Source organism: Bacteroides sp. 41_26, from assembly GCF_949740115.1.
Lineage (GTDB): Bacteria > Bacteroidota > Bacteroidia > Bacteroidales > Bacteroidaceae > Bacteroides > Bacteroides nordii.
On the sequence record NZ_CATJGZ010000082.1, the window covers coordinates 1 to 50,266 of the forward strand.

Annotated in this window: 46 protein-coding genes; 1 reads left to right on the top strand and 45 read right to left on the bottom strand. The window is 39.1% G+C overall.

Features of this window, described 5'->3' with window-relative positions; translation table 11 throughout:
• Window positions 1–250 precede the first annotated feature (250 nt).
• The 23 genes from QX565_RS11600 to QX565_RS11710 form a co-directional block, all read right to left on the bottom strand.
• The gene (locus QX565_RS11600; RefSeq protein ID WP_289292818.1) at window positions 251–1,675 is read right to left on the bottom strand and encodes an exonuclease domain-containing protein; all 1,425 of its coding nucleotides are present in this window, start codon (window positions 1,673–1,675) and stop codon (window positions 251–253) included.
• 269 nt (window positions 1,676–1,944) lie between these two features.
• On the bottom strand, window positions 1,945–3,198 hold the full coding sequence (locus tag QX565_RS11605; RefSeq protein WP_289292819.1) for a DUF2971 domain-containing protein: 1,254 nt from the start codon (window positions 3,196–3,198) through the stop codon (window positions 1,945–1,947).
• A gap of 161 nt (window positions 3,199–3,359) precedes the next feature.
• Entirely contained in the window at window positions 3,360–3,929 is a 570-nt protein-coding gene (locus QX565_RS11610; RefSeq protein WP_289292820.1) for a JAB domain-containing protein, read from the bottom strand.
• 11 nt (window positions 3,930–3,940) lie between these two features.
• On the bottom strand, window positions 3,941–4,486 hold the full coding sequence (locus QX565_RS11615) for a phosphoribosyltransferase (RefSeq protein WP_289292821.1): 546 nt from the start codon (window positions 4,484–4,486) through the stop codon (window positions 3,941–3,943).
• Window positions 4,487–5,193: 707 nt separating this feature from the next.
• Complete coding sequence (locus tag QX565_RS11620) at window positions 5,194–6,921, bottom strand: hypothetical protein (RefSeq protein WP_289292822.1); 1,728 nt, start codon at window positions 6,919–6,921, stop codon at window positions 5,194–5,196.
• A complete protein-coding gene (locus QX565_RS11625; protein ID WP_289292823.1) occupies window positions 6,921–7,136 on the bottom strand; it encodes a hypothetical protein in 216 nt (71 codons plus the stop codon). The genes QX565_RS11620 and QX565_RS11625 overlap by 1 nt, the downstream gene beginning before the upstream one ends.
• An 11-nt stretch (window positions 7,137–7,147) precedes the next feature.
• Window positions 7,148–7,735: a hypothetical protein gene (locus tag QX565_RS11630; RefSeq protein ID WP_289292824.1), complete on the bottom strand. Its 588-nt coding sequence runs from the start codon at window positions 7,733–7,735 to the stop codon at window positions 7,148–7,150.
• A complete protein-coding gene (locus QX565_RS11635) occupies window positions 7,728–8,012 on the bottom strand; it encodes a hypothetical protein (RefSeq protein ID WP_289292825.1) in 285 nt (94 codons plus the stop codon). The genes QX565_RS11630 and QX565_RS11635 overlap by 8 nt, the downstream gene beginning before the upstream one ends.
• Window positions 7,987–8,574 carry a hypothetical protein gene (locus QX565_RS11640; protein WP_289292826.1) on the bottom strand — a complete coding sequence of 196 codons (588 nt, stop codon included), beginning with the start codon at window positions 8,572–8,574 and terminating at the stop codon, window positions 7,987–7,989. Before QX565_RS11640 ends, QX565_RS11635 begins: the two co-directional genes overlap by 26 nt.
• On the bottom strand, window positions 8,574–9,425 hold the full coding sequence (locus QX565_RS11645; protein WP_289292827.1) for a hypothetical protein: 852 nt from the start codon (window positions 9,423–9,425) through the stop codon (window positions 8,574–8,576). The genes QX565_RS11640 and QX565_RS11645 overlap by 1 nt, the downstream gene beginning before the upstream one ends.
• A gap of 125 nt (window positions 9,426–9,550) precedes the next feature.
• The gene (locus tag QX565_RS11650) at window positions 9,551–10,132 is read right to left on the bottom strand and encodes a hypothetical protein (RefSeq protein ID WP_289292851.1); all 582 of its coding nucleotides are present in this window, start codon (window positions 10,130–10,132) and stop codon (window positions 9,551–9,553) included.
• A gap of 29 nt (window positions 10,133–10,161) precedes the next feature.
• Window positions 10,162–11,178 carry a hypothetical protein gene (locus tag QX565_RS11655; protein WP_289292828.1) on the bottom strand — a complete coding sequence of 339 codons (1,017 nt, stop codon included), beginning with the start codon at window positions 11,176–11,178 and terminating at the stop codon, window positions 10,162–10,164.
• A gap of 21 nt (window positions 11,179–11,199) precedes the next feature.
• Entirely contained in the window at window positions 11,200–12,312 is a 1,113-nt protein-coding gene (locus QX565_RS11660; protein ID WP_289292829.1) for an ATP-dependent Clp protease proteolytic subunit, read from the bottom strand.
• Window positions 12,313–12,405: 93 nt separating this feature from the next.
• Window positions 12,406–12,891, bottom strand: a complete 486-nt coding sequence (locus tag QX565_RS11665; protein ID WP_289292830.1) for a hypothetical protein — start codon at window positions 12,889–12,891, stop codon at window positions 12,406–12,408.
• Window positions 12,872–13,471: a hypothetical protein gene (locus QX565_RS11670; protein WP_289292831.1), complete on the bottom strand. Its 600-nt coding sequence runs from the start codon at window positions 13,469–13,471 to the stop codon at window positions 12,872–12,874. Before QX565_RS11670 ends, QX565_RS11665 begins: the two co-directional genes overlap by 20 nt.
• Window positions 13,472–13,955: 484 nt before the next feature.
• Window positions 13,956–14,276 (bottom strand): hypothetical protein, encoded by a 321-nt coding sequence (locus QX565_RS11675; protein WP_289292832.1) that lies wholly within the window; start codon window positions 14,274–14,276, stop codon window positions 13,956–13,958.
• A 22-nt stretch (window positions 14,277–14,298) separates the two neighbouring features.
• Entirely contained in the window at window positions 14,299–14,577 is a 279-nt protein-coding gene (locus tag QX565_RS11680) for a hypothetical protein (RefSeq protein ID WP_289292833.1), read from the bottom strand.
• 211 nt (window positions 14,578–14,788) lie between these two features.
• A complete protein-coding gene (locus tag QX565_RS11685) occupies window positions 14,789–15,040 on the bottom strand; it encodes a hypothetical protein (protein ID WP_289292834.1) in 252 nt (83 codons plus the stop codon).
• A 70-nt stretch (window positions 15,041–15,110) separates the two neighbouring features.
• Window positions 15,111–15,344, bottom strand: a complete 234-nt coding sequence (locus QX565_RS11690; RefSeq protein ID WP_289292835.1) for a hypothetical protein — start codon at window positions 15,342–15,344, stop codon at window positions 15,111–15,113.
• 188 nt (window positions 15,345–15,532) lie between these two features.
• Window positions 15,533–19,444 (bottom strand): DNA primase, encoded by a 3,912-nt coding sequence (gene dnaG, locus QX565_RS11695; protein WP_289292836.1) that lies wholly within the window; start codon window positions 19,442–19,444, stop codon window positions 15,533–15,535.
• The gene (locus QX565_RS11700) at window positions 19,441–19,845 is read right to left on the bottom strand and encodes an XRE family transcriptional regulator (RefSeq protein WP_289292837.1); all 405 of its coding nucleotides are present in this window, start codon (window positions 19,843–19,845) and stop codon (window positions 19,441–19,443) included. The genes dnaG and QX565_RS11700 overlap by 4 nt, the downstream gene beginning before the upstream one ends.
• 1 nt (window position 19,846) lies before the next feature.
• Window positions 19,847–20,203 carry a helix-turn-helix transcriptional regulator gene (locus QX565_RS11705; protein WP_289292838.1) on the bottom strand — a complete coding sequence of 119 codons (357 nt, stop codon included), beginning with the start codon at window positions 20,201–20,203 and terminating at the stop codon, window positions 19,847–19,849.
• Between the two features lie 2 nt (window positions 20,204–20,205).
• A complete protein-coding gene (locus QX565_RS11710) occupies window positions 20,206–20,448 on the bottom strand; it encodes a hypothetical protein (protein WP_289292839.1) in 243 nt (80 codons plus the stop codon).
• Window positions 20,449–20,608: 160 nt separating this feature from the next.
• On the opposite strand from QX565_RS11710, the gene QX565_RS11715 reads away from it, so the two are divergent.
• Entirely contained in the window at window positions 20,609–20,971 is a 363-nt protein-coding gene (locus tag QX565_RS11715; protein WP_289292840.1) for a hypothetical protein, read from the top strand.
• A 323-nt stretch (window positions 20,972–21,294) separates the two neighbouring features.
• Here QX565_RS11715 and QX565_RS11720 read toward each other — a convergent pair whose 3' ends face one another.
• From QX565_RS11720 to QX565_RS11825, 22 genes are all read right to left on the bottom strand, one after another.
• The gene (locus QX565_RS11720) at window positions 21,295–22,083 is read right to left on the bottom strand and encodes a hypothetical protein (RefSeq protein WP_289292841.1); all 789 of its coding nucleotides are present in this window, start codon (window positions 22,081–22,083) and stop codon (window positions 21,295–21,297) included.
• A 16-nt stretch (window positions 22,084–22,099) separates the two neighbouring features.
• Complete coding sequence (locus tag QX565_RS11725; protein WP_221650929.1) at window positions 22,100–22,468, bottom strand: GntR family transcriptional regulator; 369 nt, start codon at window positions 22,466–22,468, stop codon at window positions 22,100–22,102.
• A gap of 14 nt (window positions 22,469–22,482) precedes the next feature.
• Window positions 22,483–23,304, bottom strand: a complete 822-nt coding sequence (locus QX565_RS11730; protein WP_221650928.1) for a hypothetical protein — start codon at window positions 23,302–23,304, stop codon at window positions 22,483–22,485.
• Window positions 23,301–24,155: an ABC transporter ATP-binding protein gene (locus QX565_RS11735; RefSeq protein WP_221650927.1), complete on the bottom strand. Its 855-nt coding sequence runs from the start codon at window positions 24,153–24,155 to the stop codon at window positions 23,301–23,303. The genes QX565_RS11730 and QX565_RS11735 overlap by 4 nt, the downstream gene beginning before the upstream one ends.
• A gap of 679 nt (window positions 24,156–24,834) precedes the next feature.
• Entirely contained in the window at window positions 24,835–25,242 is a 408-nt protein-coding gene (locus QX565_RS11740; RefSeq protein WP_289292842.1) for a DoxX family protein, read from the bottom strand.
• Window positions 25,243–25,355: 113 nt separating this feature from the next.
• Window positions 25,356–27,332: a glycoside hydrolase family 88 protein gene (locus QX565_RS11745; protein WP_289292843.1), complete on the bottom strand. Its 1,977-nt coding sequence runs from the start codon at window positions 27,330–27,332 to the stop codon at window positions 25,356–25,358.
• Between the two features lie 89 nt (window positions 27,333–27,421).
• Complete coding sequence (locus QX565_RS11750) at window positions 27,422–29,476, bottom strand: DUF2264 domain-containing protein (RefSeq protein WP_289292844.1); 2,055 nt, start codon at window positions 29,474–29,476, stop codon at window positions 27,422–27,424.
• 52 nt (window positions 29,477–29,528) lie between these two features.
• Window positions 29,529–31,334: a T9SS type A sorting domain-containing protein gene (locus QX565_RS11755; protein WP_289292845.1), complete on the bottom strand. Its 1,806-nt coding sequence runs from the start codon at window positions 31,332–31,334 to the stop codon at window positions 29,529–29,531.
• A 90-nt stretch (window positions 31,335–31,424) separates the two neighbouring features.
• Window positions 31,425–32,456, bottom strand: coding sequence for a T9SS type A sorting domain-containing protein (locus QX565_RS11760; RefSeq protein ID WP_289292846.1), 1,032 nt, complete (start codon window positions 32,454–32,456; stop codon window positions 31,425–31,427).
• A 43-nt stretch (window positions 32,457–32,499) separates the two neighbouring features.
• Entirely contained in the window at window positions 32,500–34,116 is a 1,617-nt protein-coding gene (locus QX565_RS11765) for a glycoside hydrolase family 76 protein (protein WP_289292847.1), read from the bottom strand.
• Window positions 34,117–34,471: 355 nt separating this feature from the next.
• Window positions 34,472–35,590, bottom strand: coding sequence for a glycoside hydrolase family 88/105 protein (locus QX565_RS11770; protein ID WP_289292848.1), 1,119 nt, complete (start codon window positions 35,588–35,590; stop codon window positions 34,472–34,474).
• A gap of 16 nt (window positions 35,591–35,606) precedes the next feature.
• Window positions 35,607–37,592 carry a RagB/SusD family nutrient uptake outer membrane protein gene (locus QX565_RS11775; protein WP_221650919.1) on the bottom strand — a complete coding sequence of 662 codons (1,986 nt, stop codon included), beginning with the start codon at window positions 37,590–37,592 and terminating at the stop codon, window positions 35,607–35,609.
• Window positions 37,593–37,604: 12 nt separating this feature from the next.
• Window positions 37,605–41,069 carry a TonB-dependent receptor gene (locus QX565_RS11780; RefSeq protein WP_221650918.1) on the bottom strand — a complete coding sequence of 1,155 codons (3,465 nt, stop codon included), beginning with the start codon at window positions 41,067–41,069 and terminating at the stop codon, window positions 37,605–37,607.
• Between the two features lie 141 nt (window positions 41,070–41,210).
• Complete coding sequence (locus QX565_RS11785; RefSeq protein WP_221650917.1) at window positions 41,211–42,401, bottom strand: FecR family protein; 1,191 nt, start codon at window positions 42,399–42,401, stop codon at window positions 41,211–41,213.
• Between the two features lie 387 nt (window positions 42,402–42,788).
• A complete protein-coding gene (locus tag QX565_RS11790) occupies window positions 42,789–43,385 on the bottom strand; it encodes an RNA polymerase sigma factor (protein WP_289292849.1) in 597 nt (198 codons plus the stop codon).
• A gap of 343 nt (window positions 43,386–43,728) precedes the next feature.
• Window positions 43,729–45,162 carry a tetratricopeptide repeat protein gene (locus tag QX565_RS11795; RefSeq protein ID WP_221650915.1) on the bottom strand — a complete coding sequence of 478 codons (1,434 nt, stop codon included), beginning with the start codon at window positions 45,160–45,162 and terminating at the stop codon, window positions 43,729–43,731.
• A gap of 18 nt (window positions 45,163–45,180) precedes the next feature.
• Window positions 45,181–46,128: a PstS family phosphate ABC transporter substrate-binding protein gene (locus QX565_RS11800; RefSeq protein WP_289292850.1), complete on the bottom strand. Its 948-nt coding sequence runs from the start codon at window positions 46,126–46,128 to the stop codon at window positions 45,181–45,183.
• A 4-nt stretch (window positions 46,129–46,132) separates the two neighbouring features.
• On the bottom strand, window positions 46,133–46,948 hold the full coding sequence (locus tag QX565_RS11805; protein ID WP_221650913.1) for an energy transducer TonB: 816 nt from the start codon (window positions 46,946–46,948) through the stop codon (window positions 46,133–46,135).
• A 29-nt stretch (window positions 46,949–46,977) separates the two neighbouring features.
• Window positions 46,978–47,628, bottom strand: coding sequence for an ExbD/TolR family protein (locus tag QX565_RS11810; protein ID WP_221650912.1), 651 nt, complete (start codon window positions 47,626–47,628; stop codon window positions 46,978–46,980).
• A gap of 14 nt (window positions 47,629–47,642) precedes the next feature.
• Window positions 47,643–48,248, bottom strand: a complete 606-nt coding sequence (locus QX565_RS11815; RefSeq protein WP_007487701.1) for an ExbD/TolR family protein — start codon at window positions 48,246–48,248, stop codon at window positions 47,643–47,645.
• A gap of 29 nt (window positions 48,249–48,277) precedes the next feature.
• The gene (locus QX565_RS11820; protein WP_002562772.1) at window positions 48,278–49,087 is read right to left on the bottom strand and encodes a MotA/TolQ/ExbB proton channel family protein; all 810 of its coding nucleotides are present in this window, start codon (window positions 49,085–49,087) and stop codon (window positions 48,278–48,280) included.
• A 143-nt stretch (window positions 49,088–49,230) separates the two neighbouring features.
• Complete coding sequence (locus tag QX565_RS11825; RefSeq protein WP_221650911.1) at window positions 49,231–49,659, bottom strand: DUF8440 family protein; 429 nt, start codon at window positions 49,657–49,659, stop codon at window positions 49,231–49,233.
• Between the last annotated feature and the right edge of the window lie 607 nt (window positions 49,660–50,266).

The following is a 50,266-nucleotide window of genomic DNA, read 5'->3' on the forward strand; positions in this document are numbered from 1 at the left end:
CATTTTCCGTTCGCTAAAACATGATTCGTAATCCCGAAGGCTTAAGAATTGGAAAAGAGGGCAACCGCCATTTCATTATATATGTAACATTTCACTCATAAAAAGAGGAAACCACAGGACATAAAAAAAGCCCGCAGAATATCTTTGAGCAATTAACCGAAGCTCACCGGGATTTATACAATCATGTTTTAGCACTGCAAATATGAGAATAATATTTGAAAGTGCCAAAAAAGTGTTTTTATTTTATTTATCAATCCTCTTTTATCGTATAAGTATCTCCCCTGAATTGCCTACTCGGACACCATGTCCGCCCATCATCCAATTTAAGAACGATCTTTCCGTTGACTTTACAGTAATTCTTTCCTCCCTTAAATTTGTACTTACTTTCAACCTCTGTAGCACGAATAGCCGACTCCATATATTTCTCATAAAGTTCCATCGTTACCTCATCACCACACTGCTCACATCTACCCTTACAAAAATCTAAGATATCACTCTCTGATATAAATTCAAAGTCAAAAACAATGGCTTTATTATTATTATAATAATTCTCTATGTAAAGTATAGTATCATCTTTTTCACCCTCTTCCAACGTCTCTAACGTTGAATCACTTAATACACAGATATTTGTCTCTGGATAAATTTCTACATCTCCCGCAGCTCCTAAATTACCGGTTATTTGCTTAAACAAATCTAAGTTTCCCTTAAATCCCGTACCATAATACAGTTCTTTAGATGCTATAATATTACGATCAGATTCAAAAGTAACATGATGTTTTAGATAATGATCATAAGTAAAAGACAAATCTTTTTTTACTTCCTTTTCAGCATGATACCCTTCCCAATTTCCCGATAAAATAGCATCTATATCCTGTTGAAACAACTTGCGGATATTAAATCCGTCATGTATCAACTTTTCTAATTTCTCCATTTTTGCAGGACCGGGATCTGTACCAATAAGTACATAATTCGTTCTCTTTGTTATCGACGTATCTATGTCAGCTCCCATTTTTTTTAATTGGTTTGCTAACTCTTTCCTATCTAAAAGGAATTCGCCCGTTATAACCACTTTACGGTCATAGAAAGGGTTATTAGGGTCTCCCTGAGACAAATCTTTCCTTAAAATATCCCCCTTCAATGTCTTTGAAGTTAACTTATCAAATTTCGGTTTGCGGTTCGTTATCTGTGAAAAATCTGGTTCTACACTATTTAAATAATTTAGATAAAACTTTGCACAACATTCAGCATCAAACAAAGCATCATGATGCCCATCTGGCGACATGCCAAATGCCTTACATAAATCATGTAACCCAACTCTATTATATAAATTACATGTACATCTAAATGGAAGAATACCCATAGATGAAATACCGTAATAGAATAAATTACGGTTTAATACATCTTCATCAAATTGCGCATTATGAGCCACAATTGTGGTATTTATAAAATAATCTTTTACTTCCTCCCAAATCTTATCAAAAGTAGGACTATGTTTTGTCTGTTCCGGTGTGATATGATGTACTACTATTGTATTGGCATCATACCTATTATGTGGAGGTTGAATCAACTTAACTATTCTCTTCACAATTACCCCATTCTCAACAATAACTATTCCTACTTGACAGGCCATCCTATCATTGGTTGCTGTTTCAAAGTCAACAGCTATAAAATTCATAGCATCCATGATTAACAAAATCAATTAAACCATTTAACAATATTGCGCAAAAATACAAAAAAAACATACATCGCTGTACTAAAAAATAGCCTAAACTATACAAGTCCAGAAAATAAATCGCATTTTTACTGAAAAGAAAACCATCAAAATCATGGAAAAGAAAAACTACAAAATAAGAACAGTTAATTTTATATCCTACATTGTAGCATGAATCAACGTAATAATAACTCCTATTTTATCTGTGTAAATACATTATTCTCGTAGTTACATTACCTATAAGTGCTTTCTTCACTAATGCTTACACTAAAACTTAAACCTTTTAAGCTTCTACGCAGTTCGTATAACTGGTAAATATTCTCTTCTTTACCCCGCATCTTAGAACCTAAAATAACCTCCGACAAATGCAAAGGAAAATCTTGTTTATGATCAATATATCTACAACTACTTTTCAAATTTTTCTCTATATAAGGCGTTAATATCCCATTATCCGCCCCCACAAACCAATTAGTCGGAGTATCCTCCATCGCTAACAGCCTATACTCCTGTTCATAAGAATAACTCTTTGATTTAAAGAAATTACCCCATTTATCTAAAGAGTTAAAAGTAAAATTGATATTCTTTTCTTTTAGTTTATTGATAAACAATTTAATTTTTGTAATTGGAGATTCTTTGTCATCATCAACATAACATACCGGATATAAAAATGGCACAGGTTGAGAATCTAAAGTTTTAAATACCAAACATACCCCTGCCGAATCATCACCATATAACCGCCACATATTTAAATCATCAATTAAAGTCGTAAAACTGGTTATATAGCGCCTATTAGCTTCATATAACGGTTCAACAGTATCAGCGTCATAAATAGAAATTGGCTTTTTACCATATAAATATTGATTAATAAAATTGAGTTCACTTCTATCATTCATTCCTATAATAGAATTCATTCTCATTTTTCCTGATAGAACAGTCTTAATAAAGGTATCAAAAGTCATATATTTAGCCAAAATCAATTCTTCATTCTTTTCCGTTTTGAAAAGTTCTCTCCAATAGTAATTCTCAACCCCTTCTTCATTCTCCCAATCAACTAAGAAGTAACTTTTAGTTCGCAAATCATATTCTATAATTGATACTGGAACCTTGATACCTAAAATAGAATAAGCAAGTTCACTAATACATTTTTTATCTTCATCAATTGTCTCAGGAAAAGTAAAACAATGCTTTATAATCTGAGATACTTCACTCAATTCTAACTTATTATGTTTATAAAATAAATGAATATAATTGAAGTTTTGAATATTCATACTATAAGGAGGATATTCACGAGGTTTAGCAATATATCGAAGTCTTATAGGCCCTTTAGATACATCTTCCATATGAAAATATGCATGCCCATTAATTATTACATCAAAATCCTTAATTTTATCATCATTTAGGACTTCTTTTATCTTATAAGCACCAGACATCCCCTGTAATGCACTTCTTATGCCAACAGTCAATTCTTCATATAAATTCAACGCCATCTTCACTACATTTTATTAACTATAATTATAACAACAAAAATAGAAAAAATCTGCGTGAAAACGCTCCAACAATCGCATATATTGCGCCCCCCTCCGCGTTAGCGGAAAAATTTTGCCGCTCCAAGTGGAAAAATTTTTCCCTATCTCAAAGAAAGCATGCCCTAAAGCATGCCTTCGTCCGAATAACTATAATACCCGTTATCAGTAAAAACAACATGATCCAATAACCTTATATTCATCACATTTGCCGCTTTTTTCATTTTTTCGGTCAATGTATTATCTTGCGTACTCGGTCTCGTATTCCCACTGGGATGATTATGAACCAATACAAGAGAAACAGCATTGCAAAGCAAAGCTTCTTTTAAGATCAACCGTATATCGACTGCCGTCATATCAATCCCACCAAACGAAACCCGTACTTTCTTTATAATGGTATTCGATTGATTCAACATGATCACCCAAAATTCCTCATTCTTTAAATCCTGCAAATACGGTTTCATCACCATATAAATATCATTGCTATTAAGAATTTTATCTTTTCTCTCCCGATAAGCAAATAATCTGTAAACTTCTATTGCCGCCATTACCAACTGTTTTTTTGCTGGTGTCAAATTCCTATATAATTCATGAAAGTCATTTGCTTCCGATACATCGTTATGGGTTAACCCCAATATGTCAAGAGCTTCAAAAGATTTCGTTCTATAATCGTTGTGTAATTCAAAATTTGTCATATTCGTATGATTTAAAGATTTATTGTTTTCGCTAAAAAAATACCTCCTAAAACACACGCTCCAAACGATTCGATCATACTTGCGAAACGTGCATAACTAAAGCCTTTTGTGATAATGTCATCAAACACAAAAACTTTTTTCCCTGCAAAAAATTCCTGATCAAAAGAGAGTATAGAATCCCTCTGTACCTGTTCTCCTTTTTCAATCTCATGTATTGCAATTCGATCGGTTTCAACAGTAATATGCCAAAAAGCATTTTGCATCCCTGTCGCCCTGCAAACAAGCTCCGAGAAATGGTTATACCGAATACGGTTCTTTTGTTCACTGGATGCAGGTACACAGGCAAATACCATCTCCTTAGCCGCGTTTCCGTACCTCTTTAAAATCTGAGTGGCAACAATATTTGCCGCACCGTTACAAGCCCATTCCTGCCCGTCTTTGAATGCCCAAATAAAATTTCTTACTTTCCATTGTTCCGCATTAGCCTTGTATCGTGTCGGCAGATAGTTAAAAGCGGTGAACATGAATTTTCTAAACTGTCGGTTAATTGCTTCCATTATTATTCTTGAGTTTTGAAGCTTTCGGATGTGAGCCTTTTTTTATAATTTGTTCCGGTTCTCTCCTTTGAGCTTTTTTTTTCCGTCGCTCATCGCTACGGTATGTTTCGCCTTTTTATGCAGCATCAGAAGGTTGTTTAGAATGGCAGAAGCAAGTTTTTCAGACGAAATACTACCCGTAGGTGTGGAGATTTTAAAGGGAACCGGAACGGCTTGAACTTGATACAGGCAAGCAAACAATTTACCTTCGCTGCCTAAAAAGACGAAACATACCGTAGTGATAAGTGAAATTTATTTTTTGGCGAAAAGGAGAGAACCGGAAGCAAAGCGCATACGCTTTACCTCTCTCCTATTTCTGACTGCATTCAGAAATAGGGTTGACCTGCGTGAACGCAACAAAAGAAAAGACTCTGTTCTCTTTTCGTTTTCCAGCCGATTTTAAATTCGCTTCAGAGAACCGAAGAAGCAGCAAAATCGGGCGGAAAACGAAAAGGTAAACGATTGTTAATAAAAAAGCAACGTTCCGAATATCAAAAAATTAAGTCCGTCAATTTCTTGATATTGACGGACTGTCACGAAGTGAACCCTAACGCGCCCTATCCCGTGCCGCACCCCGTTCCGCACCAAAAAAGGAAATATGAAACAGCGCCATCCCCGCCCGCCCACAGCAACGCGGTCCAACAGTGCGAAAAACAGTGCGAAACTCTTTAAAGTCTCGCATCAACAAAAGAATATGTATGCATCAGGATATCACCGTACTTCGTCCACACACGTTTGTCTACACAGTCACCGAAATGTGTGGCTTCTTCGGGAAGTACAGAATCATTACGCTCGCTGCGCTTGTCCTTCTCAAACCTGCCCTGTGTATTCGTACGTACACGAGTATTGTTCATTGAAATAAGTATGTATTTACATCTGGAAGCATTGAACCGCTTTAAGGGATAGCGTTCATCAGTCTCAGCACATATATACGACCATAGCAGGTATTTATCATGTTGCGGCGGCTCGATACCTCTATGTGTATGCTGGTTGACCTTCCAACCGTTCTTCTCCAACCGGGCAATGGCAATCTCATTGTACGTCTTTTTGCTGTTTGCCCGATGTGCGTCACCATACCGGTCACGATAGAACTCTACAACCTTGTAAGAATGGAAACGGTAATAATAGCAGAATTTATCAATCAATGCATTTATCTCCGTGTCATCTTCTTCGGCACGCTTGACGAAGAACTCATTGATCGTATTATCTACCATACGATCCGGATGCAGCATCTTTGTACTCCAGTCAAAGTGAGACGGTTGCGCCACCTCCATAAAAGAAGCGGAAGAACCCCAGTCACAGACAATCTCAAGCGATCGGTTCGGGTTACAGTCCGCATCCATGCGGCTGTCGGTAGCCGCCAACCGTTTCCAGTCAAATTCGGTGTTCTCGGCAAAATCACGGATAAACGAATCATTGGTTGCATTGTAATACCGGTGACGATCATCGAGGTTGTAATAACAGTGATCGATCTTATCAACCATGTAGTTCAGGATCTCGATCATGAATGTAAGCTTATCCATGATGTTGTACTGGTTGATAATATAGCTCATACCGACATTTGCGATATTATCGAAGATCGAAGCAAGAATAAACAAAGTACCGTCTTTGCTGACAAACGGGGTAATCGTGCGGCGTAGGCGAACTGTTTCATTCCAGATCTCTTTAAACAGTCCGACATCATTCGCGATCTTGGCATCGATAAGTTGCATTTGCAGTTTGACTATCTTATTCCAGACGTCAAACAGGTGTATGCCCCGTTCTTCTTCATAATACAGTGCCGGTTCAAGTAGCCATTTCTGTTCCGGAGTATAAGGCATTGAGGATAAGAACGTATTACCATGATGTTTAAGTAAAGGATTAAGTGATTTACGCCCGAACACATGTTCATTACCCCGATTGGTCGGAGCAACTTCTTGATCAAACTGCTCTTTGTCAAGCGTCAACGCTTCATCGGTAATATTGTAATCGGCGTTCGGTCCTCGCGAATTGCCGTCTTGTGTCAAAATATAGAGACAATGACCATTGCTGAACGTAATGCAATGTTCGAAACTCATGATATGTTCATGAGGGCGATACCACCCCTCAGGCGGTTGCCGGCAGACGATATAATCGCCTGTTTTGGTTTTGGTATCATAACGCTTGTACCCAAGCATCTCAAGCATTTTAAACGTAGACGGAAGAGTCTTGGTTAACGCCTGCCCGTATGTAGCCTGGGCCAACGTAGTCACCCCACGCGGCATGAGACGTACATTCTCATCCACCTCGGCACCGCAAATAAATGATTTACCTGTACCACGACTGTAAATCGCATATTTGTTTTTAGCCGGTTGTAACCAAAAGGCGAGCTGTGCCGGATTAACGCTAATCTCTTCTTCCCATACGTTTGATTCCATCAGAAGCGGGGAAGGATGATATAATTATTACCTGCACCCGTAGCAGCCTTGAAATCATTGGTGTGGCCAACTTGCCGGCAAAGCTCTTCCGCCTGTGAGGGAGTGAACTTTTTCGACACTTGTACAACGACATTTTTGGCGGTAACACTTATCATGTCGATACCGCGATAATCCATCAAAAATTTGACTAAACGTTTATTAGTGAGTCTGTTCATTTGCAATAAATTTATGAGTTCATTATTTCTTCTACCTGTGTATCATTGACCGGCTGATAAAACGTATCAATCACTGCCTGCCGGTCCTGCTGTGACAATCCGCGCAATGAATCAAGGCTGATATTCACCCTCTCACCGGTACCGTTATTGACCTGAATATAGAATACATTCTTCTCCATGCGCTTCGGATCATCCAAAGCAACCGGCTTCTCTCCGATCAAGATAGCCAATGTTTTTTTGGCATTATTCCAATTCTTCAGGTCACCCTTAAGCTTACATTCGCGTATCAACTCAAGCTGATCCTTAATCTGCCATGCGTGCCAGAAATCCCAGTCGAAAGTATGATTGGTTTTAAATAGTTCTCGCGCCAAACGCAAGTCTTTGCGCACCTGTGTAGTGCTGATCCGATATTTAGCCAACATGATATTGATTATATGACTGTCATTCGGATAATCATCCAACAGGCGTGCGACCTGAAGTACCCGGTTGAACTGTTCGCGAAGCTCATCCGGAAGAGGTGAGTTCTCCGGATCAATAATATGTGCCTGAATTAATTCATAGCGCTGCTCGGCCAATGATGGAACACCCTTTTTATTCATACTTCAAATGGTTTTGTACATCATTCAGGAATTTAAGAAGCTCGGACTGAGCCGGATTGCTACCATTTTGAGCCGTCTTTATTATCGCTTCTCTGGTCTCAACCGTTTGTCTCAGATAACCTTTGTAATACGCATTTCTCGCATCGGTACCCGAAGTACGTATCTCATGTAAGAAATCGATCTCATCCACACCGATATTGATAGCGACAAGTTCCGGAACAATCAGCCGGTATGCCAAATCTTCAATGCTTTTAAGTTGTTCCGTTGTCAAATTCATCAGTCAAAATTTTATGATCAAATTGAAAAACCGTCTCCTCAGTATGTATAATACCGCGCTCCAATTTAGGGTTGTGCGTGGCGTTCTGGCTACCCACAACAGACAACCGGTATTCTTGATTCCAGATCAAAGCAACTTTGGCATGCAGCGCACAACACCGATAGCAGTCAGAGAATGCGGTTACCAGATAATCGAACGGTTTAGGCGATATCGTTCTCACACGATTATCAATCAAAAACTTTATCGAAAGAATATCGTCACGCTCTTTATACCGCAAAAGAGTCGCAAGACTCTCTTCGGAAATAGAATAACTTGAGATAAAGACATGTGCCGGCCCGGTCTGTCTGAGCAGATAAAGTACTAACTGAATAAGGTTAAAAGCACCTTTTGAATAAAAGTGCTTGTTTTTACCGACCTCAATCGGTCCTAACCCGACCGGCTTCAGCAACACATTCGTCAGAATATCCGCCGCATAATGTTGATCGACCTCCAAGCGGCTGACCCCTCTAACCGATTCAGCCGCTTTCTCATCTTTTTTTATCTCACTACATTCTACAAGCATCAGCCTAAAGCAGCAATAGCATATTCAATCTTCTCCAATTCTTTGGCAAGATTGGCTATCTTGGTTTCGTATTTGACCCTTTTGGGGCATTCCGGCATCGGATTCGGTTGATCTGCCTTTTTCTCCTGTTGAAAATCCAGCATATTCCTTGCCCGTCCGATTTTCGTTGCAACCGATTTCCGTATCTTTTGCAACTCTTCTTTTGACTGTGAAGAATAATCAACCCCGCTCTCTTCTTTGCCGGTGTCCGCATCTTCACCGGCAGATTGCTGCAAATCCTCTGCCGCAGGTATCTCCCCCTTTTCGGTATATGCTTCATATTTAGGATACAGAAACTCCATTTCATCGGAAAGGGCAGCAATCTGATCAGAAAGTTCCTTGCGTGCCGCAACTGTCTCCGCATCATTATCCTCCGGCATTTCAGCCATCTTTTTATGCAGGATATCCCTTTGCTTATACGCATCCGCATAACGGCGGATCAGTTGTTCAACCGTCTCTGGATACTGCCGTTCATTTTTATCGAGCGCTTTGCACACATCGACTAAAGACAAAGCATCCATATCCGAATGCCCCTCCTGCCGTTCTAAATCCAAACCGGAAGATACACCCAACTCCGGAGCATCATCGGTAAACTCCTGCTCCGACATCGCCCAAGCATTGATCAACTCATTAATAAGGAACTTCAAGCGTTTCTTCGCTTCAGGACCATTCACACCGTGCCGCTTCAGCTTAGTAACAACACCCGGTTTAAAGCGCGATTCCTCAAGCAAAAGGATACCTGCACTGAAATCACGGTCTGAATTAAGCCAGTCAATTGCACGCTGGCGAAATTGAATAAATCTATTAGACATAACTTTAAAATTTAAACTACACAAAAATAGTGCGGTAAAAGGTGCGGAAATCGGACACAACAAAAGGAGCCCGTTACATCACGCAACAGACTCCTGAAAACAAACAGAATAAAAACAACAGAAAATCACTCAGCCACCTGCAATATCTTCTCCACATCGCCCGTATACATCAATTTACGAGGACAGGAGTAATCAAATTTGAGAGGGGTTTTATTCAAATCAGTACCGACTTTTCCGGTCGTGCTGGCATCTGCCGCAACTTTTCTCGCAGCGTTCAGCTTGTCACCCATCAGATAGCGGTTACCGTTTTTATCGGTAACAATCAGGAACAGGCGACGGCCGCGCGTTGCGTTCTCAAAACCAAAGATCACCTGTGACATCTTTGCACGTGTGATCGCAAGTTCATACTTGCAAGACTCTCCGCCAGTCTCGCCCTGATCCGAAATCGTCAGTTCTCCGGAGTCATCGGTAAATACCAACTGGTACGCCCGACACCCCGCTTTCATCACAAGGTCACCATCCCAAGCACCGGCATCAGCAAACGACATCGTAGCAGCTTCACCGGAAGGTGCCGGTAAATCCGGCCATGAAGCGACATCCTCCCAATACCCATATACCAAGCTCTGAACAACACCGGCTAAATTATCAAGGTCGGCACATGATACGGCTTCATCGATATCAGCTAATTCAATACATTTTTTTGCCATAGCAGTCAATTATTTAATTAATACTACTGTTACTCAGAATCATCCGACTCGGATTCAACAGGTGTAACAGGTTGATCATTAATGCATAGTTCAGATTTGTCAAGAGTGACAAACTGAAATCCAAGAACATATTTACCGGCAGCATTATAATGATAAGGGTTACCGGAATTAAACGGGATTAAACGGCGGAAGTCCTCTTCTTTATCATAACCGTAACAACAGTTCTCTTTTGTTGTCAAGAGTACAAAGTGAGAGCCGTCCGGCATACCGGTCAGGCGCACAATCTCAACTTTTTTGTTAGTACCGCGCAAAAATTGCTGATCAGTCGTTTCAGATAAATTCCCGTTACCGTCAACAACAAGTACTCCCTGATCTTCTAACCAATCATCGTACATATCCCCCAAATCCGGAGATATGAAGAGCTTTGCCTTCTTCTTGCGGAAAGTATTGGCTCTTGAACGATACATCTCCAAAAGTTTCGTACCGATATCCGCACGCGAGAAAGCACCGGTCTTGTACATATTACCCTTTTCTTCAGAGATATTACCGGCTGTCTTTTCGTCTTCAAGGATAGTGAAAGGACCGTTAAACGAAGTAGACAGGTCTGTTTTCTCTGCATCCGAATCATACTTGGCAATCAATATCACATCGTGAAGCTCTTTAGAAGCACATTTGATTCCATAGTTGTTCAACCAGATTTCAAACGGATGTTCTTTAGGGTACAGGCCGCCTTTCACCTCTGTGATATAAGTTCTGCGATAGCGTTCCGGTTCATCATCCATCTCCATGACGCACGGATAGACAGTAAGGGTACGAGGTACGATTTTGCCGTTCAATACCTGGCCGACAAACTGACCAGTGTACTTGTGAGAGATTTTGCCGAGCGTTGTACGGCCTAACGTGATCGAGTCCTTGATACCCGGAATCGGAGTAAAATGTTTAAGGATATCGCCCGCTTCTTCAGCATCAAGCGTAACAAGCAAATCCTTGTGTTTTTTGACCGCACCAATGACGGCCTGAATGTCAATAGGGGTTGTTAAATCCATATTCTATAAAAAATTAAAGGGTTAATCTTCGTCCTCAGAAAAGAAGCGGTTCACCGGATCTTTCTTACTATCTTCATAGTTTTTATCTTCCGGTTTGTCTTTCGGAATAGAATTTCCTGCCGGTACACCGGTGGGAAGCAAATTCACGAGCGCCTTCACTGCATGAATCTTGTTTGTCAGCCCGTCAATAGCCTGAACGTTCGGTGAAATGGAATCAAGAGCCGCAATCGCATTATCGACCGAAGTCTTATCCGTCACACCTTGATTCAAAGCATCGCAGATCTTCTGCATCTGTTCGACAGTAAGTTCGATCTTACCGTCATTTTCTGTCAATCCTTCAACAGCCAAAAGGATATTGACAGCAACGAAAGTTTTGTTCATTGTCTGATTTTTATTAGAGTTAATATTAGCTTGATATTCTACATGCAGTTCTTCTTTTTTAGAAGATATCAAGGAGGTCAACGAATCTATGATTTTTTTTAAGTAGGAATCGTTTGGACCATCTTTAGGCAGTTCATATTCCGGAAAAATAGGAACAGGTAGATTCAATGCTGCACAATTCTCGATCATCAGGCTCCGGAAGTCGTTACTCACTTTGTTGATACCGGGAATAACATGATCGACGAATCCCCAGCTCAAACACTCATCGGCCGGAATCCAGCGTTCCTCTTTCATCAAGTCAAATACGTCTTTGATCGTCTTGCCCTTTGCAGCACATTTATCCGCATATTTTTTGGCAATAATCAGATCAATCGCATCCTGTGATTTCTTCTCATTTTGTAACTGCTTTATTGTAGATTCGATCTGATCGGCATTCATACTCCCATAGATATCGACGGGAATAGACGACTTATGGCACAACCATAAACTGTCCTCATGCATTTCTATCGATACAGCGCCAAATGCCATCCAAGTGACGGCTGAAGCACAAAATCCAATAAATTCGACAGTAACATTGCCATGCTCTTCAAAGAGCTTAGAAATTGCAATCGCTTCATTGACAGAACCGCCCCATGAATTGATCTTGCAACGCACCTTTTTACCTTTATTCTTATTCAAGTGCCATTTGATATTTGTACGCTGCCATCCATAATGGTCGATCATGCCATTTACTTCTAAAACAGATTCTTCCATACACTATGATTTTAAATTGTAGTGCGAAAGTAGGTGCAAAAAAAAGCCGTGCTAAGGACACTTAACACGGCAAAAGCATTAAAAACAGGTGATTTAGAGTACGGATATGTCTTTATTGTCAATAAGAACAGAAGGTTCGGCTTCAATCCCAACAAATTTAAACAGGTTACCGTTCACCTCCGTCTCGGTACCGGTGGTTCTCTCGGATAAGAAATGCAACGGTACCTCTATACTACCGGCAAGTACGATATCCCCATTCTTGTCCTGAAAGAGAACGAACCATTCACCGCGCTCAAGCGTACGAACGATCTTCTCGTTAAGCTTATAACGTTTAGGTATAAGCCCGGCAATCTCGACAGTCCAAAGCTCACCGCCATCCTCCTGGCTTTGAGTCTCGTTGAAAGTGAAAGAACTGTCGGCATAAACCGGTATGGCAATGATGTCCGCCCTTTGTTTCACCTCAAGATATTGCATCTCGTTTATATAATCCTTACGCAAACGAAGAAAAGAGGTCATAGGGATAGCATAAATACGTGTTATCCCTCCCACATTGTCAAAGTCAAATTGAATTGTTTTCATATGTTTCTTTGCCTGACTGTGAAATTGTCCCATTTTTGAACAATTGCACAATAACTATTTTATTAATTTTTTCGTCGATCCCTGTCTTAAGGGCATTTTTATCAATAGTGGTATCCCGATTCCAGATTCGGCGAATGGAATCGGACGGCCATGTCGATTCATCGAAATGGAATATCTCATAAAATTGTTGGATACAAACACTCAGATTAGGTTTCACCATATACGCTACCGACAAATACGTCAGCAGGATCGTACGGCAACGAATCTCCAGCGCATTCGCCAAAGCTGCTTCATCGGTCGGAGATAGAGACCACCCATGACAATAAAAGTCAGATTTCGTAATTTCAAGGGCAACCTTGCAATTACGGTATTTATAATTCCCGTTTTGGGATATCCTCTTATCATACCGGTTCGAAGGCTTAACCAGCCGGGAACGGAACAACACATCAAGCGATCTATCTTGAGATATGTTCACCAGCTCCGGCCATTCCGGATCATCAACCTTAAAATTGGTAATCAAATATTGCTTCACAAAAGGAGCAACCCATATCCAACACACAAATCTATCTTTTCTTTTCATATTTTGAAAAATACATGTATCAAGTATGTCATTTAGCCGTCCAACCGACCAACAGACCAACAAGAATATTGAAGTTACACATTATCAAGCACATAAGCAAATTTTAAGTATATAAATTAACGACCAACACGACCAACAAACGGGTAGTTTGTTGGTTTTAGAAATTAATGACTTGAAAATGAACAGAAAGAAGAAAAATGTAAAACCAACAAAAACCAACAACGTAACAGTATCATCCAACAGAAACCAACAATATAAAATACAATCTATCACTCTATATATTAGTATTTTATATAATATAAGTATTGAAAAATATGCCCTCTTGTTGGTCTGTTGGTCTGTTGGTCGATATTTTGCGTCATTTTTTTCAAAACTCTCTTCTATTCTCAGAGTCTTTTATCCGGGGGTATTCGGGGGATTGATCTATGAAACAAGAAACACCACCGGTACAACCAGTGGTGTTTCAGAAAGAATGTCTTATTTATCATTTCGTGATCGATGCAGAACCCTCCAGATTAAATTCTTGAAGCCGGCGTATCCGATCCTCCGCCGTTGCTTTGTCCGGGAAATAATTCCCGGCATCATAATTGCGGTCATCAAAGAATGTCCTGCAATCAGGATACCCCCGCGCACGCATGGCAATCAGTGGACCAACAACCGTATAATAATACTCTCCTTCCGGAGCCCTCTTGATCGGGCCTCTATATGCACGTAAACGGTTCCACGTCCGTTTACCCGCCCTAAAGCCGTATCCACATAAAAAACTACCGACCACAACTACTATAAACACTTTAATGAATATCATAAAAATACACTATTATTAATTACTATTCTAATACTATCGACTTTAAAGGAATGTCATATCTCCGCTTACGAAGGTTATGAGTCCCAACGAAACAATGCCCATATCCATCCCATCTTACCTTTCTGGCGCAAGGTATCAGTTTGCGCTCTCCGTTCACAACGATGTATCTCATCACTGTGATGGTACCCTGTACCTTACGAACCTCTCCGGAACGCTTTGTATAAAAAAAATGATCGTAAAATACACCGGCAGGTCTGGCGGCTTCCCAGATCGATGTTGGATACAATTGATTTCTATTCATAATTATCTTGTTTTGACCATTATATTCCTTTTTTCTATATATTTGCATAACATCTAATATATATGTCAAGTAAATATAAAATTATAAATGTTATTGTTTGGTTTATAGCAATCATAGTAATCATGCTGATTGCTCTTCTTATTATATCGGTAATTATACTTGGAGACCAATATGATATCCAATCATAAATACCTTTTTGCATTGTATTGAATTAATTCTCTTTGTACCAATCAGGCTTAGGAAATCGCCCCGAAAAGCATATTTTATCTACTTCTTCACTGTCAATATTAGTTGCTTCCGGCCATAAGTCCATTAATTCGTTGATATTTTCAACATAAGCTACTAAAATAAAATAACTGGCATTCTCACCTGTACACCAGTACGGATATTGAATAGGCCATTTCACCGGACGATAATCTCCGCAACATTCTTTTTTACTTACAAAAAATCTTGATCTAATCATTTTTATTCTTTTTTATTCTGTTTTGTAGGTGACCTAGCGAATCGCGACCCCACCTTATTCATTACTGTTCTTATTTAAGTATTGGTTTATCTAATGTGATATCAGGAGGTAAAGAACTAACTTCATTATCCATTCTACAATTCCATTCTTTCTCTACATTAGATATGGCTTCCATTATCTTACCAAAAAGGCGAGCTGGAATTTCATCGCAACAAGGATCTATAAAAGACACACGCCCTTTTTCATCTATTTTATACCGTATTAAAAGCTGCTTACGGTCATCTACTTTTTTCTTCCTACTCATAATTGATTTCATTTTGAAACTTATTCTTGTTTTGTTACTTTATATCCCTTTCCTCTGAGATACGTTGTTACATACTCATTATTCCCTATGTCTTTAAGGACATCAAAAAGATGGAATGATCGCCTGCAAATTATCAAAGACGGCATTGTGTACATCAAATTTTTTAATCATAATTTATTCTCCTATTTTTAAAATGGTAAATCTTGTTGTACGGGATCAGTAGGTTCTTCAGGACGTTCACTCCGCTCAAAGTCGATACCCATCATTTTCGACAGAATATCGTAATTGAGTACTACGGCCGATGTCTGTTTCTCACGAGGATCCATGACGCGCGTCATAGCCATGTTGTTAGTAGATTCACCGGTTGCCGGATTAACAGTCATACCACCCGCCGGAACCTCTTTAACCTCCATCCATTTAAAGCGGGTATTCGAAACCTGGCCGATTAATGCCGGGTGTGAATTCAGATTCACTTCTAATGTTGTTAGAGACAAAGGTTTATCACCGTTAGACATCGCAGCTGCGTACATTTTATGAACATTTGATAAGTTCATATAGAGTACGGCCGTATCCACCGGCTGCATGATCTTCTCAACCCCACCTTTGAGTTTCAACCGGCCCGGACGTTCAATCTTGAAATCACGACCGTATTTGATCGATCCCTTATCGATCAGATAATCAATCGTATTGAAGAACATAGCGAGTTTATCGGTCTTAACCAGCATATCCACCTGTTTGCGAATCTTGTCAACAGCCAACTGCAAAAATTCATCATAGGTAAAAGGAAGCTTCAACTCTGGAGCGTACAAAGTGAGCATTTTGCAGATTGCGAGGAACATCGACACCGTGTTGATCACACGTGTCTGGTCACCGCTACGACTTCCGGCAGCTTCAACTTTATTCTGCAACTCTTTGCTGCATTGTTTTTGTAAATCAGCAAAATTGCGTCTCACAATCGGACGTAAACGTAGAATATCAAACAACAGATAAGACAAGCCGGCTTTCTCCGCATCTTTCAGTTCTTGAAAGATACGTTGTGCATGATCTTCATTAATAGAATCATTTTTAGGAACTTCACACAATACGACACGATTGGATAATGCATTATCGTCTTTTTGCGGAGCTTCCTGACCTAAAATAACAGCCGGAGCATTGACCTTAGATGTCTCAATATCGTTACTGGTCGCAGCTTTACGCTTCTGCTTGCCTTCTCCATCATAGCACGTCTGTTTCAACCCTTGAAATTTCACATCTGAAATCATGTCGTCATTATATTCTTCAAAGATTTGCGGAACGTCACGAAACCGCTCAAGGATTGAGAAAAACGCTGCATCGGTACCGGAGTTGAGATTGAAAGACGGCGCTTCCGGCTTTATAAAAAGGCTTCTGATACTGATAGCAATCTGTGTTTTACCCGACATCGTAGGACCTATAAAGAATATAGCCGTAAAGTGCCGGTTGATAGGATGAATATCGCTGCGGAAAGCGCACATAATCGCGTACAGAAGTGCCCATTTGCCGTTGTCATTGATCTTATATACTTCATCCATCAACTCCGCCCACTTTTGAAATGTGATACGCTTGTTGGATGGAGTATCAGTATATACAAGCCAACGGTCCTGTTCATACTTATCGTTATCTTTACGGATACCGGCATTCACTTTACTAAAAGCAGGTGAATAAAAGATCTCATCATCATGTCTCATCAACCCCAACTCATCCGTATACTCAAATTTCCATTCTCCATCGGCTTGATGGAAAATACCATTTGAAAACAGGAAACAGTTTTCTTCTTGTTGGCCATACACTTTAATTTCTGTACACTTTGGAAACTTGTAAGATATGCAGTTCCATATCCGGGCATAATCCTTAGCGTCACCGCCTTCAAAGTTATATGCACCTTCGTTAATCAGCATCTCCTGTAAAGTAGTCAGCTTCACAAAAACAGAAGAGGGCCATTCGACATAAGTCGGTTTATTAACGTATAACCGATTGATCCGGATCACGCGCCGGTTCTCTTCTTTATTTTTGCTATACACATGAAAAAGAGGGTCAATATAAAAATCGGCAACACGTCGATAACTGTTATTTTCAACCTTAAACATGTACGATACAGGCACACCTTCTTTGTTCAACAGTGGATAAAAACCATATCGGCGAAGCATACGGGAATACTCTTCAGACTGTTCTACATAGTCCGGCAAACGATCCGTATCGACAGACATCAATTCATTATACACATCGCTCCGCTCACGCTCTATCCTCTGTTTACTCTTACGCTCATTGGAAAAAGGCTTGATCAACTCTTTCATAGAACTGATCTTTAAACCAAGCAATTCTGACCAGATTGGAAGATTTACAGTCTGAATAGCCTGCTTAGCATACGATATCATCTCGGCACACCGGGTAATATATTCATTCTGTACTTCCGGAGTCGGAGATGATTCATTGATCAGATCGCCATAATACTCGACATAATAATAGATAAAACCTTTGATTTTATCATTTGTAATAACATCAACGGTAATGCCGAATTTATATAACTCTTTCATCATCAAGCAATCCACATTCTCCTTCCTGTAACTACAATCCATATTCGGAGAATGAACAACGACACGCTCAGCCAACTGGGACAATTCTTGTATATCATTGACACCTGGAACACCGGAATAAAAGAGATACGGTTCTTTTTCACCGATCAACGTTTGAAAACGTGAGAAATCATTGACCAAATGGATTTCTTTATCTTCGGGATCAATAAATTCTTTAGCAAATTCCGCACCGATGAATCCCGGTTCAAACCGTGCCGGCTGTTCCGGCAAATGGGATTCATCAATAAGCTCTTGAAGCCTATCCAAATCATAGCCGGAATTTATCGCCAGTGTGCCCAAGAACGAATCCCGAATGATGGTTTCTTTCTCTTTGAGTATAATCGAAAGAATCTTTTTTGTTTTATCAAGACGCTGAAACTCGTCATCTTCTTTAGAAAAAAGAATCTTAGACATAAAGTCAACATAACTCTTCTCAGCCTTATTTAACCACTCCCCAAAATCTGTGCCTTTGATTTTTGCCATATCGTCCGGATCTTTACCGGATGGAAGCGTAATGCAACGTACCCTAAACTCATCAATTACAAATGACTCAAGATTCTTTTCAGCAGCAGCGATCCCAGCTGCATCACCGTCATATATAAACACAACATTACTCGTTATACCATGCAGTACCTTACGCTGTTTCGGTGTGAAAGCAGTACCGGAACCGGCAATCACGTTCCGGATACCGACCTGTGCCATCGACAGAACATCAAACTGTCCTTCGACAATATATACTTTGTCTGCTTTTTGAATCGCTGCCCGTGCCTGATACAATCCATAAAGATTCTCACCTTTAGTGAAAAGAATAGTTTCAGCAGTATTCTTGTATTTCGCAGATTGATCATTAACAGCGCGACCTGTAAAACCTACAACTTGACCAGTCTTATTGAAATAGGGAAAAAGAACACGTTGCCAAAACACATCTTTGAGCCGCTTCTTCTCTTCATTCCAATAAGAGACACCTGCCGCAATCAAATTATCCTGCTGATATCCTTTAGCGACCATTGCCCGGCTCAGCCCATCAAAGTCAAAAGCAAAACCTAACCCATAGAGGTCTATTATCTCCTGAGAAATTTTTCGTTCTGCCAGATAGGATTTGCCTTCCGGAGACGAATTTAGATTATCCCGAAAAAGATTATATGCTTCAGTGATTGCGATCATAGCAGAAGTGCGTGCGTCCTGCCGTTGCTGCTGTTCCGGAGACAATTCGATCACCGGCACCTCAATATTGTGTTTGCGGCCAAGTTCCCGTATCGCTTCCGGATACGACAAGCCATCATGCTGCATACGGTACCAAATCACGTTACCACCTTTGCCGCAGCTAAAGCACTTGCAGATTCCTTTTGACGGAGAGACAGTAAACGAAGGAGTTTTCTCAGAGTGAAACGGACATAAGCCTGTATAATTCACCCCTTTTTTATGAAGAGTGATATCCTCTGATATTTCAGTGACGATATCGACTTCATCAAGTATTCTATCTATTATTTCTTGAGGAATCTGATTCATAGTTTTTCGAATAAATCAAGCTGCCGGGAATCCATCAGCTTGAAAGTTTCTTCTACTGTAAAGTTAAGTTCTTTAGCAACCCTCATCATTTCGTCTTGTGTAGGCTGCACATATCCCCATGCCAATTCCGACCATCGTTTCTGGTTGATGCCCACCCGAACCAAAAAATCACGATTCGGATGGAACAATTCCGGGCGTCCGAATTTTATTTCAAGGAGATTGCGCATCATGGGATTTTTGAGACGCGGACGGAGAGGGATATCATGTCTGTAACAATAGAGATATACGGCATCCTCTGTTTTGCATAGCATATCTGCTATATCTTTGAGAGGTGTCTTTTTCTCAAGCTCACTACGTAACGTAGCATCTTCAGCCGGACTCCAATTTGCCTTTTTAACCATATCAATTTATTCGTCTTGTTATCCGTTCTGTACGAACTCTCCTGACTCTACGCGAGTAAACATCACTATCATAGTCAGCAGACATTGAGAAAAAATATACGCAAAGAAATAGAACAGCGACGATCTGTCTGGCCGGTTCGCACATAGATAGCGGAATATCAAACCTACGGCAAAAGACAAACTTCGAAAGCTCTGTCGCTTTTTGAATGCCCGCCTTTTCATAGATTCGCTTTAAAGTACTTTTTATCGTATTCTCCGGCTTCTTGAGCAGATCAGCAGTCTCTTTTATCGAGTAACCGAACCCGATAAATTCGGCTATCTCTTCCTGACATTTACCCAGTTTGACATTTAAGTTCATACCTATCTTATCTCACTAATGATCCAAATATCCTCTTCTTGAACGCCATATTTCAAGAAAATCTGATTGACCCCATCGTATACATGCTGGGGAATATCCCGGAAAGAATGCTTCTTGCGACTAAAATCAGATTTAGTCGTACAGCCTAAAAAATCATATAGCTCTGCTTTAGCCTTACGAATATCTTCTAAGGTCATCTTATCAAAGCCTTTAGCAAAAGAATAGCGAAAATGTGGTATTGGCATCGTTGCTTAATTTTGTTATCTTTGTTTCGTTATTAGTTAATCACTTTGCAAACATAGGTAATATTTCACCAATTACAAAAATATATCGGTAAAATATCACCAACATTTGAACTTTTTTATGATAAAAGAGCGAATACACCTTCTTATAAAGGAGCTAAACATGAGTGCCAGAGCTTTCTGCAGGTCCATAGGAAAGTCTGAATCATGGGCACGAACAATACGAGAGACAATCGGAGCTGATGTGATTGGTAATATATCACGCAAATACCCACAGGTCAATATATACTGGCTTATATCTGGTGAAGGGGAAATGTTCGTTCAAAATGAGATAAATAAGGTTGCCGAGAATGCAGCCCCGTATTCTCTTAACAATAATTATAAGGAGCTGTACGAAGAAGTTAGGAAAGACAATAGAGACTTAAGGGAAGAGAATAAAAAACTACGAGAAGAGCTGCTTGAACAAATGAATAAAAACCAAAAATTAATAATAGAGAACTCTCAACTTAAAGCAAAATCCGTTTAAGAAAACAGTTAAATAATGTCTATAAAGTGCTATTACATAACACTTTAATTATATCCTGTACCGGGACAAAATTGGGACAAAATAACAAAAAAGTAATGAATATACAACGTAACACGCAACTGATAATCAACGACTTACAATATAGACAAATCCGTCATCGAGTCGGATCTCCGCAACTTACAGAAAGAGAAGCAATTGCTTCTCTTTTTTTATATCCGAGAATCACTATCCAGTTCTATCCCGGAAGCGATATAAAGATGAGGCTGGTCCGGAAAAACGGATCAGCCTCATCTTTTCAGAAAATAAATACAATGTTATCCTAATTACTCCTGAAGCAAGACACGGGCTTCAGTTTTTAAAGTGACTCTCAATTCTGCATCTTTATTCCGGGGAATCCAAAACATCTGACGACACTCTCCCCGGGGAAGTTCACACCGATGTTTATAGTCGCCGCTCAAGTATTCCGTATCAATATCACTCTTCTCTACTCTCCAATTTTTCATCCCATTCAGATTAATGTGCAGATCCCGGATTGTACTCCGGTATACATCGAAGGATCCTGAAAAGACCTCCGTATTCAATGCACGAAATCTACAGGAATCAACTAAAAATGACTGAAACATGGTCCGGACAGAAAGGCTGTCCAATGTTAAATTGGAGAGGGCAACACCCAATCCGCCCACATGATTGTAAATGAGGTTCAAGGTTGAATCTGCTTCCAGATTAAATTTCAATCCACGGGTGGGCAATTCATATTCGCCCTTTTTATCTGAGAACAGTTTTTCATCGTAACGGAAAGAGACGAACAAGGTGTCCTTTTCACGTTCAACCGTAAAGTATTTGGAAGCTCCTTTGGGATAAGAGAACGTCTTAGTCTCCCCCTGTCCAGGTTTTACCCACAATCTGCCCAACAATGGGATGTACACATTCTCCTTATCGAGTCTAAACTTTACGGTGTGAATGCCTGTCGCATCCATCGACACGGATTCCGGGAAGAGTTCTTTGTCCTCCTTTGGCTTGTTGCCGGCTACTGAGGCATAAAAGACAAAGGCTAATAATACCAGCAGTCCCAATACTAATATTCCTATAAGTATATAAGTTGTACGTTTCATAAATCAGATTTTGTTTTTAGTGTTGTTGTTTACTGTACTCCCGGTACATTTCTGCTATCTCATCTGCCGAAATGCCAAGTGTATAAAGTTGTTTGAAGAAATAATCCAGCTCCTCTTTCAAAAATGTCTTTCGCCGAAGAGAGAGAATCTTCTTCTTTGCACCTACAGAGACAAAATAGCCAATACCACGTTTATTGTAAATCACCTCCTGTGACTGGAGATAATCAAATGAACGCATGGCCGTATTGGCATTTACCTCCACAATAGCCGCATATTCTCTGACGGAAGGAATACGTTCCTCCTCTTTGTACTGTCCGAGAAGTATCTCGTCACAGATTCTATCTGCTATCTGTAGATAAATTGCTTTAGCTTCTTTAAAATTCATAAGTCAGGAGTTTGTTACATTCTATTAATAATTTCAGCCTCTTTAAAACGGAAATAGGCAAGTATCCAGTTCATCAGTGTAAAGAAGACTATTATAGCTGATAATATAAAATACTCTGTACGTTCCGTTTTATAAATACCAGAGTAATCGCCATTCTTTTCAAGAACCAGATTAGCCACTCCCATAGTGACTGATACATAGAAAATCGTTATTATCACTCCGGCTACAAAGGTTTTTAAGAAAGCATTCTTGGGCCAGATAGAACTACCCAGCACAAAACAAGACTGGAAAAAGAAATATCCTCCAATAATCAACATAAAATCTTTCAACGTACGGGTCAATGTATAATAGGGAACGTTTCCTCCGACACAATGTGACAACGGAACCGGTGCAATAGTATCTATATCCGGATATTTCAGTGTATAAACCAATACTCTGGTATAATCGGCCAATTTATAAGCTATAAGAAAAACAATTAAAAAAACAACAGTAGAAACCAGCCAACGTGAAATATACTTTTCAAAAGGAGTGGCAGGAGTCATTAATACAGAAAGGCGGCTTGTCTTTGTTTTCATCTTTTCCATGGTAAAGGAAGCGCTCAGGCAGCCAAACGTCCAAAGTCCCCACATCAGAAGAGGCAAAAGAAATCTCCAGGCAGGATCAGTGTCTCCATAGCCTCCACCCCGATACTGAAAGTAACCGTTCCAAATCATAATAAGCGCCATCACTCCGTACATCAACACAATACGAAGCACATTTGATCTCCAATTCTCTACCATATCTTTACGGCAAAGATTCATAAAGCGGGGCATACTGAAAAAAGTATCTTTTATCATAACTCATTTGTTTTTGTATGAAACAATTTTGCAATTTCCTGTGGCACAGATAAAGTAGCATTAAAAAGTAACTCGAGATTTATATCAGACTCTTCTCCCTCTGTGTTAGGCAATATCATCACATTGCCCTGTATGGAGGGTGAAGCAAATAGGGCCATTTCTGCCAACTCGCGATTATCGCTCTCCAGAAATAACAATTTCTCGCAGATGTTTGCCGTAGACTCATCAAGCAATACACGGCTATTATCCATAATCAAAACATGATCGAGAATTTTATCAATGTCGCGTACCTGATGTGTGGAAATAATAATTGTTTTATCATCCGTCATACCTGAAGCTATAAATTTACGGAACTGGCTCTTCCCCGGAATATCGAGTCCATTGGTCGGTTCATCCATCAGCAATAAAGAGGTATTTGTAGCAAGAGCAAAGCTCATGAACACTTTCTTTTTCTGCCCCATAGAAAGAGCCCCCAGATTGATATCCATGTCCATGTCAAAGTAATGAAGGTATTTCACCATGTCCTCCTTACTGAAACGAGGGTAAAACGGACTGTTCAGTTCAACATAACTAACCAAAGAGACTGCCGGCAATTCAAACTCTTCGGGAACAAGAAACATATCTTGTAAAGTCACCGGCAGACGGCGGCGAACGTCTGTATCATGATATAAAACCCGTCCGCTTTTAGGAGTAAGCAGACCAGTCATCAAATAGAGAAGTGTGGATTTACCCGCACCATTTTTACCAAGCAATCCGTAAACTCTCCCCTGCTTCAGCGAAAGGGAGAAGTCGTGCAACACGGCACGCTTTGACTTACGGTAAATGAATGAAAGATGTTCTACTGCAATCATACCTTTTGTCTTTTAATATAATGTATAAGTGTATTAGTATAATAGTACACTGCAAAAATAGGTATTCTTTTTAATATTGCAATAGATAGAGAGAAAAAAATTAAAATATAATACCCGATTAAACATAAGCAAAACTCACCACAAAGTAACGAATATTATGATCCTATCTTTTCGATGGAGGAAGTATCCATAGACGGCATCGTTACCGTTGCCCGGTGTTGTACTTTGTCTTTCTCAGAAAGGAACATTCCTTTCCCCGGTGAGCAGCCTTGTTTTACATGTACATGTAAAGCAGCATGAGATGCACATGTCGTGCTGTCCCACATGCACATGTCGTACCGCTTTACATGTACATCTAAAACAAAGTTACACGCCGAGGCTTTATACGTTACTCTACGAGAGGGGGCTTTATCAATACCGGAGAAAGAGACGGATGGCAATGACAAACATCATTAAGCTCAAAAACAGAATCTATTTACGATTAGACGATGTACGATGTACGATTGAAGTTACTCTTTTAAAAGCTTGTTTCAGCGCTGTCAGAAACGGAGTAATCCCAATCGTACATCGTAAATCGTCTAATCGTAAATAGATCCATATCTGTATGGAAAGGAATAAAACTTAAACAGGTTCTTACTGGTGGATACAAGTAATGGCTATTCCCGAATCATCTTGCTTTTTACCTACTATTTTTATAAAGCAGAAAAGAACAGGCAGCTGCTGTAAATACACTATAATCCAATGGAGCTTTCAGACTTGAGAAGAGCACCATTGAGAAAGCAAAAATCAATAACAGAATCCCACTGCAAAGGGCTACATAACGTTTTTGAAAACCGATTATTAACAATACTCCAAGAATCACTTCTATTACCGTCACCAGCCAAGCTAATGATGGCAAAAATAACTTCGGAATCCATGGAACTAAAACTCCTGTGTAAGCGATAAAGCTTTCCATATTACCCCAGGTCACATTTTCGCTTCCTAATAAAGGAGTCCACAAACCAATACGATCTGCAACAGCGGACAGGAAACTCATAGCAATAGCTATGCGTGCGAATAAAGAGAAATAGTCTATTTTATTAACCATATCAAATTGAGTTATAACGATATGAATTTATTGATAATTTACTCTTTATTCAACAAAGTGAGTCAACAAAATGTTTTCTACAATTTTAATATCGGGACCGGAAGTAAAGCAGCCTATATGACAACAAACAGCTGAGAAGTACTTCCTTTATCAGAGGTGATAGTACAAATATAGGTACCTTTAAGAAGCCACAAATCATTTATCACAAGATGATCTGCTATGTTGGTAAAAACCCGGTTATAAATACAACTTCCCCCTATATCTACAACGGATAAACCCAAATATCGATACCTTTCACCACCTGTTAGAACCGTTAACTGCCCATATTGCAATAGATCTGTGACAACACTAAATTGCGGTTTATTTTCAATAGAAATTCCAGAAGCAGTATCAACCGTTTTTATCCTAACCTCCAGTATACTATTCCATTTGCTTTTACTGTTTCCATTAAATTCCAGCCGCACATAACGTGCCTTCTTCACACTAAAATCATAGTTTTCCAATTGGTCTGACTTACCACTTGACTCTCCTTGGTAAACCGTTTCAAAATTTATATTGTCAAGAGACAATTCTATATTAAAATAATTTTTCCGCGTATTACCTTCATAGAAGGCAATACGAACAGAATGAAGCATTCTTTCTTCTCCCAGATCGAGTAAGAGCCACTTCCCGGTCCCTTCCGAAGACCATCGGGTAGACATATCAGCGTCGATTACTTTATCCGGTGTATTGGTGGTCCCACTCTGAAAATCACTGGCCTTAACTGAGCAGATACCTGTATACTCAAAAAAAGCCCATGCTCCCACATCCAATGTTTCACCATCTTTACTCTCAATATTACATGTCTTCAATTGATAATCCCCGGGGAGCATACCGCTGGTTACTAACAGTACCGATTTTGCGTCTTTCTTTTCCACCCGCTCTAATCTCACATTATTATCTATCGTATAGTTAAAACATGAAAGAGCCGATAAGTCATTCATCTCTTTATTAAATTCAAGAAGAAGGCTATTTTTATCAGTTGCCTTTAAACTCACAATATCGAAGTTCGATACAGCCGGCATATCTCCGGATGCTAATTTCGCAGTCTCTGCACAAGCCAACAAGAAAGCCCCCACTCCAAAGTCTGCCGTAGAAGTAGAAGTGGCCGGATTCGATGAAGGCTTAAAACCAACACCTTGTACATAGGTAAGTACTCCTTGGGGGCTGACGGCCAAAGTAGTCAATCCCTCCCATGCTTTAGTAATAACAGAATAATAGGTGTCCCGATCCAGTACTCCCTGATTAATGCCCCAAGCCATTCCAAAAAGAAATAAAGACGTTCCGCTTGTCTCCGGTCCGCCATAATCTTCCGGATCAACCAGACTCGGATTCCAGAAGCCATCTTCCCGCTGACAAGCTTTCAACGAGGCAGCCATTTCTTTGAATATTTTTAAATATTCGGCTCTGTATTTGCTATTCACCGGCAACTTATCCAACACGAGAGCCAGAGCAGCAAAGGCCCAGCCATTTCCTCTTGACCAATAGGATGCTTTCCCATTGGGAGTTACATGGCTGACCGTCTCATCCCGATACCACAAATGATCTTTGGCATTGTATAAATTTGCTTTCGTGAAAGAGTATAATTGGTGCATCTTATCGAAATATCTATCATCATCATATAAAACACCTAACCGGGCAAAAACAGGCATCGACATAAACAAAGCATCCACCCACCACCAATCGTCTACATCCGGCCTTGCCAACATCTTATCAATCCCCTCTTTTATGGCGGCGATCTTAGCTATCTGTTTCTCTTCATCCATCTGATACAGGTCTAAATAAACCTGTCCACAAACCTGGGCATCAGCATGATCAGGCCCTGAACTTCTCAACTTCCATTTATGACTCTCAGCCCATGCCGTTGAATAATCTAAATATTTATTTTTCGGAAACATTTTATAGAAATAAGTATTCCCTACATAGTAAACAGCTCTTGCCCAGTCATTATTTCCCCACTGCGAATGATTTTTTATCCAACAATCATTAACCAGTTTTCCTGTTTTTACGATTTCAGCTTTCTCAGGCAAGGAAGACTGTGAAACAGCCATTTGACTAAGAAATAACAGAGTAACTATTGCTATTAATGTGCATTTTTTAAACATCTTTTTCTCTCTCTCTTTTTATCATTAATACTCCATTACCACTTAACTTTCTTTTGAGTCCCATCGTTCAACCAAACCGTGACACTCTTTTTATCTTTTGAGACAAGAATATCCTTCACAGGGAAAAGTTGTTTATCTGCCAGTTTGTTCCCCGTTTTATTCCATAATAGAAGCGTAATAAAGATCTTTTCACCGGTAAAGTGGTCTTCTGCATTAAGTACGGCACTTTGTTTCGTTTCGGGATGCAATCCACTGGTATTTTCTACTCTTACATCTTCCCATCCATTCAAAGGTACCATTGTCAATTGAAACTTCCCATTATCTATCGCATAAGCTGTATGCCCCTGCTTTTTAATTGTTCTCTCTTTTATTTTAGAATCAAGACAAGGAAGCGAGTAATGTCCCAAGTGTACTTCGACCGGAGTCGCTGATATAGCTTTATCAACACGTAAAACACCATTGGGCAGTATAATATCGGCCAGTTGAAATTTCACATCAATATCATCCCTCAGCGTCGCATTCCGATAATAAATATCCTGGTCGAAATGATCGAAAGTATACATAGACAACGCTTTCCAAACTCCGTCTCCTTTCTTGATTGTATAATTCATAGCAACTTCCCCCTGTTTACCATCTGCCATCCAGGGAAATGCGCTGTTATAGGCTAAGCGGTTATAGTTTTCTGAGAAACGCCAATCTTCCCTTGCATTGGCGGGCATTCTGGTCGAAGTACGAATCTCAGTAATCCCACTTTCAAAATAGTTAGTTATAAGAATCTTAGATCCATTCTGGAACGTATTTTTAACAGTTCCTTTCTTATATTCTATTTTCCAGATACCTTCATCTTCTTTTGCTGACCAAAAGATATTAGACTCCGGCAGTAACAAACTCAGAAAAGCTTTACCCATCCAATATACACTGCCCCGGCAACTATACCCTTGAACAGCCGATTCAAAAGCACCATAGAAACCCAATGTGGGCACTCTATCTTTCAATAGATCCGGATTTTGAAGGAATTGCAATAAAGTTCCGGATGCAATTCTCCGCAAGAATCCATAATTAACGGAAGTATCATTCAAATAACCCGCCAATGGAAACGGGGAAATAGCTGCAAACCGATAAGTAATACTGCGTCCCCACATTATCATCTGTCCGTCACGACCAAACATTAACGGATAATTGTTTAGCATCTCCTTAAAATTGGCTTTAAAACGTTCTGCGTACTCCGGATAATACTTTTTCCCAAAGTATTCACTCCAAAGAATACCATACATTTGATAAGCCCACATACTATAATAATCATAAGATGAATTGTCAATATACCATCCCTCGCCTCTATAATCGGCAAAAGAGAGGTCCAGAAACTTCTTCATCAGCGGTTCATTCACTTCATATCCCACGCTTTTAAAGAAACTAAATACAAACAAATTGAAAAAGCGCCAGTTGGAAGGAACTGTAGGACCATCAGCGTAGCTCAGCATAGTATGTGCCAATGCATCTTTTTGCTGTTTAGTTAAAGGATCCCATAAAATTTCGGGAATCGAGAACAAAGAAATAGACAAAGCTCCGAACTCTACAAGATTTTGAGAGATACCGTTCTTTGTACGGGGAGAAATAAAACCCGGATGTCCCGGAGTTATAATGTTAATAAGTTGTTGCCTGTAATAGTCAGCCACCTTTATATTGTTCAAGGCTAAATCCGGGTTCTCTTTCAACAAAGGAGCAGCAATGTACAATGTACGGCAAAGCCCTTCCAGCTTTTCTGTCGGTATCTGTTCTTCTCTATTGGGATAACTCTTACCTTCCTGTTTTGGAAACTTCATGGCATCATCCATGCTATGAATATAGCTGAAAGCTCCTTCAAGCATATATTTTGCAGCATCTATCCAATGCTTCCGCGTCATTCCGGTGTAAGGGCTATGCGTATAATCGGGCGAATCTACTGTAAAAACGTTAACCGGGTGATCGGAATTCCGGCATAATGCCGTATGAGTTATTATGATAAAAGAAAGGAACCAGCATATTCTTGTTTTTATCAGGAGTGAAGAAATGCTACAATTGTTGTTACCTTTTGAGAAGAAAGACTGCATAAATAATCAATTTTAGATAATTTCTGAATAGGACTAATTTCAAGAATCAAGTTTAATACTTAATCACACGCCGGGTTTCCGTTATGTTATCCCGGGTTGAAAGCTTCAAAATATAAACACCATCGGGTATGTTCAGATTCTCTAATTTACAAACAGGAGCATCGGTCTTCGTCTGAAGCACTTTACTGCCATCTATGGCATACATTTCAACCAGCATACCACGCTCAGTCCCCTCAATCATAATATATTGATTGAAAAATGTAGGATAAATGCCGATTCCCCCTTTCTGGTTTTCGGTAATTCCCACAGGAGGCTCTACATAATCACTTATAACATGATAATAACTTCCGATAGAATTAAAAATCACTTTCATATCAAAGGGTGCCAGATCAAAACCCTCTCCTCTTCTTTTGAAAGATAGTTTGAATTCATTTCCTGTGTATCTTGTTCCATCAATCGTTTCGTGCCAGTCATCAATATTGGTCGTTGGATAAAGTTCAAAATACCCCGACGCATTACTGTCATCATTCGGAGCCGATATACTGCCTTTCAGATATCCGTAAGTAACCACAGAGCCATCTTCCAGACAGAGCCTTATCCGATACCTCGGATCTCCCCATGAAGATGCATCATATTGAATATTCCTCACTTCAAAAACAGAGTTTCCGATATAGTCCAGATTGGCTATCACTTTCTTTTTGAAGGGGGCAAAGACTATAGCCCCCGTAATTTTTTCCACTGTAACCTGCGGAATATCATTATCGAAATTTACCCGGATACGATAAGGTACCGGATTTTTTTCCGCATTCTCCACTGTAATGTCCTGCGATTGAATCAAACCTTCTCCACTCTCAGAAACAGAGAACGAATAACTTCCGGTTTTCAGAGCAGTTATCAGCTCATAAGTATTACCGGTAACCAGATTTCCGTTATAACTTTCTGGAAAACCTTCTACAATTCTCTTCATTTTCAATGGAGAAACAGATTCTGCCAATGCAGTTCCTTTCATGTACAACTCATCCGGAACACTCTTAAATGCTTCATTATCACTACCCGGATACCAGGTCATATCATCCAGATAGAGATAGTTATCATGTGTAGGATAGATACCACCTCCACCGGGGAATGACTCAAAACAGATACCTGTTATCAAACGATGATCGTCTTTACGAACAAGAGAAAGTCCGGTCACATCTATCTTCTTTTCATCATTGCACCACACCTCGATACGAGCATCTTTAGCTTCATAAGAGGTTTCCATCGTAACAGTCAGTTTTATTTTATTCCATACTCCCCGTTTCATCGTATACTTCTGATCTCCGGGGTTACAACCGTATTCTGTTGTCATATCAGAATAATAAACATACAATTGATTGGATATACAATCATCGAGTGCATCAAATTGGAGACGGACACTTCCACCATCACCATTTTGTACTGCTTTATCAGAAGCTCCTCCTGAATATCCTACTCCTAAATTAAAACCAAATTGTTTGCCATGAAGACCGGATTCAAAATTTTCATCATATTTAATAAGGTACTCCATAGTATATTGCGTCAACTTTGGAGTACTGACAATAACAGCTGCACCTGTACCACCGACTTTACATCCTTTCTTAAACTTAATCTGATAAGTTCCGTCTACAATTGCGGCATGGTCACGATCCGTATAGTAACTTCCGTTTCCAAAATCCTCGACAAGCAGTGCATTGGTATACGCTCCATTGGGCCTATTAAAAGTCACTTTCTGCTGTTTGTAGTATCTCTTTGAATATGTACCGTTTTGTGAAAATGCCACCTGAAATATCCCTATAAGAGCATATAGAAATATTAAATTTGTTTTAACAGATTGTTTCATATGAATTATAGTTGAGTATATTACTAACAAAGCGAAAAAACAAAAAGGGGAAAGCCTATGAATAGACATACCTCCCCCCCTTTTCTTCCTTTACAATTTAATTACACGTTTCACTGATAAAACATTGTTATCCTGAACAATCTTCACCAGATAAACACCTTTAGGCAGACTGATATTATTAAGTGTCAAAGTATTGTCAGCAGATTTGGCCTGTAACACAGTTATACCTGTTGCTGAAATGAAATCAACAGCAAAAGCTCCTTTTTCTACAGCTATAGTAACCTGATCATTGATAGCAGTCGGATATACCTCCCCTTTGGACACAGCATTTGCACTAACAATACCTGTCGGATCATAATCACTGATAACGTGTGTATAGTTATTTACCGGATCAAAAACTACCTTCACGTCAAATGGAGCCAATGTGAATCCTTCTCCTCTGCGTTTCTTTGATAATTTGAATTCGGCACCCTGATACTTTACTCCATCTATTGTTTCATCCCACTGGCCTTCAGCCGTTGTTTGATACAAATCAAAATATCCTGTTTCATTACTATCATCATCCGGCCCGGTTAAGTTTCCTTTTTTATACGCATAAGTTTTTATATCACCATCAGCGGTATAAACTCTGAAACGATATCTTGGATCTCCCCAGGTATCCTTGCTATATTCAAGACCTCTGATTATAAATGAAGAATTACCCATGTAGTCAAGATTAGCTACAACAAATTTTTTGGAAGGTGCCCATATAATCATCTCTTCCACCTCGGAAACAGTTACTTCCGGAGTACTTTCATCAAAATTCACCCGAATTCTATAAGGTACCAACCCTTCTTTATCAACCGTTATTGTTGTAGAAGAAATAATAGCTGCTCCACTTTCCGATGCAGCAAATTCATAATTACCGCTTTTTAATGCTGTAAACAGTTCAAAAGTATTGCTGATCTCACCCGCACCATTATAGAAATCAGGAAAATCCTTATTAATTCTTTTCATAATTAAAGGTGTTGACGACTCTGCCAATGCCGTGCCACGCATAAATAACTGGGCGGGAACATCCGCTGCCAATGCACTCATACAAAGACTAATTACTACAAGAAAAAAAGATAATTTTGTTTTCATAACTTTTAATTTTTAATGTTCATAATATGTAAGATTAACTCAACTAATATTTCAAAACTTTTACCGATTGACTCTGACCTTGTGAACTTATCACTACCAGATACATCCCTTGAGAAAATGGGGTCATATTCAACACATACTGTTCGTCCGATACATTGGTCCGAAAAATGGTGTTCCCATTCATATCCAGAACTTTAATACACGTATCTTCCGAAAGATTCTCTATACAGACAAAATCTGAAGTTTGTTGCGGATGTACCTTTAATGACGAAGACGAATTATTAGAATGAATGCCTGTATCATTGACACGAGCAACCACTAAAGACTTCACATTGCTCCAACCTTGTAAATCAGGTGAAGACTTATACAGCAATCGAGAGTCGCCCGTAAAATCTCCTTCTTTATAGATAGTCACTTTATAGCCATCAGCTATCTCAATGGAAGAGATCCGAGCTTTAAAATTCATCTTATTATCGGTCAACCCTAAACGCCATAAATCATCTTGCGTATATTCCCCAACCTCCAATCCTACACTGTACTGGTTATTGAGTTTTCCCTGATTATAATTCACATTCTGGAATATAGCAACAGGCGTAGTAACTGGTTCTACCTCAAAAGATACAGATGCTAATTTGAGGAAGGTAGATGCTGCCGAAGACTGATATAATAGCTGTTGCCTGCTTTCCTGCGAAGGAGTCAGATCATTCCAGTATTCCGGATAAAACCCGAGTTCGTCTTTACAATTATCATGCAAATAGATTGCATAACCTGCAACAAGGTTAAGCCATCTTGGATTATGATCTATCTTATAAAGTTCCACATAAGCATCTGCCATATCGTGAGCTCCCCATTGTCCGGTTTCATTCAAACGATGTGTGGCCCAGTCAATGTAGTGAGATTCCATACCGTAAGCCAACCGATAAGCATCTTCCAGATATTGTTCCTCTTTTGTTATGGTATACAAAAGCATGGAAGCCTGCATAACAACGGCATTTTCATATCCCCGGTATCCGGCTCCAATGCCCCAACCCGCATCATTTTTCAAAAATTGATACAGCCGCAGAGCATCATTCAAGTATTTCTGTAGATTTGTAATCTGATAAAGCCGCAGACAGCAAACAATAGTCGGAGCCGTTGCACAAACCGACCATTTTCCTGCTTTTTCATGATTCGGATTTTCATTGAACAGAATGCCTCCTGTAGGTAATTCACCACTCATACAAAATTTTAAAACCGTTTTAGCTCTTGTCAGATAATCTTCATTCTTTGTAACAGCATACATACCCAACAAGTCCTTAACCATCCATGCGTTGTCATCATAATAGCGGCTTCCACCTTTACCATTATAACTGGCATCATAAGCATAATAACCATTATAGGCTACGTAATAATACTTATTCACATTATCAAGCAATTTTTTAGCATCATCCATCCGGTCGGCATAAATCAACGCCTTAAGCTGAATACCAGTAGGCCATACAAATGCAGCTGCCGGACTCGTTGATTTTTCAGCGTACAGGAAGGTCCCTCTATTCGACTTCAAATAAAGATCGATCACCTTCAGAGACTCTTCACCCCACTGCCGGAATGTTTTTTCATTTTGGGCATAGGAAGGAAATCCGATTGCAAAAAGTAAGATTACAATTAAAAATTTTCTCATGCTTTTATTCATTATTAATTTCTGTTACTTTAAAATGATCTTGAAACGTTTTAGTATCCTGCCATCTGCTTTTATATATCTATATATCCGATATACAAACCTGTAATAGCAAAAATCTCAATAGTAGCTCTTTGCTGGAGGAATGATCATATTTTATTATCCCCCTCCGTTCATTTTCCAGGAAACCATTGATTTATCTAAAATATCCCAGGTTTCCGATGCAAAAAGCTGGTTTGAGAATAATAAAACAGTAAATCTGATAAGAGTTATTTGTTTTTTTCATAATATTCTAAGTATTAAAGGGTTGCCCCAAACAGACAATGCCCATTTCAAAGCAACCCTAATAACCGATAAATTACTTAGCCATTTTGTATAATTCAGTTCCCGCCATCAGGAAAGCACCAACGCCATATACTTCGGTCATATCCTTTGTTACTTTCTTCGGGTCGGCCCCAATCGGCTGTACATATCCCAGTTTACCTTCATTATCAATTGTCCCCAATGTAGCTTTCCAGGCTTTCAACAATGCAGGCAAATAAGTAGCCTTGTCTAACAACCCTTCATTGATACCATATGCCAACGCATATATAATGAAACTGGAACAACTGGTTTCAGGTACAGCATAAGTCTCCGGATCCAACAAACTGGCATGCCATAATCCGTCCGGTTGCTGAATTTCTACCATACGGTTGCACATCTCAACAAAGAGATCTTCATAAAATTTACGATAACTATTCTTTTTAGGCAGATCTTGTAACATTTCGGTCAGTCCTCCAAGTACCCAACCATTTCCGCGTCCCCAAAAAACTTTCTTGCCATTTGCTTCACGCTGATAGAAATAACGACTGTCACGGAAGAACATTCTCTCTTCCAAATCATACAAGAAAATAGTAGAAGCTTTATATTCCTTATCTACAAATTCCAGGTATTTCTTATTACCCGTCTCTTTATATAACCGGGTGAAGATAGGAGGAGCCATAAACAAAGCATCACACCAACTCCAACGTTCCAAAGTAGTCTGATTGGAATAGTCTATTATCAAAGAGCCTTTAGAAGGACGTTCAAGTATCCAATCAATACGTTCAATGGTAGGCTGCAACATCGACTTGTCCTTGTATCTTTTATAGACATCTATGAACATCTGGCAAACAGCCAAATCGTCCGCATGATACATCCGTTTATTGGCTTTCCATGAATACCTGTTACCAATATCTACCAGCCATTTGTAGTATGTTTCATCTTTATCAACCTTATCAGCCAGTTCTGCCCATTTCACCATCCCGATATATAAAGTAGCGTTTGTCCAGTCCATAGGATGATGTTTCACCTCTTTCTGATGAGCCAACTGCCAGTCTGCCACTTTTTTCATCAATGATTTAATCTCAGCTTTAGTATAAGGCACATCACCGGCTGCAAAAACAGAAACATTCAAAAAGCTCAGTAACGATAGGATAACAACTATATATTTCTTCATTTTATAATATCATTTTTTAGTTCCACAATGGGTTTTGTACAAGCAATTTACTCTTTTGTATTTCATTATAAGGTACCGGATACAACAGCATCTCCTTATTCCACACACGTTTTTCCACAACAACTCTATTGTAGTAGGATCCTTCACCTATTGCATCATAGAATGTAGTTGGTATTTTACTGGAATTAAATTTGGCAGCAGGTGAGTTCAGATCCATTCCTGTACGAATATGTGGCTGATCTTCTCCATTATCATCCAGGCAACTCATCCAACGATGCGTATCAAAGTAGTGATTCCCTTCGGCAAAAAGTTCTACCATACGTTCGCGACGGATAGCAAGTTTCTGAGCCTCATAATCTCCAACAATATCTTTAATTCCATTTTCTTTGAGTTCCTGATATCCGGGTATACCAGCTCTATCTCTGATTTTATCCAGATATTCTATTACCTTAGGATCGGAAGGATTGATCTCATTACAAACTTCTGCATAATAAAGATAGAAATCGGCCAGGCGGAATAAGATCCAGGGACGGGCCCATGTCTTTACATTATCGCCGGTATCCAACAACAAACGATTTTTAAACTTATAGAGTAAGTATCCCGCTTTCGGATGATCCTGTGAACTGTTGTCCGAATCACCTCCCTTACTGAAATATGAACCATATTCAGCTTTTCCGGAAATAGGCAAATGCCAGCTTCTTCCTTCATAAGTGACCGTATTATAGAAACGAGGTTCACGGTTGTGATACATCTTGAAGATATGCTTATCTTTATGCGAAGTTGAACTACATCTATTTACCAAATCAGCAAAACCATCTTCTTTATATTCAGGATCTTCATTGATAGTCAAACCATTTTTAGTAAAAAACGCATCCACTCCTTCCTGATACAGACCGATATTGCAAAAACCATTTGCTCCACGCGGGCAAGTACGCCGTTCCATATCGTTTCCTACAATTCGATAGCTATTATTACCGTTAGCCCAAAGAATTTCATCATTATAATATTGGAACAGTTCATATACTGACAGATTAGGATCGGGCAGACCATTGCTTCCGGGTTTAGCATAATACAATTTGTGTCCTTTACCTTCAGCAAATGTGAACAAATCCTCCAAACGTGACTTTGCAGTATTCCATTTTGACCGATCTTCATCCGGGAACAGACGTTTACCGTCTTTATTAGTCACCTGCAATGCTTCCTTGTATCCTCCATTAAAAAGAGGAGAAGCTGCATAAACCCATAATTTAGCACGTAATGCCAATGCGGCAACTTTGGTCGGACGGATTATTTCCTTCAAATTATATCTATCGTTATTATGGTCATAGTCGAAGCCCGCGGAAGGATCTCCTTTAAATAATGTTTCGGGCAATGCATTAGAGTCAATTACCTCTTTCAGCAGATTATCAATGTAATTTACAATTTCATCCACAGAAGCTCTCGGATAATCTATTGATTTATTTTCAGGATCTTCTGTTTCCGAAATCAAAGGAACAGGACCATAGAGTTCAAAAAGAGAGAAATAGCTGTATGCGATCAGGAATTTAGTTTCCGCTTTCAAGCGATTCATATCCTTTTCACTGATATATGATGCATCCTGCTCCGATCCCATATGGTCTTTGGCATTATCCAGAAAGATAAATCCTTGCCGTATATATCTATATAGCGTCGCCCAACGGTGGAACGAAGCATTTGATGAGTTAAAACCCGTAATCATCTGAGTTCCGACAGCTGTTGTATTCGCTACAACCTGCCCCGACATCAAACTCCAGATACCTGTAAAACCAGTAGTAGCTCCCTTTCCCATTTCTGAATAATCAGGGATACAGTTATAGATATTAGCCTGCCAACGTTTTGTATAACCAGGATTATCGAAAACCTGATCCAATGTCAGATTCTCAGCCAATTCTTTGGATACATCCAAATAATCACATGACACAAAGTTTCCCAGCATTCCACTGGCAATAAGTGCAGTATATACGAATTTCTTAACTTTTTTCATAATATTCAATTTTTAAAATGTAACTTCAAGTCCCATTGTCCATGTTCCGCATATCGGATATTTTGATCCGGAATTAGAACCACCCAGTTCAGGATCCCAGTATTTTATATTGTCCCAAACTGCCAGATTAGTTCCCTGAACATAAATTCTCAGATTCTGCATACTGATTTTACGCAACATCTGCTTATTGAACTGATAGCCAAACTCTACATTTTTCAATCGCAAAAAGCTACCGTTACGATACCACCATGTACTCCCGTAAGTATTATTATCAAATTTAGTAGCATGTACGCGTGGGAATAAAACATTCTGATTGTAAGGATCATCATTCTGCCAACGGTTCAAAGCCTCCATACGGGCAGAAGAAGCATCTACTCCATTATGGAACGGCATAAAGTTACCGGCCGAAGCCAAAAGGTTAACAGAAGTTTGCCCTACCCCCTGGAAGAACACTCCGGCGAAGAAGCCTTTCCACTCCAGATTCAATCCGAATCCATAAACCAATCTGGGATCTTCAGGATACAAACCATTTTCATACGTCTTATCCAAAGAATCGATTTTCTTATCTCCATTCAAATCTTTATATTTGATATCACCCGGAGCAACCTGAGTACCCGGATTGGGCATACCATCTTTTAATGTATAAGTCTTACTTCCATTTGCATTTTCTACAATATCAAAATCATCGGGAGTATATAAACCTTCGGCTACGTATACCAACGGCTGTCCGATAGACTGCCCTGTATAAGCCTGATACTGATAAACCTGAGGCACTTCATCATACTCTTCTACTTTGTTTTTAGCATAAGTAAGATTTCCTCTCACTGACATAAAGACCTTCCCAATCTGCTGTTTAAAGACTAAACTTGCATCAATACCTTTATTGGTGGTAACTCCAAAATTCTGCCAGGGACTATTACGAAATCCGGCAACCGAAGGAATTGTTTTACGACGTAGCAGAATATTATTACGACGATTGGCAAACCAGTCCACAATCAAGTCAACACTACCTTTGAAAAATCCCAGATCGGCACCAATATTTATTTTGCGTTCACGTTCCCAAGTCAGATTAGGAGTCGCAAAATCCTGTTCAATGATTCCGGCACCGCTACCTCCGGTTACACCACCATTCACACCCGGTGTAAGTCCCATATTGTATCCGGTACCTCCTGTTGAAAGTGATTCTCTATAAGGAAAACGAGAACTCGAACCAATCTCATCATTACCGGTAATACCGAAGGAAGCTCTCAGCTTTAGTTTGCTTAAGATATTTTCCAAAGGTTCCATAAACTTTTCATGGCTAACATACCATGCCGCACCAACTGCCGGAAAAATTCCCCAACGGTGTCCTGATGCAAAGTTTTCACTACCGGTTGCACCGAAGCTACCTTCCAGCATATAACGATTGTCATAACCATAAGCAGCTCTGGCTACCACACTCTGCTTTCTGTACGGAAGTAACTGTATACCCGAAACATTTTGATTCTGACTTTCTTTCTGCATATACAGCAAAATACCTGAAACATCATGTTTTTCTTTAAAAAGTCTTTTATAATTCAAAGAAGTTTCAATATAGATTTTCTTCTCACCGCCTGAACTTGAATAGGCCGGATTGCCCAATGCACTACCTTGCTTTATCTCTGTCTTTATCAGATTCCCTTCTTCGTCGCGTCCGGTTGCATAATATGAATTCGGAGATTTCTCACGCTTAATAATAGAATAAGCCGATGCATCAAAACTGACACTTCCTTTCCAGGACAGTCCTTTTGTTATTATATCCAGCTTTTGATCTAAAGTGACTTTAGACTGGACATTCATACTCCAACTCTTGGTATATCCGTAATGGTTCAGCATGTTATACGGATTAGAACGGGTACTCGGGTCAAATGTATAGTGTTCTGAAATACTACCGTCAGAATAATACATCGGAATGTAATGCGTCGGGAACTGAGTAATCATATCAAAAATAGCATCCGAAGTGTTTCCCGGATTATTTTTTGTCTTATACTGCCCGCTAAGATCTACCGATATTTTGGTAGTCGATGTAATATCCATATCCACATTGGTACGCAAATTATAGCGATCAAGGCCAATATTGGCATCATATTTTTCAATCGGATTGGATTTGAATATACCGGTTTCATTGTAGTAAGCTCCTGATATAAAAAACTTAGCTTTTTCAGATCCACCTCTGAAATTCAATGTATAGCGTTGATTGTGTGTGTTGTTAGACAGCAGATCCATCCAATTCACATTGGGATACAAGTCAGGATCTGCTCCTGTGCGATATTTCTCTAATATCTCATCCGAGTAAGTCCTGTTGAATTTATCCCAATCCGGATTACCGGCCTCATTCCATTGCCCTTCATTATAGAGTGACAGGTAGTCATACGAAGGCAATAATTCAGGCATTCTTGTAGGTGTAACCACACTGTATTGTGCCCTGAAACTAATATTTGTTTTTTGTGCTTTTCCTCGTTTAGATGTTATCAATACGACACCATTGGCTCCTTCCGAACCGTACACGGCCGTAGCAGCCGCATCCTTTAATACTGAAAATGTTTCTATTTCATCCACATCGATATCATCCATCGAACGGGGAACTCCATCTACCAGAACCAATGGAGAAGTACCTCCTGCATACGAACTTTGACCGCGGATCCAGAATTCGGCACTATCATTACCGGGTTCTCCATTCCGCTGGATAGCTATAATACCAGCTACCTGACCCGCAATATTATTTCTAAGATTGCGTTGTGGCATAGAAAGTTCAGCCGGACCTATGGAATTAATAGAGGCAACCACACTCTCTTTTTTTTGCTGACCATAGCCTATCACAACCACATCATCCAGATTTACACTGGACTCCCGCATGCGTAGATTACCATTCATACCAGCCTTCACGACTTTCTCTTCCGTATCAAATCCGATAAACCGATATTCCAATGTCTGTCCGTTTTCTACTTCAATAGCATAATAACCATTTACATCAGATAAAACTCCGGTCGAAGTACCCTTCAGCATTACAGAAGCTCCTACAATCGGATTACCATCGGCATCAGTCAGCAATCCTTTTAATGTCCACTTTTTACTCTGTTGAGCTGTAGATGTTTTATTGGCAACTTTAGAGATTACAATTTGCCTTCCCACAATAGAATAAGAAACATCTGTCCCTTTAAACATCTGATCCAGAATCTTATTAACCGTTTGCTTCTTTGCTGAGAGACTAACCTTTCTATCAACATCTATGTTTTGATCTAAGAAGAAAACAATAAATTCACTCTGTTTTTCTATGTCGTTAAAGATTTCTTTGACAGCTTTACTTTTTGCTTCGATAGTAATAAGCGTCTGAGCCGGGAAAGTAGAAGCGAAAACCGGGTTCCAACTAAGTATTAAAAAGAGTATTGAAACCTTCAATATTTGTAAAAATCGTACCTGTTCGACCTTAGAAAGGTCAAACGTATCTATATTTTTCATACATTTGAATGATTTTAAGTTAACACATTTGTGTGTGTGTAAATTTAGTTAAAAAAACAGGGCCGGATAATTCGCCATATTATCTGGCTTTTTTTTGTGATCATGTTTTACGAGTCGTCTTTCATTCTATCCATTCGTTTTTTAGGGTTTAACATTAATATATATCTTCTCATCTGTTTCGTACACCTCAATCGGTGCCGCCCTTTTTAAGACATCAAGCACGTCAGAAAGCTCATTTTTCAGATCCAGTTTTCCGGAGCAAGTAAGAGCGGCTACTCCTTCTCCGCATATTATCTCTCTACCATAGTATCTGGATAAATTCTTGAAAACCTTATTTAGATATTCATGATAATACTGATAGAGTCCATCTTTCCACGACGTATACCGTGTAGCATCAACATTTTTCACCTTTATTTGATCATTATTGTAAGAAAGCAATTGATTCGGTTTAAGTAGTACTCCCTCTTTTTTATCAGTCAGAACTTCCACTTTACCACTCACAAGCGCCACTTCTTTTACAACGTCGTCAGCATAAGCATTTACATTAAATTTAGTTCCTAAAACTCTGACTTGCATACCACCCGTTTTAACTATAAAAGGTCTTGTTTTATCCGGTTCAACTTCCAAATAGGCTTCTCCCTCTACATAAATCTCACGCTGTCGCTGTGCAAAAACAGCAGGGTATACAACCCTCGTTCCGGCATTGACCCAAATTTTAGTTCCGTCAGTGAAAGTAATAGACGAACTTTTTCCAAGTGGAACTACCAGCTGATTATAACTCACATCATCATTATCCTCCATTACCTCTGTCGATTTTTCTGTCTCGACACGTATCTGCCCATCTTTATCATACAAAATATGAGATTTTTTCGTATCGATAACAATCTCTTTATCTTCTGACAATATCAGCTGTACATCAGTAGCAGTCTTATCCGGTTGCGGTAAAGCGGCAACAACTGACATAAATTTATCCGATTCTGTATGATGCTTAACCACCAGCCATCCTCCTGCTATTACAATAGCAAAACAAGCTGCTACAGACCATCTGGCAATCATAGAGAACGTCTTTCTCTTATCCTGTTGTCTGTTTACTTTCTGTATGCGGTTCCAAAGTATATCTACATCCTCTTCCGAAAGAACTTCAGTAGTTTCTTTTTTGAAAGCACTCATTACTTTTCGTGCCAATTCTATCTCATGAGTCAATTCCGGGAAACGTTTTTGTTGCGCTTTCCAAAATTTCCTGGTTTCTGGCGTAGGATGTTGTTCTGACATTAAAAAGTAGTCATCATCCAAAAGTTGGTCAGCCTTATATGTATTGTAATTTTTATCCATTTTGACTTATTTATACTATAGGGACAAACGTAAACTCATTAATTACTCACTTTTTAGAAAAAAAATATGAAAAAATTTGTTCGCACTTAAAAATACAGCTTCACAATAACATAAAAAAAGAGGGAAGGGATGAGTATGAGGTATGATTATATTCAATTTTATACGGATATGAATCTATTTACGATTAGACGATTTACGATGTACAATTGAAGTTACTCTTTAAAAGCCTGTTTCAGTGCTATTAGAGACAGAGTAATCCCAATCGTACATCGTAAATCGTCTAATCGTAAATAGATTGTTTTAAATAAGGAAGTAGAGACCATAAGCAAGGAATAACACTATATACCTTTTATTTAGCCAACCAGCTCAAGTCAAGAAATAAATAAATCAGAGCCCTGGATTCTTGGAGAAATAACTTAAGATGAATAGATAGAATAATATAGAATCATAATTATCTCTTACCTTTTTCAATGCGCGTTGAATCTGATTGTGCGCAGAATTATAATTTAAATCCATGATCTTACAAATCTGATCAAAATCCATCTCCTCAACAAAACGATAATACATAATTTCTCTCTGTCTCGGAGTTAAAATAGAAAGAATGTTTTCTACTTCTTCTTTTTGTAATTTACTGGCTTCAGTAGATAAAAATTCATCTTCTACCGTTTCACTCAAGATAAAAGGAATAGATTCCAGATCAGTATATCTGTATTGTTTATTTAACGCATTTAACAAACAATTTTTTAATGCAATAAGTAAATAAAGCCTTACATTATCGGGCAGTAAAAGTGTTTTTCTGTTTTTATATATCTTTGTAAAAACCTCTTGGATACAATCTTTAATGAGTTCACCATCCATTGTAAAATGCAGGCCATAACTATATAATAATTGTATATACGTTTTATAAAGCCATGAGTACGCATTCTCATCTCCCTGCAAGAATTCTTGCCATTTTACCGCACTACTCTCATCAGTTATTTGCATATTATATTACAGTTCAAATATAATGTTTCCAAAGTTCAATCACACAAAACTATAAAAACTAAATGGAAAATCAAGCAACTATACAAGTGTTTTTATTTATCCATAATTCTTTTGTGTCTTTTTACCGGAATTTTATAGTAGAATATACTATAAAACAATTCTTCATTACATCTCTGTATAGTAACCAATTATCTTCTTAGCCCGAGAGGTTAAGTCAGAAATTATATATACATTTACAAAAAATATATACCAGATTTATAAGTTCATCAAAGTTAAAACAAAAAAAGAGAGGAGCTAAGATCACTCTCCACTCCTCCCACACGACAAACAACTAAAATTATTACTATTTGATGCCATCCAATGCCCTTTTTGCGGTAGCATTAGCGGGGTCTATAGCCAAAATTTTGTTCCAGTAATCTTTGGATTCAGGCAGCTTATTAGCTACCAAATAATAGTATCCCAGATAACTGTAACACTCGATAAGCGCGGAATTGTAATGCGGGTCATTTTTGCTTTCCAGCAATGTAGCCACCTCTTCATAATAAGGTTTAGCCAGACCTTGCGTTGTTTCCGGGTCCAACGCAGAATTAGCACGTGCACGCCAAAAGTTACCCAAATAACTATCCGGAGCAGCCTGAGCTATCACTGCAAAAACAGAATCAGCTGAAGCAAGGGCAGCCTTGCGTTCATCAAGACTAACGGTCAAGGTATCACTTTGCGTACCTTTTCCGTAATAAAGTTTTCCTATCTGGAACTGTAAGTCAGAAGTCTGTTTATCAGCAGATAGTGACTTATAGTACTTTTGATAGGCATCAATAGCCTTCGTATAATCGTTCTTCTGCTCATAAGCGTTAGAAATTTCACGCCATAAATCAGTTTTCGTTGCATCCAGTTCGATAGCTTTCTGATATTGTATGACAGCTTCATCATACATTTTTATAGCATTGAGCAAATGTCCGTAATACATATAGTCCAAATAAGAATAATCAGCATTATCAGAAGCACCAAAGAAGGCATCGGCTGCTTTCTTAGCTTCGTCATAACGTTTCATATCCGTATAGTTATACATCGCCAAGCGATTAAAAGCAGCATGACGGGCATTCCGCTGCAATCCCTTATTGGCTATCTCCAAAGACTTATCAAATTTATGATTCAGGAAAAGAGCAAATGCATACTTCACTAAATCATTCTCCGTAGCTTCAGGAGTATCTATAAAACGGGCATATGCTTCTGCAGCCTTATCAAAGCGATTGTTCATATAGTATACTTCAGCCAGCTTTTTGTCAGCCTGTACACTTGAAGGATCAACCGCTTTCAGCTGTTCCAGTTTCTCAATAGCCTGTTGTGGATTAGCTCCTTTGTATATATCGGCCAGTTTTAAATAGGCCTGTTCACTCTTCGGATTAAAATAGATAGCTTGTTCATACATCTGGCAAGCGGTACCGGCATCTTTCCGGGCAAAAGCAATGTCTCCCTCCAGAACAGAAACATCAGCAGATTTTCTATCTATTTTCTTTGCCAAAGTCAGATATTCTTCTGCTTCAGGTAGTTTTCCGGCATCCAGAAATGCATGTGCTACAGTTATCACTAATTCCGGATTCTTTTTATTTTTTCCTTTCAATAATTGATCAGCCTGTTCCGAAGCCTGGTTCAGATCGGTCTGAATAAGAGTTTTCATTTTGGCAAATCCAGCTTGCCATTCGGCATCTCCCGATTGCGCAAAAAGAGAACCGGTTGCTATAAATGCCCCTGCTAAAAATAATTGAAATCGTTTCATTGTAATCAATTTTAGTTATTATTCGTCTTTTACACTCACTATACGTACTGGTTGAGTGGCCGGAACTAATCCGGACTTTAATATAATCCGCTGCCCTCTGTCAGAAGTCAAAAATGAAGCAAATCCCCAGGGCAAAGTACTACGAGGATCGTTCAATAAAATATAAACCGGCCGTGCCAATGGATAGTCTCCATAATATAAATAGGCCTGATAAGGCTTGTAACTATTTTCCGGGGTAGCTATATCCTCAGCACTGACAGACATCACCCTAACTTCATCACGGAAAGAAAGATTAGTTGTATCGCTTCGGTTACCCAGCCAGTTCACACCAATTACTCCAATAGCATCCGGTGTTTGAGCCACATAATTGATAACTTGCTGATTGGTTCGCAAAGCTTTGACATTCGTTGTAGAAAGCGATTTTCCACCACAAATAGAATCAGTTGCGAAACGCACTGTACTTGAATTAGGATTATCAAATACCACACTGATATCTTTCAAACGTGAATCCGGATAAATATCCTTCCAACTTGTTACCTCACCGGTTAGTATCCGACGAATATCCCGTACACTAATCAGCGAATCCCGATTTTGACGATTTACAATCAGAGCCAGTCCATCCGTAGCCAGTTTAATCTCCCGAGGGAAAAACTTACGGCTATGAAATGAGTTCATCTCTTCTTTGGTCAATGTACGGGTGGTTATCGCCAGACGCACACTGTCTTTCAGAAGAAGATTGACAGCATCAACCTCAGTAGTATAACGAGGGACAATTCCGGCCAAAGGATATATTCCCTCAAACACATCTATCTCTTCTTGCACAATAGGCTGAAAACTTTCATCTGCAGCAATAGAGATAACACCTGACGTATATGTATCTGTAAATCCGTCTTTAGGTTTTCGGTTACATGAAGTCAATGCAGCCAGAACACAAAAACTAATTAACCAGAATTGTCTCTTCATCATCACATTATTGTAATTTAAACATAACCGGAACAGTGTATTTCACCCTCACCGGTTTACCATTTTGCTTTCCGGGAATCCAATGAGGCATGGATTTTATCACACGAAGTGCTTCTTTGTCCAGATAAGGGTCTACTCCACGTGCCACGCGTGCATCTGCAATAGAACCATCTTTCTCCACAACAAACTGTACAATTACACGTCCTTGTGTTCCATTCTCCTGTGCAATGGTAGGATATTTAATATTCTTTGCAAGGAAAGACATCAACTCCGCATTTCCTCCGGGGAATGTAGGCATCTGTTCTACCATATCAAAGATTTTTTCGGGTTCTGGCTCAGCCTGTGTTACCACCTGCTTCAAGTCAGCAATATCTTTACCATTTGCTTCATCGTTGCCCTTTACATCGGCAATGGAGATAGCAACTTTCGTTTCCGTCAATTCCTGTTGACTCTTGATTTCATCATCTTCGTGTACCTCTTCATCTTTCTTGATAACGGGTGCTGTAAATTTGATAGAGCTTTTTAAGGCAGGAGGCGGAGGAGCTACCGGTTCCACTCTCTTCATTTCATCCTGTTTCACTTCCGGTTCTTCCAGTTGTGACAGGGTAGTAACTTCAGTCATTACCTCTTTTTGTTTAGGCGTAGCAAGTTTGATAAGTGCCGGGATACTAAATCCGATCAATGCAACTACTACTACAAACAGCATCGCTATATTGTGTCTTTTGGGTGAATCTTCACGCATCTTATAGGCACCATATGCCTTGTTCTTGCCATTGAATATCAGATCACACCATGCTGAAGAGGTCAAATCTATTTTTGCCATTGTTCTTTTTCTTTTTAGGTGTTACTTAATTATTCGGCAATATTTTGTGAGAGCTCACCTTTAGAGTCGTAATTCTTAATCAGGAATTCGTCTGCTTCGGCAATGTTCGTTATCACATACTTACCAATATTGCAAATTTGCATTTCATCGAGAGCGTCAATCAGATTCATATACGAAGCATCATCCGTAGCTTTAATAATCACTGTCGGAGTATCCTTTCCACCTTTTATCTCAGAAAGTTGCTTTGTAAATTCGTCCTCTGATATCTTTAGTTCAAGCTTCTGTTGTTTCAGTTCATTCACTTTACGCACAGCAGCCGCATTCTTTTTCAGAAGTATGGCCCTCAATCCATCCGGCTTATAACTCGTCTCTTTCAACGATGTATAGTCCTTATAGTTAGGCTCACCTTCATAATAGTATAATTTATTATCACTTCCCAACAACAATGTAATAGCTTGTGAAGCCTTCACTTTGCTCTGTTGTTCTTCTGTGATATTTTTATCATTGCTCGGCATGCTTATCTCCATCGTCTGAGGTTTACTCAGAGAGGTACAAAGCATAAAGAACGTAATCAGCAACATGTTCATATCTACCATCGGCGTAAAGTCTACGCGTACGGTCATCTTTTTCTGTTTGCTGCCTTTTTTCTTTTTACCGCTTTCTTGTACTTCAGCACTCATAGTTTTATTCGTTTTTAGTTTTCAGAAGTAGTTTTCAGAGAGGTTATCAGATTGTATCTGTTTTCTCTGAGATCCTGAAGCGAGTTCATAACATTCTTAATCACAGCATATGGAGTATTCTGGTCTGCCTTAATAGCAATACGCAAATCTGAATTCACAGCACGTGCATTACGCACCCATGCCTTAAACTGATTATCGATACTATCACAAGGAATTCCTTCATTCTTCAATACAGCATCTTGTTGATCCGTTGGTAAATCCAGGAAAGTTTTCATGCTTTTCATTGGTACACCAAAGGTAGAAGAGATAGCAAACTTCTGTTCCTGCTCCGGTGTGAATGTAACTCCATATTCCTTTCCCATATTTTCCAGGACTTCTCTCATATCCGATTGTTTGTCCAGACTCATAAATATCTTTCCGTCCGGATCGACCAATATCGAAAGGATATTGCTTTCCGGAATTTTAATTTCGGAAACTGAGGCTGGAGTTGTTACTTGTACCGGTTCCTTTTTTACGAATGTAGATGTCAACATAAAAAAGGTAAGCAGCAACACAGTAACGTCACTCATCGCCGTCATATCGATGAACGTACTTTTCTTTTTAATTTTTGCTCTACCCATGATTTTTATTTTTTAAAGGGTTCGCACGCTTATTTATGAGTTGCAGCAAATGTCTGCACAATAGAGAATCCGACTTCGTCAAGGCTATAAGTCAGTTTATCAATCTTATTAGTGTAGTAGTTGTAAGAAATAACAGCCAATGCACCAGTAAGAATACCAAAAGCTGTATTGATCAAAGCCTCAGAAATACCTTGTGACAAAGCCATAGAGTCAGCACTACCACCGGCAGCCAAAGCAGCAAATGAACGGATCATACCGATAACTGTACCAAGTAGTCCCATCAAAGTACCTAAGGTAGTAATAGTACCGATAATCGGAAGGTTTTGTTCCATCATAGGCAATTCGAGAGCAGTAGCTTCTTCCAATTCTTTCTGAATAGCCAACAACTTCTGGTCTTTAGACAATGTATTGTCTTTTTCCATTTCATCATACTTTTTCAGAGTAGCAGTAACTACGTTAGCTACAGAGCCACGTTGTTTGTCACAGATTTCCTGTGCCTTTTGCAAATCACCAGCAGAAAGTGCTCCTTTAATGTTTTCTACAAATTTCACCAAAGTTCCTTTACCGAAAGCCGAACGAAGTGCAAAATAACGTTCTACACTAAGAGCAAGAACAGTCAGCAATAAAGTCTGAATAACCGGTACGATAATACCACCTTTGTAAATTGTTCCTAAGAAGTTTCCAGGCAATGGATGATTGTTGGGGTCGTTGTTCACAAAGTTTCCAGGGTTTCCGAGCAAGAATTCATAGATGCAGATAGCCAGTATAAAACAGCATACAATAACCCATCCGGCAGATTTGATACCTTTAAACGAGGATTTTTTTTGAGTAGTTTCCATAATCAGTTTTTTGTTTTAAAGAATTTATTAATTTGATTGATTTTAAAATTCAGAGGTACAATTGAGCGCAACGCACCCGGACCCTACGGCAAAGAATAGCATTCTAAGCCGCATAGCAAACGTGCAGAAAAAATAAAAAGGAATTAAATAAGGATACGTCTTAGCGCGAAGATGTAGTATTCGCTGCTAGATTGAGCGTAATAAGGATCCTTATCAGAATGGTAGGATTTACTTTTGTCAAGTACTAATAAATTCTCTCTTAGACACAGCTTATGCATAATATCCTTCAAAGAATCGAAGATTTCCATGCTGCGACGCATACGCTGATTATGGGAGGGAGTGTGTGACTCGGAGATTGGTTTAAAACCCAACTCTACATCCGAAACTGATAATGCATGTAACCTGTTATAAAAAGCAACATCTTCACTATCTAAAGAAGCGGCATTTTTAGCAGATTCCGAAACCTGGCAGGTAGTAGCAGAAGAATCGTCTATATTCAATGCATTCCCCCGCATACTAAATGATAGCAGCAGCAGAATAAACATTAGTAGATATTTAACAGACGTTTTCATCGTACACTTTATAAAAAGGTTTCAAATCATGAATTGAAATATGCCGCAAAAATAATAACTAATCAGATATAAAGCCTATAATTTACATCTTTTAATTATCAAGAATTTCAACTCTACAATAATAACATACTTCAGTTCCATTTTGTTTTAACTAAAAGAATCTTTCTTTTAAATGAATATATGCCCTACACAAAAAAGAGATTGATTATACATCAAGTTTCCTTCTAAAAATAGTTCATTTAGGAAGGATACAATATAATAGTTAATAGCGTTTCACTATAGAGTTTTATATAATATTACTTATTGATTTTCAGAAATTTTGTAGATTGTTTTCAGTGCTTTCCTTTATAATATAACAAGTAGAACGTAAATGCCAGAAACCGCCTTAATCCGATTTAACTGATAATTAAATTATATTGGATGTCATTATTCAATAAAATGCAGATAGACACCAATTAATACATATTAAAAGACAATTATTCCCTTTTATCTATCAACCACTTTTTCCTGTGCTTCCCGCACGGGTAGTTTTCTCCAGGCGGTGTTTACTTTGGTTCACCACAGAGTGGCACAGAGTTTCACAGGGGACACAGATGACACAAAGCGA

What these genes read in the sequence shown, in the direction of transcription:
- QX565_RS11805 (WP_221650913.1), bottom strand. Translation starts at nt 46,948, where the DNA reads ATGGCAAAAATAGATTTGACCTCTTCAGCATGGTGTGATCTGATATTC.
- QX565_RS11605 (WP_289292819.1), bottom strand. Translation starts at nt 3,198, where the DNA reads ATGGCGTTGAATTTATATGAAGAATTGACTGTTGGCATAAGAAGTGCA.
- QX565_RS11775 (WP_221650919.1), bottom strand. Translation starts at nt 37,592, where the DNA reads ATGAAAAAAGTTAAGAAATTCGTATATACTGCACTTATTGCCAGTGGA.
- QX565_RS11745 (WP_289292843.1), bottom strand. Translation starts at nt 27,332, where the DNA reads ATGGCTGTTTCACAGTCTTCCTTGCCTGAGAAAGCTGAAATCGTAAAA.
- QX565_RS11780 (WP_221650918.1), bottom strand. Translation starts at nt 41,069, where the DNA reads ATGAAAAATATAGATACGTTTGACCTTTCTAAGGTCGAACAGGTACGA.
- QX565_RS11630 (WP_289292824.1), bottom strand. Translation starts at nt 7,735, where the DNA reads ATGAATAAAAAGGGTGTTCCATCATTGGCCGAGCAGCGCTATGAATTA.
- QX565_RS11615 (WP_289292821.1), bottom strand. Translation starts at nt 4,486, where the DNA reads ATGGAAGCAATTAACCGACAGTTTAGAAAATTCATGTTCACCGCTTTT.
- QX565_RS11735 (WP_221650927.1), bottom strand. Translation starts at nt 24,155, where the DNA reads ATGATTGCAGTAGAACATCTTTCATTCATTTACCGTAAGTCAAAGCGT.
- QX565_RS11625 (WP_289292823.1), bottom strand. Translation starts at nt 7,136, where the DNA reads ATGAACAGACTCACTAATAAACGTTTAGTCAAATTTTTGATGGATTAT.
- QX565_RS11700 (WP_289292837.1), bottom strand. Translation starts at nt 19,845, where the DNA reads ATGGTTAAAAAGGCAAATTGGAGTCCGGCTGAAGATGCTACGTTACGT.
- QX565_RS11675 (WP_289292832.1), bottom strand. Translation starts at nt 14,276, where the DNA reads ATGATATTCATTAAAGTGTTTATAGTAGTTGTGGTCGGTAGTTTTTTA.
- QX565_RS11600 (WP_289292818.1), bottom strand. Translation starts at nt 1,675, where the DNA reads ATGAATTTTATAGCTGTTGACTTTGAAACAGCAACCAATGATAGGATG.
- QX565_RS11755 (WP_289292845.1), bottom strand. Translation starts at nt 31,334, where the DNA reads ATGAAACAATCTGTTAAAACAAATTTAATATTTCTATATGCTCTTATA.
- QX565_RS11785 (WP_221650917.1), bottom strand. Translation starts at nt 42,401, where the DNA reads ATGGATAAAAATTACAATACATATAAGGCTGACCAACTTTTGGATGAT.
- QX565_RS11635 (WP_289292825.1), bottom strand. Translation starts at nt 8,012, where the DNA reads ATGAATTTGACAACGGAACAACTTAAAAGCATTGAAGATTTGGCATAC.
- QX565_RS11720 (WP_289292841.1), bottom strand. Translation starts at nt 22,083, where the DNA reads ATGAAACGTACAACTTATATACTTATAGGAATATTAGTATTGGGACTG.
- QX565_RS11680 (WP_289292833.1), bottom strand. Translation starts at nt 14,577, where the DNA reads ATGAATAGAAATCAATTGTATCCAACATCGATCTGGGAAGCCGCCAGA.
- QX565_RS11820 (WP_002562772.1), bottom strand. Translation starts at nt 49,087, where the DNA reads ATGGAAACTACTCAAAAAAAATCCTCGTTTAAAGGTATCAAATCTGCC.
- QX565_RS11620 (WP_289292822.1), bottom strand. Translation starts at nt 6,921, where the DNA reads ATGGAATCAAACGTATGGGAAGAAGAGATTAGCGTTAATCCGGCACAG.
- QX565_RS11770 (WP_289292848.1), bottom strand. Translation starts at nt 35,590, where the DNA reads ATGAAGAAATATATAGTTGTTATCCTATCGTTACTGAGCTTTTTGAAT.
- QX565_RS11715 (WP_289292840.1), top strand. Translation starts at nt 20,609, where the DNA reads ATGAGTGCCAGAGCTTTCTGCAGGTCCATAGGAAAGTCTGAATCATGG.
- dnaG (WP_289292836.1), bottom strand. Translation starts at nt 19,444, where the DNA reads ATGAATCAGATTCCTCAAGAAATAATAGATAGAATACTTGATGAAGTC.
- QX565_RS11645 (WP_289292827.1), bottom strand. Translation starts at nt 9,425, where the DNA reads ATGTCTAATAGATTTATTCAATTTCGCCAGCGTGCAATTGACTGGCTT.
- QX565_RS11610 (WP_289292820.1), bottom strand. Translation starts at nt 3,929, where the DNA reads ATGACAAATTTTGAATTACACAACGATTATAGAACGAAATCTTTTGAA.
- QX565_RS11790 (WP_289292849.1), bottom strand. Translation starts at nt 43,385, where the DNA reads ATGCAAATAACTGATGAGAGTAGTGCGGTAAAATGGCAAGAATTCTTG.
- QX565_RS11815 (WP_007487701.1), bottom strand. Translation starts at nt 48,248, where the DNA reads ATGGGTAGAGCAAAAATTAAAAAGAAAAGTACGTTCATCGATATGACG.
- QX565_RS11800 (WP_289292850.1), bottom strand. Translation starts at nt 46,128, where the DNA reads ATGATGAAGAGACAATTCTGGTTAATTAGTTTTTGTGTTCTGGCTGCA.
- QX565_RS11810 (WP_221650912.1), bottom strand. Translation starts at nt 47,628, where the DNA reads ATGAGTGCTGAAGTACAAGAAAGCGGTAAAAAGAAAAAAGGCAGCAAA.
- QX565_RS11725 (WP_221650929.1), bottom strand. Translation starts at nt 22,468, where the DNA reads ATGAATTTTAAAGAAGCTAAAGCAATTTATCTACAGATAGCAGATAGA.
- QX565_RS11665 (WP_289292830.1), bottom strand. Translation starts at nt 12,891, where the DNA reads ATGAAAACAATTCAATTTGACTTTGACAATGTGGGAGGGATAACACGT.
- QX565_RS11670 (WP_289292831.1), bottom strand. Translation starts at nt 13,471, where the DNA reads ATGAAAAGAAAAGATAGATTTGTGTGTTGGATATGGGTTGCTCCTTTT.
- QX565_RS11655 (WP_289292828.1), bottom strand. Translation starts at nt 11,178, where the DNA reads ATGGATTTAACAACCCCTATTGACATTCAGGCCGTCATTGGTGCGGTC.
- QX565_RS11795 (WP_221650915.1), bottom strand. Translation starts at nt 45,162, where the DNA reads ATGAAACGATTTCAATTATTTTTAGCAGGGGCATTTATAGCAACCGGT.
- QX565_RS11660 (WP_289292829.1), bottom strand. Translation starts at nt 12,312, where the DNA reads ATGGAAGAATCTGTTTTAGAAGTAAATGGCATGATCGACCATTATGGA.
- QX565_RS11730 (WP_221650928.1), bottom strand. Translation starts at nt 23,304, where the DNA reads ATGATAAAAGATACTTTTTTCAGTATGCCCCGCTTTATGAATCTTTGC.
- QX565_RS11765 (WP_289292847.1), bottom strand. Translation starts at nt 34,116, where the DNA reads ATGAGAAAATTTTTAATTGTAATCTTACTTTTTGCAATCGGATTTCCT.
- QX565_RS11690 (WP_289292835.1), bottom strand. Translation starts at nt 15,344, where the DNA reads ATGAGTAGGAAGAAAAAAGTAGATGACCGTAAGCAGCTTTTAATACGG.
- QX565_RS11650 (WP_289292851.1), bottom strand. Translation starts at nt 10,132, where the DNA reads ATGGCAAAAAAATGTATTGAATTAGCTGATATCGATGAAGCCGTATCA.
- QX565_RS11640 (WP_289292826.1), bottom strand. Translation starts at nt 8,574, where the DNA reads ATGCTTGTAGAATGTAGTGAGATAAAAAAAGATGAGAAAGCGGCTGAA.
- QX565_RS11825 (WP_221650911.1), bottom strand. Translation starts at nt 49,659, where the DNA reads ATGAAAACGTCTGTTAAATATCTACTAATGTTTATTCTGCTGCTGCTA.
- QX565_RS11760 (WP_289292846.1), bottom strand. Translation starts at nt 32,456, where the DNA reads ATGAAAACAAAATTATCTTTTTTTCTTGTAGTAATTAGTCTTTGTATG.
- QX565_RS11685 (WP_289292834.1), bottom strand. Translation starts at nt 15,040, where the DNA reads ATGATTAGATCAAGATTTTTTGTAAGTAAAAAAGAATGTTGCGGAGAT.
- QX565_RS11750 (WP_289292844.1), bottom strand. Translation starts at nt 29,476, where the DNA reads ATGCAGTCTTTCTTCTCAAAAGGTAACAACAATTGTAGCATTTCTTCA.
- QX565_RS11740 (WP_289292842.1), bottom strand. Translation starts at nt 25,242, where the DNA reads ATGGTTAATAAAATAGACTATTTCTCTTTATTCGCACGCATAGCTATT.
- QX565_RS11710 (WP_289292839.1), bottom strand. Translation starts at nt 20,448, where the DNA reads ATGCCAATACCACATTTTCGCTATTCTTTTGCTAAAGGCTTTGATAAG.
- QX565_RS11705 (WP_289292838.1), bottom strand. Translation starts at nt 20,203, where the DNA reads ATGAACTTAAATGTCAAACTGGGTAAATGTCAGGAAGAGATAGCCGAA.